The sequence below is a fragment of the Phaeodactylibacter xiamenensis genome, assembly GCF_000759025.1.
GTDB lineage: Bacteria > Bacteroidota > Bacteroidia > Chitinophagales > Saprospiraceae > Phaeodactylibacter > Phaeodactylibacter xiamenensis.
Window position 1 is genome coordinate 1 of record NZ_JPOS01000077.1, and the last position, 57,671, is coordinate 57,671.

Here is a 57,671-nt window from a genome sequence, read left to right on the forward strand (position 1 = left end):
TGGGAACACGGATTGGACGGATTTGCGCAGATTTCCACGGATTCCAGTGATGGCCCTCCAGCGGGGCGGGTCTCGTTGAGCAGATCAGTGAGATCAGTCAGATCAGTATCATCAGTGTACTATTATCGTGCGTGGCGGGTTGGAACACGGATTAGACTGATTGCGCAGATTTGCACTGATTCCCGGGATGGCCCTCCAGCGGGGCGGGACTCGTTGAGCAGATCAGTGGCATCAGTCAGATCAGTGTCATCAGTGTACTATTATCGTACGTGGCGGGTGGGAACACGGATTGGACGGATTTGCGCAGATTTCCACGGATTCCAGTGATGGCCCTCCAGCGGGGCGGGTCTCGTTGGGCAGATCAGTGAGATCAGTCAGATCAGTGTCATCAGTGTACTATTATCGTACGTGGCGGGTGGGAACACGGATTGGACGGATTTGCGCAGATTTCCACGGATTCCAGTGATGGCCCTCCAGCGGGGCGGGTCTCGTTGGGCAGATCAGTGAGATCAGTGAGATCAGCGTCATCAGTGTACTATCATCGTGCGTGGCGTGTTGGAACACGGATTGGACGGATTTGCGCAGATTTCCACGGATTCCCGGGATGGCCCTCCGGCGGGGCGGGTCTCGTTGGGCAGATCAGTGAGATCAGTGAGATCAGTGAGATCAGTGTCATCAGTGTACTAGTGGTCTGTCAACATAAAAGATGGGGGTTGGCTATGGAAGGCTCATGTCTTGACTTTAGGATAGACCGCCTTGAGTTTGATGCGAGCATCACCGACTTTCATTTGCCAGTCAACTTCCCGTTGAGTTAGATTGACATCCGTCGCCCATGCTGCTATTTCTTCTTGTAGCGTTTCCAATGTCCCTATTCGCCGGTTTTTGAGGCACTGCCTTGTCATTGCGCTAAGCTCATTCTCTGCAATATTAAGCCAGCTGCCATGTTTTGGTGTGTACACAAAATGGATGCGCTTGACATAGGCTCTTGCTTTTTCAGGCGTGAACACCTCATAGAATGCCCCTTTAGTGTGGGTGTTCAGATTGTCACAAACTAGTGTGACCTGTTTGCAGTCAACGTATCGGGTATCAAGCAGCTGTGCAACTTCTAAGGCCCAGTCGGCTTTGGTCCGCTGATCGCGTGCTGTGGCTTGGCGCCAGCCTGCCAAGGGTTCGCAAAACATAAAGATACTGGCTGTCCCAGCCCGCTCGTATTCATAGTCGACCCGTTTAGGGCGTGCTTTAGTAGCCTCAATGGGCTTGCGTGTCTCCTTTACGAGCTGGACTGGCTGTTCATCCATGCACACCATCGGGCGCAGAGGGTCGTAGGGCAATTCGTAGGTATCTAGCACCTCTTCCATACACGCCACAAACTCTGCGTCTGTTTCTGGTGGGATAACCCAATACTCAAGGCTCTGCTGCGAATTCATACCGTTTTTTTTAGCGTATTGCGTACCGTCTCGTGGCTGATCTGCTCAACCACTCCCAATTCCACCACCTTGCGGGCAAGCAGCCGCAAAGACCAGTTGGCATAGCCTTTGGGAGCAGCCCCAAGCCGCATGGCAATGATGGACGCCTCCTGTTTTCCATCAAGCAGCTTGGGGTTTGGTGGGGTGTCCCGCTTTTTACGGTTCAAACATTCCGAAAAACCATGCTCAACGAAGCGCCTGCGTGTATTTTCTACAGTGCTGACGCGGCAGCGGTAAGCCTCCGAGATTTGCTTATCGGGCCAGTTCGCGCCGTTAACGTCGGCCTGTAGAAGAATTTGAGCCCGACGTACTTTTTGATTGCTCCCTTTTAGCTGTGTAGTGACCCGCAGAGCTTCTTCGCGCTCTGATTCGCTTAGCCTGATAATGTATTTTTTATTCATCGCAACTGAGGTTCGTTGCAGGTAAGTTCAACCTTTTAGATGTCTTTTCCAACCCCTATCTTTAACTTTGACAGACCACTAGTGTCATGTGTGGCGCGAGAGAACACAGATTAGACTGATTTCGCGGATTTTCACGGATTGCGAGCAGGGGCATCAGTATAGGCTTGTGGTATAGTAAGCGCAGGAGAAGCAAAGGGGCAAGGGCAGTTTAAGCAGTAGCACAGGGGGTGATATGAATCCGAATATTTGAAAATCACCGCAGAGTGCCTATTTTGGAAGCATGAATACATTATTCCAAAACGCACAATTGTCAATTGAGGAGCTGCCGAGTGTAGCCGGGGTGGAATGGCAGGGGCTCAATCAGGCTTATCTTCGGGTGGACCTGATTGGGCTTTGGCTGTTCCGGCTGGGGGTGCTGGGGGTTTTCCTGGCCTATACTTTTTTTGTGGAAGGATTTCCGCCGGTGGTACGGTGGAGTATTGCCGGGCTGTGGGTGTTTTTGCTGTTGCTGACCACGGTGCTGCGCTATCTCGGTTTCCGGATCAAGGGTTATGCGGTACGGCAGCATGATTTGATGTACCGCCGTGGCTTGCTGTTCCGGTCGGTAACGGTAGTGCCCTTCACGCGGATTCAGCATAGCGAGGTGGAGCAGGGCGTGATTGAGCGGCAGTTTGGGCTGTCGAGCCTGTCGGTCTTTACCGCCGGGGGGAGTCAGAGCGACCTGGTCATTCCCGGCCTGAAAAGAGAAGACGCTGAGCGCATCCGCAATTTCCTTTCCCAAAAAGTAGCGGCGGATGAAGAGGAGTGAGCTGAATTTTCTTGAGCCCCGCCGTCAGGCACAAGCGGCGATCGCGATTTTCATTTACAAATTTGTGGTGCGCATCCTTCGGGCGGCCTGGCCGATTTTGCTGGTGTTTTTATTTCGCAGCAATAAGGAGCAAAGCAATACGGAGCTGCTAATGAATGCCACGGTGGTGATTGGTGGCTTGTTTTCGCTGGGCGTTTCGGTGGTAGCTTACTTCCGGTACTTCTTTCATCTGGAGGAAGATCAGCTGGTGATTCAGAAAGGGGTGTTCAACCGCAGCCTGACGAAGCTTCCCTTTGAGCGCATTCAGAACCTGTATATTGAGCAGAACGTGCTGCACCGCCTGCTGGGTGTGGTGAGCCTGCGGGTCGACTCGGCCGGCAGCAGTGGCCATGAGGTAACGATTGATGCGCTGGAGCGGGAAGATGCTGAAGCCATGCGGGCCTATGTGCTTGAGCAAAAGCAGGAAGAGGCGCAGGAGCGGTCTGGCCTGGGCCCGGAAGCCTCCGAACGAAGTGCCCCGCTTGCGCAATCGATAGTCCTCCGCCTGACTTTTGAGGATTTGCTGCGGATTGGAGTGACCCAAAACCACCTTGCTACGGCCGGAGTGATCGTGGGTACGGTATTCGGCTTTCTGTTTACAGTGGCCGGTGCCTTTGAGCAAGACCTGGTCAAGACCCTGATTGAGCGCTGGCCGATGCTGCAGCCGGGCTTTTGGGGCTTTTTGATATTGGCGACCCTGTTGTTTGTGGTGGCTTTTTTCCTGACCCTGATCCGGACGGTCACGCAGCACTACGATTTACAGTTTTTTGAGAGCCGGGACGGTTTTCAGCTGAAGGCGGGGCTGTTTAACCGGCGGGAAGCTTCCATGCAGAAGCGCAAGATTCAGCTTATTCGCTGGACGGACAATCCGCTGCGGCGGTTGCTGGGGCTGTTCCGGGTGTCGATTCATCAGGCGATTTCGGGCTCGGAGCGGGTAGCGGAGCAAATTTCCATTCCCGGTTGTAAACAGGCTCAGGTGAATGACTTGGTACATTCGAGTTTTGAGGGCAGTGCGGAGGCTGAGTTCCGGGGGCATTGCATTTCCAAAGCGTATTTTATCTGGTATATCCGGTTTATGTTGCTGCCTGCGGTTGTTTTTGGGGCTTTGGGATACTTGTTGCAGGAGCCGCGCTTTGCCCTGCCGGCGGTTGGTTTTCCGGTGCTGGGGGGCTTGTACCTTTGGGCGTATCAGCAGCGTTTCCGGTTGTGGTTGTCCCCGGAATACCTGAAGACTTCGGAGGGAGTGCTGGGGCGGACGGTTACGTTGCTGCCGGTTTATAAGGTGCAGTCGGTTCGTATCCGGCAGTCGTTTTTTCAGCGGCGGCGGGCTTTGGCTTCTGTTGAGTTGTACACGGCGGGGGGCTCGGTGCGGGTACCTTTCCTGCCGCTTGATCTGGCGCGGGCGCTGCAGGACTATGTGCTGTACCGGGTGGAAAGCCGGCGGGAGGATTGGATGTAAAAGGACGATTTCCGGATGGTACGATTATAGACTATGTTTGGAACGGAGAGGTTTGGGCGAAGGCACAAACCCGACGCACGAGTTTGCCGGTACGCACAGGTATGCCGACCCGAAGTCATATTTGGTCCCAGGTTACTTCGTCGTCGGTATAGTTGGTAGTAATGGTTTTGGGTGCGACCTCTACGAGGTCGTTTTGCTGCTGTGGCTGCGGGGGTGAGTAAGATTTGACCTCAGCAGAGGTCAGTTCTGTGCTGCCAGGTAGATACCCAGGTTCTGCGCAGCCTAAAATAACTTCGTGGAAGCCACCGCTTTCTTACTCATGGAAAGAGGTCATTTTGCTGTTCTGGGTAGGTGAGAGCGTAATATTTGACCTCTGCCGCGGTCAGTTCCGTGCTGCCGGTCTGATGTTCATAGTGGCTTGTCCAGGCTGACTTCGCAGACGTTTATCTTGCTGGTTTTCAGGTGTGACCTCTACGAGATCGTTTAGCTATTTCAGGTAGGTGGGTGAGTAACCTATGACCTCTATAGCGATAAGTTCCGTGCTACCGGTCTGGTGCTTGTGGAGGGGTCTGCCCAGGCTGACTTCGTAGAAGTCACATCTTACTAACCCGGGGAACGAGGCAGGTTCGACCTCGCAGAGGTCGCATACGCTGCTTAGGCAGTGAGTCACCCCAACCTTAAAAGTTAACCTTTCCGGTCCCTGTTGCCAAAGCATACTTTGCCGGATAAAAAGCCTTACTAACCTTAGGTCCTGTAGCGCACTGAACTCGTAAAGGTTGTGGTGAGCAGCGTATGATCTGGCGAGGTCAGTGCTGAGCTGGAGGGCTGAACTTGTGGTGCGTTAAGGTCAGGGCACTTCAAAATTTCTACAAAATCGCTTCCTATCTTTGTCATCATGAAATTGCTCATTGTAGAAGATCAGCAGGAATTAGTAGACAATATTCAGGCGTACCTCAGCCGGGGCGATGTGGTCTGCGAGGCGGCGCGCAACTTTGCGGAAGCCCAGGACCGCCTCCTGTCCTTCAGCTATGATATTGTGCTGCTCGACCTGATGCTGCCCGATGGGAGCGGCCTCAACCTCCTGCGCCTGCTCAAGCGGATGAACCCGGAAACAGGCGTGCTCATCATCTCCGCAAAAAATGCACTGGACGACAAAATCAAAGGGCTCGAACTGGGAGCCGATGATTACCTGACCAAGCCTTTCCACCTTTCCGAACTCAACGCCCGCCTCAACGCCATCTTCCGCCGCCGCCGTCAGCAGGGGCATAAAGTACTGGAGCATGGTTGCATCCGCATTGATACCGATACACGGGAAGTAACCGTCTCCGATCAGCCTATTACCCTGACTGTCAAGGAGTACGAGCTGTTGCTGTTTTTCATCACCAATAAGAACCGGGTGCTGACCAAGCAGGTGATTGCCGAGCACCTTTGGGGCGATGATGTGGACCTATTAGACTCTTTCGATTTTGTGTATCAGCATATTAAGAACCTCCGCAAAAAGATCGCCATCGAAGGCTGCGAAGAGCACATCAAAACCATCTACGGGCTGGGCTATAAATTCACCAACCGATGAACTTGATTGCCAAAACGACCGTGTTTTACCTGCTGGTGTCCGTGCTGGTCTTTGGCATCGGCGGCTACGTGACCTACCATGTGGTGGAAACGGAGGTGATCAAAGAAACAGATTTTGCACTGTACGACGAGGTGCAGGATATGGCTGATGATATCCGGGACGGCATTCCTTTGGAAATCCTGCGCCGCCGGAGGGCAAGCATTGAGCATGTGGGCGACCACTTGCAAATTGATACTTTCTACCGGTTTTCAGACACCATCGCCCCGCATCCCTACCGCGAAGGAGAAACCGAGCCCTACCGGAAGCTGGAAGCCGTGAAGGAAGTGGACGGCAGTTTTTTCCATATCACCATCACTGATGTTTTCATCGAATCCGATGATATCTACGATGTGGTGGTGGAAATCATCTGGCGGCTCTTTCTCATCCTCGGCGTGGGCATGCTGATTGCCAGTTTTCTGGTGACCCGATGGCTACTAACCCCATTTCAGCGCATCCTGAGCAGCATCCGGGGTTTTAACATCAAACAGTCCGAACCTCTGGATTTGCCCAAAACCACCACCCGTGAGTTCCGGCAGCTCAACGCCTTTGTATCGGCTATGACGGAGCGGGCAAGGCGGGATTTCCGCACGGTCCGGGAGTTTTCTGAGAATGCTTCCCACGAGATGCAAACGCCCCTGTCTATCGCCCGGGGCAAGCTGGAGCTCCTACAGGAAACCCCGTCCCTGGACCAGGAGCAACTCCGGCTCATAGACGATGCGCAAACGGCACTCCGGCGCTTGTCTAAACTGGGCAGTGCTCTGTTGCTGCTCACCAAAATTGAGAACCACGAGTTCCGGGCGCAGCATAAAATTGATTTTTCGGCCATCGTGAACGCCTGTATCGATAATTTTGAGGAGCTGGCGATGCTGCGGGGCCTGCCCGTGAAGCGGGACGTCAAACCCGGTGTGAAGGTTGCCCTTGATCCCACCCTGGCTGATGTGCTGGTCTCCAACCTGGTGCGCAATGCCATCCGCCATAATCAGGAAGATGGTGCCATAGAGGTTCACCTGGACCACAAGGGCCTTATCATCCGCAATACCGGTGCGGCTCCTACCATCCCTACCCGGGACCTCTTCAAGCGCTTCCGCAAAAACCAGCAATCCGAGAAGTCAATGGGGCTCGGGCTGGCCATCGTTAAGAAGATCTGCGACACCAACCGCCTGTCTGTCAACTACGATTTTCAGGACGGCTGGCACGAAATAAGTGTGATTTTCCCGACAAATGTTTAAACTTCAGAATTGCTTCAACATTACTACAGGTGAGCGATAGATTCGCCTCTTACCTTTGTCGTAAATAAAATTCAAGCATGAAGTTTCACCTGACCTTACTCACATTTCTGCTCACCTTTTCCTTTTTGCATGCCGCAAAGGGTGCCTCCACAGACCCCGGCGATGACATGAAGGGGCTTGTGAAAGGGCAAATTATAGATGGCTCCACAGGGGCTCCTTTGGAATACACCACAGTATCGGTTTATGCCTTGCCAGACAGCAATCTGGTGACGGGTGGCATTACCGATGGAGAGGGCATTTTCTCCATAGAACTGAAAACAGGCCGCTACTACCTGGAAGTGGCTTACATTTCTTACCAAAAGCTGGAAACGAAGCCTTTCGAGATTGCCCGTGGCCGAATGAGTGCCGATCTGGGCAGAATAGAAATGCAGCCCGATGCCACCACCCTTGAACAAGTGGAAGTGCGGGCAGAGAAAAGCCGCATGCAGATGTCGCTGGACAAGCGCGTATTCAATGTCGGCAAGGACCTGGCGAACCTCGGCGGTTCGGCTACGGATGTGCTGGACAACGTACCCTCGGTCACAGTGGATGTGGAGGGCAATGTGAGCCTGCGCGGCAGTGGTGGCGTGCGCATTCTGATCAACGGCCGGCCTTCGAGCCTGGTCGGCGTAGGGGATACCGATGGCCTGCGCAACATCCCCGCCAACCTGATCGAGCGGGTGGAAGTGATTACCAACCCCAGCTCCCGGTACGAAGCCGAAGGAATGGCGGGTATTATCAACATCATTCTCAAAAAAGAAAAGCGCAAAGGCTGGAATGGCTCGGTGGACGTCACCGGGGGCTACCCGGAACAGGCAGGCCTGGCTATCAATACTAACTACCGCGTCAAAAAGTGGAATTTCTTTGCCAACTATGGCCTGACCTACCGGCAGAGCCCCGGCAGTGGCAGCCGCTACCAGGAAGTCTATGACCGCAATGAATTCGGTCCGGATACCACATTTATCCAGGATTTGACCAGGGACCGTACCCGTGGCGGATGGGATAACAACATCCGTGTGGGAGCGGACTACAGCTTTAGCGAAACCAGCACGCTGACCGCTAATTTCACCTACAGCGTGGAAGATGGCGACAATATCTCGGAGATTACCTACCGCGATTTTATCAACAGCCTGGAGAATCCCACCGGTATCAGCACCCGTACCGATAATGAGCGGGAAGAGGAAGCCGACCTGGAATATGTCATGACCTATCGCAAGGAATTCAAAGGCAAGGGGCATCAGTTTACCACTGATATCCGCTATCAGGACAGTGAGGAGCTGGAAACGTCCACCATCCGCGAGGCCTACTTTACCCCGGAATTTGAAGAGACCGGCGCGAGCGAGCTGGAGCAGCGGTCCAGTAATCTGGAGTTGCAAAGACAACTGATCTGGCAGGCTGACTATGTTCGCCCCTTTGCCGAAGAAGGCAAATTTGAGGTGGGGCTGCGGGCTGGTCTGCGCGATATAGAAACCAACTTCCAGGTAGATGAATTTGGAGTGAGTGGGTGGGAAAACCTGCCCGAGTTCACCAATAACTTCCTGTTTGATGAAGATGTCTATGCCGCCTATACGAGCATTGGCAATAAGTACGGTGACTTCTCCTTTCAGGCCGGGGTGAGAGCTGAATATACTAATATGGTTACTGAATTAGTCGCCACCGAGCAGGTCAATCCACGGGAATACTTCAACCTGTTCCCCAGTGTATTCCTGGGCTACGACCTGGGCGAAACCGGCAATTCCATGCAGGTGAGCTACAGCCGCCGCATCAACCGGCCTAACTTCTGGAGCCTGAACCCGTTCTTCAGCTTCAGCGATGCCCGGAACATCTTCACCGGCAACCCTAACCTGGATCCCGAATTCACCGACTCCTACGAGATCAACTACCTTAAATACTGGGATAACGCTTCGATGACAGCGGGCGTTTTCTACCGCTTCACCACAGGCAAAACGGAACGCATTCAGCGGGTCAACTCCGAGGGCATCACCTTCACGCAGCCGGAAAACCTGGCCACAGAGGATGCCTATGGTCTGGACGTCACCTTCTCCATTTCCCCTACCAAGTGGTGGGACCTGGATGGCAACGTCAACTTCTTCCGGTCCATTATTTCCGGTACCACTGAGTCGGGCGAAGACCTCGGGGCAGACGCTATTACTTCCTTTGGGCGGCTGACTTCACAGATCACGCTTTGGGACGAGCTCAATACGCAGGTCCGCTTCAACTACCGGGCACCGCGCAATGATCCTCAGGGCCGAGATAAATCCATGTACCATATGGACCTGACCCTGAGCAAAGATATTTTGGAAAAGAAAGGTACGCTGACCTTTTCCGTAAGCGACGTCTTCAACTCCCGCCGCTGGCGCTATGTCAACGAAGGCACCGGCTTTTACAGCGAAGGCGACTTTCAGTGGCGCGCCCGTCAGGCCCGTCTGACTTTCTCCTACCGCATCAATCAGCAGAAAAAGCGCCGGGGTAATTATGGCGGTGGCTACGATGGTGGCGGCGGTGATTTCTAAGACTTACTCATACACTACTTTGTGAAAATTGGTTGGCAGCGGGTGAATGGCATCCGCTGCTTTTTTGTTAGAAGAGCGGATGGGCTGGGCTTTCGTATTGATGTGTCTTGTTATTGAGATCGGTGCCATCAGTGTACTATTGTCGTGTGCGGCGTGAGGGGGGACACGGATTAGACGGATTTCGCGGATTTTCGCTGATTGCGAGCAGGGGCATAAGAGCAGGGCATGCTTGTATGGAGGCACCGGGCTGCAAGATCAGTGTGATCAGTCAGATCAGCGTCATCAGTGTACTATTGTCGTGTGCGGCGTGAGGGGGGACACGGATTAGACGGATTTCGCGGATTTTCGCTGATTGCGAGCAGGGGCATAAGAGCAGGGCATGCTTGTATGGAGGCACCGGGCTGCAAGATCAGTGTGATCAGTCAGATCAGCGTCATCAGTGTACTATTGTCGTGTGCGGCGTGAGGGGGGACACGGATTAGACGGATTTCGCGGATTTTCGCTGATTGCGAGCAGGGGCATAAGAGCAGGGCATGCTTGTATGGAGGCACCGGGCTGCAAGATCAGTGTGATCAGTCAGATCAGCGTCATCAGTGTACTATTGTCGTGTGCGGCGTGAGGGGGGACACGGATTAGACGGATTTCGCGGATTTTCGCTGATTGCGAGCAGGGGCATAAGAGCAGGGCATGCTTGTATGGAGGCACCGGGCTGCAAGATCAGTGTGATCAGTCAGATCAGCGTCATCAGTGTACTATTGTCGTGTGCGGCGTGAGGGGGACACGGATTAGACTGATTGCGCAGATTTGCACGGATTGCGAGCAGGGGCATAAGAGCGGGGCATGTTCGTGTGGCGGCAGCAGGGTTGCAAGATCAGTGTGATCAGTGTCATCAGTGTACTATTGTCGTGTGCGGCGTGAGGGGGGATACGGATTAGACTGATTGCGCAGATTTTCGCTGATTTCGAGCGGTGGCACGCATGGCGGCAGCAGGGTTGCAAGATCAGTGTGATCAGTCAGATCAGCGTCATCAGTGTACTATTGCGTTACGTGGAGTTTGGGGAACACGGATTAGACTGATTGCGCAGATTTGCACGGATTGCGAGCAGGGGCATAAGAGCGGGGCATGTTCGTGTGGCGGCAGCAGGGTTGCAAGATCAGTGTGATCAGTCAGATCAGCGACATCAGTGTACTATTGTCGTGTGCGGCGTGAGGGGGGGCACGGATTAGACTGATTGCGCAGATTTTCGCTGATTTCGAGCGGTGGTACGCATGGCGGCAGCAGGGTTGCAAGATCAGTGTGATCAGTCAGATCAGCGTCATCAGTGTACTTCTAATCCTACTGTCCCCTCAACGACACCCACCCCACCAAATTTTTCCCTACTTTAGCACCCGATGAACACCCAATTGCATAGCACAGCTCTTTTGCTTTTCCTTCGCAATGAGCAGGACGAAGCGCGCTACAAGCCCCTGGCTGGCAGCCAAAAGGGGAGTGCTGCGCTTTTCCGGCAATTCAACCGCTATGCCATAAAGCAGGCGCGGCGTACCGGGCTGCCGCTTTTTGTCATTCAGGGCGATCAGCAGGTAGGGGCCACCTTCGGCGAACGCCTGGCCAATGCTTATCAATCTGTTTTTGAGCTGGGGTACGAGCGGGTGATTGCTATCGGCAACGACTGCCCTGAACTGAGCACTGGTTTGCTGTTGCAGGCCGCAGGTGCGCTGGCACAGCATGGGTTGGTCCTTGGGCCGACACAAGACGGTGGCGCTTACCTGATTGGGCTGCAGCGTTCCGATTTTGACCATGCCGCTTTTGCGAATCTGCCCTGGCAGACCGATACGGTTTATGAAGCCCTTCAGGCTTTGGCCGGGGGGGGAGTTGCTGTGCTCAGTACCTCTTTCGACATAGACCGCCCCGGAACCTTAAGCCGGCAGTTTTGGCGCCTGCCTCTTGTCCTGCGCCGGGCGCTGAGCCGTTTGATGGGGCAGGAGAGTGGTGCCGTTTTTCAAGTTCAATGGCGCCCCTTTCACCTGACTTTACTACGCTCCCTTGGGCTTCGTGCCCCTCCCTTCGCAGCCTGCCTGTAGTATTTCTACCTGTTAATAACATGAAAATGAGGGCTTAGCCCCGCTAGCTGATGCAGAATGGTCACCGGTGATGATCTGACCCGGTGGGCATTTCCGTACATCTTTTCAAAATCTCACTATTTCAAATACTCACTTTTATGAAAATCCAATTGACGCTCCTGCTGAGCTTCATCACGGCTGCTGGTTTGCTGGCACAAGCCGACCTCAACGTCAACCTCATCAATTACCTGACGGATGCGCCGGTTGCCGGCATGGAAGTCCGGCTGCTCAATGAAAGCCGTGGCCTGGAGCGTTTGGCTACCACCAATGATCAGGGCGTGGCGACTTTTAAAGGCTTGCCTGAAGTCACCGGTTATAAAGTGCTGACGGAGGAAACAGAGGCTTTCCTTTCCGGAGAGTCGGACCCATTCAGCATCCGGTCCAACCAAAATCCAACCATCACTCTGGCACTGTTCGAAAACCGGCAGATTGCCCTCGATGCAGTGGAGGTTTCTGCGGCCTCCACCACCCAAATCAACAGCACTGACGCCGAAGTATCCTTCGAGTTGAAACAACGGGAAATCGAGGAACTGCCCATCGAAGGGCGGGACATCACCCGGGTGCTTTTCCGCCTGCCCAACGTCTCTCAGGCCACGGGCTTCTACCCGGAAGCGCCCAATGTGGCCATCAACGGCGCCAACCCGCTTTTCACCAGCTACCTCATCGACGGCATGGATAATAACGAGCGTTTCCTGGGCGGCCAGAAGTTCGCCATCCCGGTGGGCTTCACCCGCAATATCACCGTGCTGACCAACAACTACAGCGCAGAGTACGGCCTTACGGCAAATGGCATCGTCAACATCACCACCCGCAGCGGCAGCAATGAGTTTGGCGGGGAGGCTTTCCTGATCACCCGCCCCGGGCCGGTCATCGACGGTCAGTCGGACTTTGCGCAGCGCGATCTTTCCGGCAACCCGGTGAAGGATGGCTTTCAGCGCTATCAGGCAGGCGTGGGCTTCGGTGGCGCCATTGTGCAGGATCAGACCTTTTACTACCTCAACGTAGAGCACACCACCGACCTGAAAGACAACCTCCTCAACTCCGATGCCCTGGGCGTAAACGAAACGGTCCGCGGCGAGAACAACTTCACCTACATCTCCGGTAAGCTCGACCACAACTGGAGCCCCAACTTCACCTCCAGCCTGCGGGCGAACGTCGGCCTCGTGAATATCGAGCGGCAGGGCGGCGGGCTCGACGGGGGCGTGACTTTCCCCTCTGCGGGCAGTGTGCAGGACCGTAACTCAATCCTGGTGGCGCTGAAGAATAACTATATTGGCAACAATTTTAGTGCACAGACCAATGTTCAATACAGCCGCTTCCGCTGGAACTACGGTCGGGCACTCAACGGCCCCGGCCCGCAGGTGACGATTTTTAATCCCAATGACATCACCGTGGGCGTTATCGGTCACCCGGGCTTTGTCTTTGACGAAACGGAAAACACGGTGCAGTTCCAGCAAAAATTCAATTACTACGCCGGCAACCACACCCTGAAGGCCGGCCTGGCAGTCATCTCTGCCGACCATCAGCTCTTCGGGGGTGGCAATGTGGATGGCAACTACACCGTCCGCCTTACCCAAGACCAACTTGATCAGGTGCGGGGGCTCGGCCGGGGCAGTGCCCTGAATGTGAATGACATCCCGGGCGATGTGGAAGTTCTGGGCTATGCCGTAGAATTACGCCCTACTTCCTTCGGTGCCCGGCAGACCATCTACTCCGCCTACCTGGAGGACGAATGGCGGGCGACTTCCCGCCTGACCGCCACTCTCGGCTTGCGCTACGATTATGACAACCTCTCCGCTGGTGGCTCCGATGAGGGCGATTACAACAATATCGCGCCCCGCCTTAACCTCAACTACAAGCTCGGGCGGCGCAGCAGCCTGCGCGGGGGCTACGGCATTTTTTACGAAAAAATCCCCTACGCCATCTACAGCGATGCACTGCAGCAGAACACCACTAGCGCGGACTATCGCAAGCAAATTCAGTACTTTGTCGATCAGGGCATACTGCCGGCGGATACAGATGTGAGTGCTGTCACCTTTGAGGGCAACCTCAGCGGCTTCGCCTCCAACGTAGGCTATCTGCAAGGCCCCTCCGCGGAGAGCCTGCAGGAACAGCGCGAGGGCGTCTTCAGCAATGAGCGCCGCATTCTCAACCCTAACGGATACGACAACCCCTACACCCACCAAATGGCGCTGGGCTATCAGCTGCAGATGAACAACAACAGCCTGTTCTTCGTGGACCTGGTGCACAACCGCTCCTTCAACCTGCTGCGCCTGCGCAACCTCAATGCCGCCGCCCCCTACAAGGTGGATCCGGACGATCCGCAGGTGCGCACCATTGCCGAAGCCGATGCCTCCCGCCCGCTGCCGATTATTGACGGCAACAGCGCAGTAATCAACGGGGAGACGCTTACCGGCGTAGCCCGCAATGTGGTGATGAGCGAAACCGCCGGCGAGTCGCGCTACTACGCCGCCAGCTTTAACTTCCAGAAGGCGAGGGGAGAGGATGACTACAGCTTTCGCCTCAACTACACCTTGTCGTACCTGGAGAACAACACCGAGGATATCAACTTCCGCGCTATGGATGCCAATGATTTCGAAGCAGAGTGGGGCCCGAGCATCAACGACCGCCGCCACATCATCAATACCACCTTCACGTACTATCCGGTGGAAAACCTATCGCTGACCGTGGCCGGCCTGATCCAAAGCGGGCAGCCGATCAACCGTACACCTCTGCCCGTCAGCTACGTAGTAGTAGATGAGAATGGCAACCCCGTGCAGCAACAGCTCACTGCCCCGGACGGCACCCCTGCCTTCGATCAAAACGGAGACCCCATCCTGGTGGACGTTACCGCTTCCACCACCGACCTCAACGGGGATGGCGCCTCCTTCGGCGATGCCTACGTGGGCAACAGCGACCGCTTCCCGGGCGAAAGCCGCAACAGCGACCGCCTGCCCTGGTCCAATACCTTTGATGTGGGCTTGCAGTACGATTTCCAGCTGGGCAGCAATGAACTGCAGTTGCGGGCGGATGTCTTCAACGTGTTCAATACCCAAAATCTGAGCGGCTATAGCAACAACGCCACGCAGTCGAATCAGATTCAGCCGGGCTCGGCAGCGAGCGGCAGGCTGATCCGCCGGAATGCAAGTGCGCCGCGGCAGTTTCAGTTTACCTTGAGGTACGTGTTTTAGTAACATGCGACTTCTACGCAGTTGTGGTGAAAATGAGGACTTCGTTAGAAGTCCCACGTTAGTAACCCCCGGCTAAAATCAAGGAAACCGACCTCGTAGAGGTCGCATATAAGTAATTATTGAAAAATAATACCACCACCATGATCAAAGCAGCCGTCATCGACAACGGCATCGTCGGGCTCCGCGAGAGCTACCTCGATCAGCCGCACGTGCAGTACGATTTCCTGCCCACCCATCAGGCCACCGCGCCGGACTTCAGCCCCTACGACCTGCTCGTCGTGCCCAATGGTACCGATCAGGTGGCCATGTACCACTGGCGGGAAGCCGTACAACGCTTTCTGAATCAGGGGAAAACCCTCTTTTGCTTCGACGGATGGTTTACCCATTGGCTGCCCGGCAGTCAGTGGGTGGCGGACAACAGCAAAAAGACCATCGATATCCGCTACACCCTGAAAGCCGACCGCTACGGGCTGTTTGAAGGCGTGGACCTCAACCACTTCATCTTCTCCAACGGCATCAGCGGCTGGTGGGCCTGCGGCTACATTCAGCCTGCTCCCCGGGCGGAAGTAGTGGTGGCCGATACCTGGGGGCGCTGCATTATGTTGCTGGATGAGCAGACCACTCCGGGCACCATCTTCGCCACCGCCAGCGGCCCGCTGGGCGATTACGCTTACGGGACCACCGACGATGCGGGCTCTATGGAAGGCCTGACCCGGCTGTACCACAATTTACTCACCAAACTCATCAAAACACCGGTATCATGATAGGATTACTCTTTAACGGCGTCTGGTCGCAGTACGCTTTCGCGAAAGCGGGAAAATACCAGCACCTGTACCGGCTGCTGTACATTCACGACCTCACGGAAGCCTCCCTGCAGGGCCTCAAAGCCATCGCTGTGCCCTTTCAGTCCAATCAGGCGGCGATTCGGGAGCGCAAAGGCCTCATCTACAACTTCCTGAAACAGGGCGGCAAGGTTTTCGTGGCCGGCGACAGCACCGCCGACTGGCTCGATGCACAGTGGGAAGACCGCCCGGTCAATAATTACTGGTGGGTAAAAGACCCCACTAACCCACCCGTTTCCCAAACCGACTACAGCCACCCGGTTTACGAAGGGTTGAGTGTCCGCCACGCCTGCTGGCACACCCACGGCGTATACACCCGCATACCGGAGCACGCCCGCATCGTTCAGACCAATGGCAGGGGCGAAGTCATCTCCTGGGAAACGAACCACTACGGTGGCACCCTTTTCGTGACCACCCTCGACCCAATTGTGGAGCACGGCATTCAACAAATTACCCACCTCGATCATTACGTCGACAAGCTCACCGAATGGCTGTGCGGCGTGAAGCCGGAAGGGCAGTTCGAGATGCAGGCGGCGGATTATGGCGTGGCCTGGGAAAACGATTAGCAAGAAACGAAGCAAAAACCATGACAAGACTCACTTTTTTCAGCCTTTTGATGGCGCTTTTGCTCTCCGCCTGCGGGGATAGCAGCGCACCGGAAGCCGCGCAAAAGGATCTTTCCCAAATGAGCTGGCCCGCGATCGAAGCCAAAGCCAAAGGCGCCACCCTCACCCACATGATGTGGACAGGCGACCCCCTCATCAACGACTACATGCAGAACTATGTGAAGCCCGAGGTGAAGGAGCGCTACGGCATCGAGCTCAATATCGTAAGCGGGCAGGGCTCGACCATCGTACAGACGATGATGGCAGAGCTGCAGGCCGGCAAGACCGAGAGCGAAGTGGATATGATGTGGATCAACGGGGAGACCTTCTATCAGCTGCGGCAGATCAAAGGGCTGCATGGGCCATGGACGGAACAGCTGCCTAATGCGCAGTATATTGATCTGGACAATCCCTTTATCGGCGTCGACTTTCAGCAGCCGGTGGACGGGTACGAATGCCCCTGGGGCAACGTGCAGATGGCCATTATTTACGATACCCTGCGCACGCCCCATCCGCCACAGAACCGGCAGGCGTTGCTGGCTTATGCCAAAAAGCACCCCGGCACCTTTACCATCGACACCCGTTTTACCGGGCTCACTTTCCTTAAGGCCTTGCTGATTGATATCGCGGGCGGGCAGGAGGCGCTGGCCGGCGACTTCGACGAAACTAAATACGGGCAGTATGCTCCGCAGTTGTGGGACTACCTGCGCGAGCTTAAACCCTACCTATGGAAGGGAGGGCAGTCCTTCCCGGAAGGCGTAGCGCCCATGCATCAGATGTTTGCCAACGGCGAGCTGCACTTCACCATGAGCAATAACGACTGCGAAGTGGACAACAAGGTGCTGCAGGGTGTCTTCCTGGAGAGCGCCCGCGGCTACGTCTGGGAGCCGGGCACCATTCAGAATTCCCATTACCTGGGCATTGCCAAACACTCGGCCAACAAAGCTGCTGCTATGGTGGTCGCTAATTTCATGATCTCTCCGGAAGCGCAGTACCGCAAGATGGACCCGGCTATCTGGGGCGACGGCACCGTGCTCAGCTTGGACAAACTGCCCGATGACTGGGCGGCCAAGTTCAGAAACCTCCCCAACCGGCAGTACGCGCCCGACCGGGAGGCCATTCAGGACAGAGCGCTGATGGAACTGGCACCGGAGTATATGATCCGCCTGGCGGAAGATTTTCGTAAAGAAATCATAGAAGGCTGATGCAGCAGCGCTGGGCAGCATACGGGGGCAGAAGCTTGTTTGTCCTGCTTTCGGCCGTGCCGATTGTGGCGGGGGTGAGCTACGCCCTGCTCTACAGCCTCGGGCTGACGGGCGTCATGGCGGAAGGCTTCACCCTGGCCCACTGGCAGGAGATACTGGGCGATGCGGCGTTCTGGCGTACCCTGGGCTTCAGCCTGTACGTGGCAGCAGTGAGTATCCTGATTGCGCTGGGACTGTCTCTGGCGCTGGTGCTCCGCTCGCCTCAGGCTTTCACGAAGGGAGAGCTGTCGTTTTTCATTTACCTGCCGCTGAGTATTCCGGCGATCGTGATGGCTTTTTTCATCTTCCAGCTGCTGGGCAAAGGCGGCTGGCTGTCGCGGGTGTCGCATCAGCTGGGGCTCATCAGCGCGCTGGAGCAGTTTCCGGACTGGGTGAATGACAATTATGGCATCGGTATCATCGTGGCGCATGTGATCATGGCGACGCCCTTTTTCACCATCTTCTTCGCCAATCTGTACCAAAATGAGCGGCTGGGGGAGTACCTCCACCTGGCGGCTACGCTTGGCGCGAATGGGCGGCAGCGTGTCTTCCGGGTGGCGGTGCCGGTGCTGCTGCGGCGGGGGCTGGCCACGGTGTTTTTGTACTTCATGTTCGTCATGGGCAGCTACGAAATCCCACTTTTGGTGGGCAGCCAATCGGTGCAGATGGTATCGGTGCGGACCATTCAGCGGCTGCAGCGTTATAATCTGGGCGATATACCGGAAGCCTATGCCATCAGCGTGGCTTATACGGTGCTGGTGGTGGTCCTGCTAAGCGGATTGCTTTGGTACAACCGCAAACAAATGGGCCGCACATGAGCAGATTCACCAAAATAGCGCTGATCGGGCTAATCCTTTTCCCCTTTGCCTTCCTGCTGATGCTTTCGGTAGGGCGGCAGTGGCCTTATCCGGCTGTTTTTCCGGAGCAGTGGTCGCTGGGCAACTGGCAGCTGGTACTGGTCGGCAGTGAAGGCTTAGGCAACAGTGTGCTGCTTTCTGTGTTATTATCGCTAAGTGTGGCTACGCTGTCCACGGGGCTGAGTTTCTGGGTGAGCCGGCACATCGCTTACCACCCGAAGCGGGAAGCCTGGCTGAGCCTGGCGTACTTTCCGTACGTCTTTGCGCCGGTCATCCTGGCGGCCTGCCTGCAGTTCTTTTTCATAGTGGCCGGGCTGTACGGGACCTTTGGGGGCGTGTTGCTGGCGCAGTTATTCATCACCTTTCCCTACGGCGTCATTTTCTTCAGCAGCTTCTGGAACGAGCGGCTGCGCAGTATGGAAGAGCTGGTGAAAACGCTGGGGGGCAGTACCCTTCAGGCTTACGCCAAAGTGCTGGTGCCGGTAGCAAAGGGCGCGCTGATGACCTGCTTTTTTCAGCTGTTCCTCATCTCCTGGTTCGAGTACGGGCTCACCAATCTGATCGGGGTGGGGAAGGTGCCAACGCTGACGCTGCGGGTCTTTCAGTACGTGAACGAAGCTAATATCTTTCTGGCGGCCCTGGCGAGCTGCCTGCTGATATTGCCACCGGTGGCGCTATTGTGGCTAAACCGGGCGGTGGTCTTCAGGGAACGTATCGCGCCGTAGGTGCGAAACGTAGGGAACAAAGACGATCGCGCCTTTAGGTGCGAAATGTAGGTAGATATCGCGCCCTAGGTGCGAAACATGGGTAACAAACAGCCAATGCTGGACATAAAAAACATCAACAAAAAATACAAAGGAGAAGCCGTCCTGCAGGACCTCAGCTTCACCCTAAAGGCGCACGAAATGCTCAGCATCCTCGGGCGCTCCGGCAGCGGCAAAACCACCCTGCTCAAGGTACTGGCCGGGCTGGAAACCGCCGACCGCGGGCAATTGCTGCTTGACGGGCAGGACCTGTCGCCCGTACCTGCCAATCAACGGGGGATTGTGTACCTCTATCAGGAGGCGCTTTTGTTCCCGCACCTGGACGTGTTTGAGAACGTCGCCTTTGGGCTGCGGCTGCGGCACCGCCCGGAAGCAGAAATCAAGAAAAAAGTAAACGCCCTGCTTCAACGGCTCGAACTGCCGGAACAAGCCCGCAAAATGCCGGAACAACTGTCGGGCGGGCAGCGGCAGCGCGTAGCCTTCGGGCGGGCGCTGATCATCGAGCCGCGGGTGCTGCTGCTGGACGAGCCCTTCGGGGCCCTTGATACAGAGACCCGCCGCAGCATGCAGCAACTGCTCAAACGGGTGTCTAAAGACCTCGGGCTGACCGCTATTTTCGTCACACACGACCTCAAGGAAGCCATGCTCATGGGCGACCGCCTCGGCATGATGCAAGGCGGACAATTAAAAATATACGGCAGCCGCGCCGAATTTATCGCGGATGAATCCACCGGTGCCCGGGAAGAGGCACGATTTTGGACAGACCTCCATGATTTAAAATTGACAAAATGAAAGTAGACTTCAATCACTGCGAATCTTTATACTGGGTCTTTACCCAATTGTGCAACGACGAGTGCGACCACTGCTACAACGATTCCGGCCCTTATGGTGCCCGCATCAGCGAGGAGGAGTGCATGATGATCATCGATAACCTGCCGGAGCGCATTGACCGCATCATCCTTTCCGGTGGAGAGCCTATTGCGGACCGAAAAAAGCTGTACAACATCCTGGATGCTTTGCGGGAACGCTACACCGATCAGGGCACCCAAATCATGCTGCAAACCAACGGCGACCTGCTGACCGAAGAAATCCTGGACATCCTCATCGAAAAGGGCGTGACCCGCTTCGACATCGCGAGCATCGACCGTTTCCACAAAAAAGCTGGCGCCCGGCTGATGGAGCTGGCCGAGCTGTTCGATTCCCGGGGCGTTAACGGGGAGGACAAAGACCCGCTGGTGGACAAACAAAACTACCTGCACGGCCATCCGCTGAGCTGGGGTGCCTGGGGCGCTACCGATGACATGTGGCTGGGCGGCAACTGGGCCCGTGGCCGTGCTATGGAAAAAGACATCTGGAAGCGCGACCCGGAGCACAATTTCTGCACCATCCTCTCCGGTGCCCGCAACTTTCTGGGCGGCTACGAGGATATCCCACAGGAAATCAGCATTCAGCTGTGGCGGATCAATCCCTGCTGCCCGGGCACGAAATTCCCCATGGGCGATGCCCGGAAGGAAAAAGTAGCTGATGTGCTGGCGCGCATGGCAGAGCATCCCGTTTTCAAAAAGCTCAACGAAGGCGACCCGTGGCGCATGGGCGAGCACCTGGGCGTAACGGAGGCCGAAGCCAAAGCCCGCACCCGCGAGCTGGAAAACATCTGTCTGTACTGCGATGCCTTTTTCAACGAGCACCTGCAGGACATGAACCCGGATACCTTCGTGGAGTTGCCGGTGGTGAATGCGTAAACGAACATCTGCTGCCCGCCTGCCTTTCACCAGTAAAAGCAATTATGAAAGTACTGATTATTGGAGCGAACGGGCAAATCGGCACGCAGCTGGTAGATAAACTTAAAGACAGCCAACACGAGCCGGTGCCCATGGTGCGGAAAGAAGAAGATGTGAATACCTTTAAAGAAAAGGGGACTAATCCAGTACTAGCCGATCTGGAAAAAGACATTGGACACGCCTTTCAGGGTATAGACGCTGTGGTGTTTACTGCAGGCTCTGGTGCCGATACCGGGGAGGAAAAAACCGAACTGGTAGACAAGAAGGGCGCTGTCAAAGCCATTAACGAAGCCAAGTCCAAAGGCATCGACCGGTTCGTTATGGTCAGTGCATTCGGTGCCGACTTTGAGCCGAAAGAATGGTCCGACTCCATGAAGCACTACTACGAGGCCAAGGCTGCCGCCGACAACCACCTCATTTCCTCCGGGCTGAACTACACCATCCTCAAGCCGGGCCGCCTGACCAACGACAGCGGGAAGGGTAAGGTAGACATCGGCGAGCGTACGCAGGAGCGTATGGGCGAAATCCCCCGCGAAGACGTAGCCACCACCATACGGGCAATCCTGGACCGGCCCAATACCTACCGGGCTTCCTATGAGATGCTAGAAGGAGATCAGCCAATAGCGCAGGCGGTGGAGCGGATTTAGGATAATGCAGAGATTTTAGAAAAGTCCTTATCTTCGGGAAAAGTAATCAACGTTGATGCGGTACTTCAATACTTCAGGTCCGAATAACCCTCAACAACATTTCACTGTAGAAAGGAAAGCGTTGATTAGAAAAGGCTTTCAGATGGTTCTGCGTGAGCAGTATTTTACCATTTATGGGCCCCGCCAAACGGGTAAAAGCACCTATTTCCGGCAGTTGGCAGGATTTCTGGAGGAAGAAGGTTATAAAGTCGCGCACACTAATCTGGAAAGCCTGCGGAATGCTCCCCTGTCCACCTTTCTCGAGATATTTGCCAGCGATCTGGACCGGCAGTGGGGAACGACTCTACCGCAGACAGATATAGCCGGGCTTTTCCACGCCATCGAACAGCTCAAAGAAGAAAAACTCGTCCTGATTATCGACGAAGTGGAAGGGGTGAATGAAGCCTACTTCGGTGATTTTTTGCATGCCATTCGGCGGGCTTACCATTCCAGGCACGCGCATGGGCTGAAGAGTGTCATTCTGGTGGGCGTCACCAATATTCTGGGTGTGGTGAGCGATAATGCTTCTCCGTTCAACATCGCAGACAACCTGGACATCCCCTATTTTTCAGACGAAGAAGTGCAAAGCCTGCTCCATCAGCATGAGTCGGAAACCGGGCAGCGTTTTGCGGAAGCGACTATTCGAAAAGTCAGCACCATCACCGCTAATCAACCAGGTCTGGTTAATGGCTTCGCAGCTAAATTGGTGGAGTTTTTTCCGGATCGGCCGGTATTGGATGAGGCTGCTTATTTGGAGGTGGAGGATTGGTATTTGAGGTTGTCGATTGACAAGAACTTTGAGAATATTCATAACAAGGCAAAAGAGGAGCGGAAATTTGTAGAAAGGCTTTTATTCACGGAAGACAAAATCCCATTTAAAATTGACCGTCCGAGTATCAAGTACCTGCACACTAATGGCTTGATAAGAAAAGACGAAGATGGATTCGTAACCTTCTGGGTGCCTTTTTACAAAAAGCGCCTGTACGATGCCTTCTATCCCTACACCAACGGGGAGCAAAAGCGCATTACCCGCTCTATTTATGCCCCGGAGTACTTCACCTCTGAGGGCGGATTGCATTTTGAAAAGCTGATCGCTGCCTACAAGGCTTACGTCAAACGCCGTGGTTTTGCCCCTTTCCGGGAAAAGGACGCCGATGGCAACTATAAATCCATCCGGGAAGCGGCATTGATTTACAGTTTTGAGACCTACATTCACGCTATCGTCGAGGAGCTGGGCGGTAAAATTTACCGGGAAGCCGATACTGGCCTTGGTAAAAGCGATATGATTATCAATATCCGGGGGCAGGAATTTGTCATTGAGACGAAGGTCTACTACAGCCCAGGAAAGTTTGAATCCGGCAAACGGCAACTCGCCTACTACTGTCAAAGCCTCGGCCTCACCACCGGGCTGTACCTGGTCTTTTGCCCCAATAATATTGCCTACCCGGACATTGTGCGCGAGGGGCAGGAAGACTTCGACGGCACGACCATTAAGGCTTACATTATCCCGTACGATGAGGAGCGCTGGGATTGAGGCCGTGTTGGGATTGCTCTTCAAAACTGATTTTCCGACAGCGTCAAAAAAAACGGACCGCATATTGCTATACGGTCCGGGGGTTCAGTTGAAATAAGGGGGAATAATCTCTTTACTGACCGTTAACCTTTACCAGTCGTATCGTTCGGTCCCGGCCGCCATCGTTCAGGTGAAGGAAGTAGTAGCCGTTGGGCAGGTGGCTGAGGTCCAGGGTTTCTTGTAGTAGCGGACTATTGGTTTGAGGTTGAATGCGGGTCAGGCGGACCTTGCCATTCATATCTACCACAGTCAGGGTGCACGGAGCGCCGCTTTTGACGTTCGCATTGACCGTTACCACATCATAAACCGGGTTCGGGAATGCCTGGAGTCGGGCATCCGGGGCGATGGACGCTTCCGGGGTTGGACTAACTGTTGCAACCTGGCTTGTGGGCTCCGGTGTGTCAGGCGTAGTCAGCGCCAGGTTCGGAATCGTCGCATTGGTGTTATCAAAGGCAATAAAAGCAATGGATTCGTCCATATGCCAGCGCTCACTATCGGAAATTTGATCCTCATCTACGGATAACTCGAAGGACTGATTGCCGAAAGGCTCCGCACCGTAGAGGACAGGCCAATGCCCGTCGCCCCCCTTAACGCCTGCTACGCTGAGAACAGCACCATTAGGGGCGGGAACAACTGTATTGTAGGTATCACTCGCGTTTTGACCGCCAATGATAGCTGGTCCAACTCCAGCTTCCAGCATAACGCCGCTAAGGTTGTACTGTCCGGCTTCCATAAGGATGTAGCCGATGGTCTCCACTGCCCGGTCCGTGATGGTATCGGCAGCGACATGTTTGCCCATAGCGTAATTATCAGGTTCAGCAGGGTTTCCGGAATGGTTGCCCCTTGATGCCCAGAATACCGACCAGCGGGTATCGTTTTCGCTCGTGACCTGCCCCAGCAAAACGGGGTGGCTGTATTGTTGCTCCATGTCGCGTTTTTCACGTGCAGACCACCAGGAGCTGGTGTTCGCCGTTTCAAGGGCACTCACGAATCCGGCTTCCATAGTAACGCCATCGTGCGCAGCCTGGTACTTGCCGGCCTGCACTGCCACAAAGTGGACATCGTAGAGGCTGTCGGTATCGCCGCCTGGGTTCTGGACTTTCAGCTCAAAGGTGTTTCCGTTGGCGTTGCGTACCCGCGGGACCACAGGCGCGTAGTCATAGCTGGGTAGCTGCACGGTGGCGATAACAACCATGTCTTCAAAACTCCGGTTGAGGGTAACCGTTTGCCAGGTATCTGAAACGCCCGTGATTAAACCGGTTTCTATGGGCATCGTGGTGGCATCGCCTACATTTGGGTCGCAGGCATCCGGTATGCCATCGTTATCGGTGTCGGTATTGTCATCGCCGTTCTCACAAATGTCATCCCAGTTGCAGACGCCGTCTCCATCGCTGTCCATAGGGATACCTGCACAGCCGCAGTCCTCGGTGTATACATCGAGAATCGTACAGGCAATGCCGTCGTCACAGGGGCGGCCGATCAGGTTGTCGTTACAGTCGTCGCAGGCATCGGGTAGGCCATCTTCATCTTCGTCTGCCATATCGTCAAAGCCGGGGCACACATCTTCCGCATCGCAAATACCATCCATATCAGCATCGTACCGGCAAATGCGGTCTTCGAAGGCGAGATAGGCAACCTGTTCGGTGGTATGCCCGCGCTCTGTATCATGGATTTGATCTTCATCTGCTACCATTCGGATCAGGCCGGGCTCTATGGGCTGTTCTCCAAAGAGGACCGGCCAGTAGCCATTGCCGCCGTCCATACCGGCAGCACTCAGCACCGCGCCCCGGATTTCAGGGTTGTCGAGGTCGTAGGTGTAGCCATTATTGTTGGGGCCACGGACGATGTCACTGCCCAGCCCGGCTTCCAGTATCCGGTTGCGGACCTGATAGGAGCCGGCTTCGATGATGAGGAAGCCGATCATTTCATCCGTGCGGGTGGTGTGGTAGTCCTCGCCTTTATGTTTGCCGGCGGACAGGTTGTTCATTTCCGGGGGATGGGCGGAATGATTGCCCCGGGAGGCCCAAAATACCGACCATGCCTCATTCTCCTGGGTCATGACTTGTCCCAGCACGACCGGATTTTCATAATACTGCCGGAAAGTCCGTTGCTCCCGGTTGCCCCACCAGTTGGAAGCATCGGCTGTTTTTGTGGCGGGCTCCAGGCGGGCTTCCATTTTGATGCCATCGTGCTCAGTGGAGTAAGTACCGGCTTCAGCCACTGCGTAGTAAACTGCGTAGTTAGCGGAAGTTGTCCCACCCGGGTTCTGAATCCTCAGCTCAAAGCTGTTGCCTTGTGCATTCCGGATACGGGTTACTACTGGCAAGTCGGTTTTGTGCATCAGGTGTGGGGTGGCAATGACTACCATGGAATCGTAAGTTTCGGCCAGGGTAATCGTCTGCCAGTTTTCGGTAACAGATGGAGCGATGCCGGTTTCCAGGGGGAAATCAGCCGCAGTGCCTACGTGCGGGTCGCAAAGGTCAGGAATCTGATCCCCGTCTTCGTCAATGACCCGGCCACCGCAATTGCAGTCCCGGTCGAGTACATCATCAATCGTACAGGGATCGCCATCGTCGCAGGGGCTGCCACTGTCGGTACAGCCGTCACAAATGGAAACCACCATGCGGTCGAGGTTCGGGCCCCAGCCATCTACCGGGCGCAGGGTGACTTCATGTGTGCCGGCTGACAAAATCTGTGGAAGCGTTATCTCCTGCCAGTCTTCCCAGTCGGTGGTTTCCGGGAACAAAAGGGCGGGTACAACGACTTCCCCATCTATGGCCAGTTGCAGAAACCGGTCGCGGTGGTCGGAGGTGTAACGGAAGGTGAATTGGTGCTCCCCGTCAATACTCGTTTCAACCTGAAGGAGGATAAACTCTGAAGTATCGTTGGTGTAATCGATGAAGCCATCTCCGTAGAAATGGGGAATATGGTTGTGCACAGTTGTATTCCCCTCCAGGAAATTTTCTGCTTCGTAAGCCAGATTTCTACAGGGGTCTACGCCATCGGGTATGCCATCCCCATCCGAATCGAGCGCGACGCCCTTGCAGTTACAGTTGTTGTCGTATTGGTCGTTGACGGTGTACACATTTTGGTCATCGCAGGCCGCTCCTGCTCCGGGGCAGTCGCAGGCCAGGCTCCCTGCCTCCGATAAAGTGGGCCAGGAGGAAACGGGCAATGCAGCCGTTCCGTTATTGGCCTGTCGGCTGTTGAGGGAGGTGTGGGCGGCATCAAAGCTGATCTCCGGAGCACTGCCCTGCTGTTTGACGTCAAAGCAAACCGTACCTATGGTTACTGCAGGAGCTTCGTCCATTTCCGCGCAGGGCGGCATAGCATCGTTGAGCAGTAAGGTCAGGCTGAACTTTCCGGGGTGGGAGTAGGCATCGTATTCATGAGCGGACCACGGGCTCATCGTACCATCGAGGCAGTCTTGCCCACCGTTATAAGCCAGGGGCTCATAGCTATGAAACGTAAGTGCTTCGGCATTGTAAGTCAGCAACAGGGAGGAGGTGCCCATGCGGACGGGCTCACCACTATCGGACGCCAGGATGATATCCGTGCAGTACCGGTAAAGGTTACAGTCTTTGGAGGCATCGAGCTGCAGGGCAACGCTTTGGGCCAGCAGCTGACCGCTGGTGAAAAGACTGAATACCAGCGGCAGAATATAGGTGATCGTTCTTTTCATCGTTCGGTTATTTTAATTGGCCCAGTTTGCTGCGGTTACCGCGCCAGAGCTGGAAATCGTTGGCATCAATCTGGCCATCGGCATTGAGGTCATAGTTGTCGTAATGAGCGGATTGTCCCTGTTGGGTTGTCCAGAGGTTGTAGTCCTGATTGTTGACGATGTGGTTGTGGTCGGCATCGCCACTGCGCATGGTCCAAACCTGTCCGGTGATTTTGAGCTGCCGGTCACCGAGGGCTCGGTTTTCGCTGGTTGTGAAATCATACTGGAAGTTCGGGCTGTCTGTGGGAACAGGCTCAGCGGAGACGACGGCCAGATGGTTCCGGTGGAATACCGCCAGGTGGTAAGTGCCATCCGGTACGCCATCAAAGGAAATACCAGCGGTACCATCAGTTCCCATCAATTGTCCATCGGCGCGAAGGAGGAAAGCCTTGCGGGCTACGGTATGGGCGAGGTTATTGGCAGTGCGCAACTCGGCCAGCACCCAGTCAACGGTATCTTCCGGCCAGGTAGTTACGGTTTCGGTGCCATTGTAGTTGAAGGGGGCGGCAGTGTAGGGCTGAGTGTTCGGCAATGCATTCCGGTCCAGCAGTTGGGTATGCATTTGCTGCAGCTGCGGATCGTAGAAGCCTTCAAGGAACAGGCGCACCCGTATACAGGCGCAGGTCACGGGTGGCTGAGGGGTATAGTAGCAGGCGTCGGGCACCAGGTTGCTCTCATTGATAAAAGTGGGGCGATTGGCGATGTATTCCTGCCGCTTGAAGGTGCTGCTAAGCGAATCATCATTGGCCCCCAGCCAGTCCTGAAGGACAGTAGAGAACACCTGCCGGTAGTCGTACTGAATTTGTTCAGGATTGGGCGCACCGGGATTGTCCTGATCGCTCAGATTGATGTTGTTGCCGATCACGCCACCGTCCACGCCCCGGCCGATGAGGAACATGGAGCTGAGGGTGCCGTGGTCGGTGCCGCGGCTGCCGTTTTGTATGATTTTGCGGCCAAATTCTGAAAAAATTACGGTTAGCACCTTGTTGTCGAGGCCCATGTTTTGGATATCCTCCTGGAAAGCCGCCACGGATTCGCTTAGGTCGCCGAGGAGGTTGGCGTGAGTGCCCTCTGTATTGTTGTTGTACTGCACCATATTATTGTGGTTGTCCCAGCCACCTTTGCTGGCCATATAAATTTTGGTGCGGCTGCCCCCTGCCATCATCCGGGCAATGGTTTTGAGCTGATTGCCGAGGGAACTATTGGGGTAGTCTGCCGAATTGGTGCCGTTGTTAAAGGTATCTGAAATCCGGGAAGCGTAGACATTCACACTTTTGCTGATGGTCTGAATGTGGTTGAGCATAGCACCGTGGTCCGTATCGGGAATGTCCATAATCGGCGCACCGCCCAGGGAGGAGATCATGGTGTAAAAGCCGGACGGGTCCTGCCCGGAGAGGTTGATCTCCAGGCGGTGCTCGGCCGCAGAGTGGAAGCCGGTAGAGATAGTGTTGCCAAAGAGGAGGGCCAGAGGATCCGGTTCTCCGTCAAAGGGTGTGCCGTTGTAGCCCGGGTAGCGGTCTTCCAGGAAGCGGGCCATCCAGCCGCTTCTTTCATTTTGCAGGGCGCCACCGCTGCCGGTCAGCCAGTTCTCCGTAGATTTGAAGTGGGAACGGTTGGGCTGATCATAGCCCACCCCCTGCACCATCGTCAGTAAGCCATCATCGTACAGGTTTTTGAAGGCCGAAAGGCGGGGGTGCAGCCCGAGTGCCTGATCGTCGCTGAGGCTGTCGTCCAGCGTAATCAGGCTTTGTTCAGGCAAGTAGATGGAGGGGCGGAATTGGGTGTAAGCTGAAAATTGGGATAAAGGTACCGCCGTGTTGAAAATATCATTGGCACCGTTAAGGAATATGATGACGACACTCCGGTCGGTCACTTCGCAGGGGTTGGGCAGGAAAGGCGTGGTCGAGGCGATTCCGCTCAGCGGCATCGCACCGGCCAGAAGGGGGTACATCCCCAGTGCTGCCGATTGTTGAAGGAAGTTTCTTCTGTTCATGATTTCGGTGTTGGTCGGTTTTAGAAAGTTTGGAATTCCGGTGAGCCCACGACGGCTTCAAAGAGGTCAGTGAGCGCGACTTTGACGGACTCATCGTTGCCGGACTGCAGATAGCCCTGCCATTCAAACATCCAGTTGATGGGGCTGAGGTCGCCGAGCAGTTTCTGTAGGAAGTAGTCAAATCGTTCGCCTTGTGGCATTTCCGGTAAAGTGAGTTCCAAAAACTGCCGGACCAGTTCGTCTGCGTACTCCTGATTGGTGAAATTGTCCCGGAAGAAGGGAACCAGGTCAACCTGAAACGGGATGTCGCGGTTGTTCTGAACGGTTTTGCCCTCCAATAGTGCATAGGGCAGGCGGAACCGGTAGGCGATGGTGGACTGATCGAACCAGAATTTACTGTAATTGGGTGCTTTAAAGAAACCCGGATACCCTTCTACAGACAGGGGGTAGAAGGTAAAACCGATGTGCTCCAGGTGGTTGTACAAAAAGCGCTGAGCGGTGGTGTCGTAATGCTCCACGTTGTTATTGAGCACTCCCATTTTATTGGCATCAAAGAGGTTGATGGCGCCGAGGACGTAATCCAATGGGCTTTTTAGTTTTCCGCCGATCACTTCGTCTTTAGCGTTGCTGTCATCTTCATCGTAGAAATGACGGCTGCACAGCAGGGTCTTCAGGGTGTTTTCGATATGGTATGCATCATTGTAGAGTTGGTCTGCAAGCGGTTGTATGATCGTTTGCTCGGCTTCCTCACTAATGATGTCTTTTACAAAAAAGTGGTAGAGGCGCCGTACGTAAGCCCGTGCGGTCTCCGTTTGGTTGAAGACCATGTCCACGAAGTCCTGCAGCTCGCGGTACATATCGGCCTCGTCGGTAGCGCCGGTGATGGTTTGGTTTCCGAAAGCAGCGGAAAAGGTCTTGAAACCCGCGTGGTGACGGTTGTAGATGGCCCGTCCGGTGGACAGCCCGGTTTCCGGGTCCTTATTATCGAAGCCTTCATCGTCGAATCCGGTGAGGACGCGGGCGGCCTGTTTGATGTCTTCTTCGGTGTAGTTGGTGTAATCGCCGGTACTCTGCACGGGCCCTTTCAGGATGGTAAAAAGCTCCAGGAATTCCCGGGCGTAATTTTCGTTGGGGCTATCGCGCCGGTTGTTGTTATTGTTGAGATAGCGTAGCATTTTATTGTCGAGGGTGACTTTACAGGCCAGCGTTTTGATGTTGCCGGTGGCGTACATTTGGAACAGCCTGAACAGGTCAAATTCAGACCAGTCGCGGTCTTCCTCTGTGACGAAAATGCTATGCCAGAACAGCGCCATTTTATGCCGCACGGACGGGTCATGAAGCATTTCATTCACCACCCAAAGCCATACCGCGCGCCGCTTTCTGCCCATGAAGGTGTCGGGGCCGTTATCGTAGGGGCCGGTGGTGAGCCAGGCGGTTGTGCCATCCATCCAGTTGATGGGCCCTTCGGGATGCACGAGAGGAGGTATAGCCAGGAGTGTTTCCACTGCTTCCGTTGCCGTCATACCGGCAAATGCATTAATCCGGTCTTTGGAGACAGCAAAGGAAGCCCGCCGAAGCAAATGAGCTGCAAGTCTGTTGCCCAGTACTCCCGGCCGGGGACTTAGGTTCGCCATAGATCAATAGGTTGTGTAAGTAGATAAATGTACTACAGGGTTCAGGTACCCCAAAACGGAAGCGGGCACCGATGACTAAAGTCCCGACACAGTCTTTAGGTAGAACCTGTAAAAAATCTTTGTAGTAGGATTGCGAAGTGTTTGCTTAACGCGAAAACTAAGCTTTTAGCAGGACGAGGAGAAGTGAAATAATAAGTCGTCACTTTGCCTTTGGTCAATATTAATAATATTTGGTTTTCTTTCCCAATTATCCCCGAGGGTTTTTAGGAATAAATTAATGCTTAGCTTTGTAAAAAAAGTTGCTATGTCCTTGAAGTCTGTTTTTTGGCTGTTGCTGTTGTTTGTTGTAGTGGGTTGTGAATCAGGCAGTCCGGCTGAAGCTGAGCCCTATCAGTTGGGAGAGGTTGATCTTAAAGTTACGGGTTCGCCGGAGGCATTGCCCTATTTCGAAAAGGGGCTGTTGCTGCTGCACAGCTTCGAATACGAAGATGCCCGTGCGGCTTTTCAGAAAGCGCAGGAAACGGATGAGGATTTTGCCATGGCTTACTGGGGCGAAGCGATGACCTACAATCAGCCGATCTGGCACCGGCAGCAGGCGGAGAAAGGCCGGAGTACCATGGCACGACTGGGCAAAAACCTGAATCAGCAGCTGGCTAAAGCAGGGACCGGTTTGGAAAAGGACCTGGTCCGCTCTCTGCATGTGCTGTACGGAGAGGGCGAGAAGGCGGATCGGGATCAGGCATACGCTGAATTCATGAGCGAACTGTACGAAAAGTATCCGGGGCAGCAGGAAGTGGCTGCGTTCTACGCGCTTTCCCTGCTGGGGAGTGTGCAGGCGGGCCGTGATAAGGCGGTCTTTGAGAAAGGCGCAGGCATCGCACAGAGCATTATCCGGGAAAATCCGGCCCACCCGGGCGCACTGCACTACCTGATTCATTCCTACGATGACCCGGGGCACGCCCGTTTGGCGCTCGATGCGGCCAATAGTTATGCCAAAGTTGCCCCCGATGCCGCCCACGCCCTGCATATGCCGTCTCATATTTATGTGGCTATGGGGATGTGGGACGAAGTTGTCAACTCGAATATTGCTTCTTACGATGCGAGTGTGCAGCGTATGAAAGCAAAAGAACTGGACAACGATGCCCGGAGTTACCACGCTTTCCACTGGCTGCAGTATGGTTATCTGCAAAAGGGGGATTTTGAAAAAGCCGAAGCAATCCTGACGGAAATGGCAGGCTACACAACGGAGTTGCCTTCGGTTACCGCCCGGTCGTACCTGGTACGCATGCTGGGCAATTTCCTGGTGGAGACCGGCAAATGGGACCACCCACTGGCAGCTACGGAGGTGGAACTGGATGACCTCAATATCAGCCATCAGGCGGTTGGGTATTTCCTGCAGGGCTATCAGGCTTACCGGCAGAAGGATGAAACGCTGTTGGCCGGCATCATTGATACTCTGGCGGACAAGCGGCAGCAGGCAACCATGATCATGGCTGCCGGGGGAGCTCCCATGTGCAGCACGAGCAGTGCCTGGGGCAGTGCCAATAAAGTGGAGGTCAAACAGGCGGAGGTGATGGAGCTGGAGCTAAAGGCACTGCTCTGGCGCCTTAGAGGGGACGAAAAGAAAGCCGAAAAGTATATGGTCAGGGCGGTCAATACGCAGCACAAAAATGATTACAGCTACGGGCCACCGGAGATTGTGTACCCCGCCTACGAATTCTACGCCGATTACCTTATGGAGCAGGCGTCTTATGCTAAAGCCCTGGAAATGTATGAAATGGCTCAGGAAAGAGGGCCAGGCCGATCGCTCGCTGTCAATGGTGCACTTAGAGCTAAGGCAGCGCTATAAAAACAGCCGCCCACATCACGAATGATGCAGACGGCCGATTGGGGGGAATCAGTTCTTTGTTCTGTAAGTCAGACCCCTCAAGATCAGGATTCGTTGCCTGACTTGTAAATGGCATTAATCGGGGTGCTGGAATTAGGAAGTTCATCCTGGTTCACAAGGAAAATACCTGCGCCTCTGAGGAAGGCGTAAATGGCAGTCAGATTGATTAGGTCTTCGCTATCCTTCTGTCGGCTTTTGTGCAATTCGACTTTACCACTTTTAGGGCTGAAAGTACCCCACCGTTTCTGTCCTTCCGCTACAAAGAGGGTCTCCACCTCACCTTTGTAGGCTCGGGGCAGGATTTCAAATACGGAAGAGGAGGCAAGTTCTTTTGCATCATAATCACTGAAGCCCTCTATTTTTCGGTCTTTTTGGTTGTGGTGGAAGTCGCGAATGATTTCCAGCGCCTGCTCATGCATCTGCTGTTTGGACAGCTGCTCCGGCGTGCCGCTGATATGAACGGGGGCGATATCTGTATAGTCACTGGTTTCTTTGTAGATAGGCGCGATTTGGTCGGTCGTTGCCAAAACGACCGGGGCATCAGCATCTTCGAGGATGGCCTGCACGCCCTGATCTACCTGATAGCAGTATCTTTTGTATTGTTTAAGGCGATGGTCGTGCCCCATCTCTTCTCCATTGAAAATAGGAGTGTCGAAGGCAGCCGCACCACGGTTCATTTGTACATTGCGCGTCTCAGTATCCATTTGCAATGCCGATTCCATGTTTTTGGGGAGTTGTTCATCGGCAGGTACAGGCTGTATGGAGTTGGCGTCGCCGCGGTACAGGCTTGTTGATGTTTCGCCCAGGGCGAGGACATAGAATTCGCCGGCGGCGCTCATTTCGCTAATCAAAGGCAGCAGGTAAAACCGCTGGTCTACAATCAACCGGGGCGATACCTGACGATTGAGCTCCAGGGCTTCGAAAATTTCCGGGCCGATAAAAAGGGCATAGCTCGATTCAAGCTGTTGCCAGCGTTCTGTTTCATTGAGCAATTCATAGCCATTGAACAGATAGGCCCGGGCATCCTTGTCGGACATACCACTTTGTATTAACCGGTCCGCAGCATCATTGAGCATCTTTTTCAGAAAAGAACGGCTCTCCATACCCCGTTCGGAAGGATACCCCGGCACATAGATGCTTACACAATTGGGAGTATTGACCTGAGCAAGTGTATGGAAGGTTTGTCGGTTGAGCATATTACGATTTTTTATGACTGATTTCACTGTTAGAACATGGGGTTTGATTTCCATGTTCAATAGTTGACAATTCAAAATTATTGGAAATCAATTGGTTAACACGTCAATCGCTACATGCAGCCTAAAACACTTCTTCAATCCATCGCCGCTCCCTTCCGACAGTTTATCCGTAATGAGTCGTCGAGTGGGATCTTGCTTATCCTGTCCACGGTGATCGCTTTGGTATGGGCCAACTCCCCTCTGTCTCCTGCCTATTTCAATTTATGGGATACACCGGTGAGTATTTCGATTGGGGAAGACAGCTTTTCCAAGCCGTTGCTGCTGTGGGTAAATGATGGATTGATGGCCATTTTCTTCTTTACCATAGGGCTGGAAATAAAAAAGGAAGTCATTGACGGTGAATTGTCCACACCGCGCAAGGCAGCGCTGCCGCTGCTGGCTGCCGTTGGAGGCATGGTCGTCCCGGTCGGTTTATTTTTTCTGCTTCAGGATGCCGGTCCGGGCATGAAGGGGTGGGGGATTCCCATGGCGACTGATATTGCCTTCTCTATAGGGATACTCTCTCTGCTGGGCAGCCGGGTACCGCTAGGCATGAAAGTATTTCTGACAGCCTTTGCTATCGTCGATGACCTTGGAGCGATTTTCGTCATTACCGTATTTTATTCCCATGAAGTTCACTGGGGTGCCCTTGCCATGTCGGGAGGGATTCTGGCCTTTTTGTTTTTGTGCAATCACATGTTTAGCATCAAGCGCAACTGGGTATACCTGCTGGGCGGGCTGGGGGTATGGTACTATATGTTTAAGTCAGGGATTCATCCGACCATAGCCGGAGTATTGGTAGCTATGGCGGTACCGGCTACCAATAAGCTGCGGGCCCGCCGGTTTGCCGATCGTATTGAAGATTTCCTGGATGAATTCAGGTTGGAGAAGGCTGACGGTGGAGGGCCTTTTATTCCCGACCCGGAAGTCCATCAGTTGCAGGATTTAAGAAACCGGGCCCGCTCGGTGCTGCCACCGCTGCAACGGCTGGAATATCAGCTCAATGACTTTGTCGCGTTTTTTGTGATGCCACTCTTTGCGCTGGCTAACGCCGGGATAAAGTTTGGAGGGAGCGGTGAGGTCTTTGGTCAGCCCCTGTTTATGAATATTGCGGTTGCGCTGCTTTTCGGAAAGGTCATTGGGATTGTCCTGTTCTCCTGGCTGGCTGTAAAGCTCCGGATTGCCGATCTTCCCCTGCGAACAGGCTGGGTGCAAATGGCCGGGCTGGGCTTGCTGGGCGGGATCGGTTTCACTATGGCGCTGTTTATTTCCAACCTCGCCCTTGAGGGAGCTGCTCTGCTGGCTCAGGCAAAGCTGGGCATACTCATAGGCTCTTTTGTGGCAGGGACAGCAGGGTATCTGCTCCTGCACTACACGCTTCGGGAACCGCTTGAGGAAGAACTGGAGTCCGTCGCCGCATCAGGTCAGGAGCAAACGGTCTGATCTGTTCCCGTTTTTTCCTTACATTTGGCGCGTTAATCAACCCGCCAAATACTAAGCCTATGCAAGCTGTACAAGACTATATTCAGGAAAACAAGGACCGCTTTCTGGACGAGCTGCTCGACCTGTTGCGTATTCCTTCGGTAAGTGCAGACCCTGCCTACAAAGGAGATGTACTCAAAACAGCAGACTTTGTGGCTGAGAGCCTTCGGAAAGCTGGTGCTGACAGTGTGGAGGTTTGCCCGACTGCCGGTTATCCCATTGTTTATGGTGAGAAAATAATCGATCCTGCCAAGCCCACCGTACTCGTTTATGGCCACTATGATGTGCAACCGCCCGACCCGGTGGAGCTCTGGGAATCCCCGCCCTTCGAGCCAATTATCAAAAAGACGGAAGCACACCCGGACGGTGCCATTTATGCCCGTGGGGCCTGCGATGACAAAGGGCAGTTTTTTATGCACGTCAAAGCCTTTGAGGCTATGATGGCACAGGACGCTTTGCCTTGCAACATCAAGTTTATGATAGAGGGCGAAGAGGAAGTAGGCTCCGCCAACCTCGGTATCTTTTGCCGGGAGAATCAGGAAAAGCTTAAGTGCGATACCATCCTGATTTCTGACACCTCTATCATCGCTAATGATGTCCCTTCTATCACAGTTGGGCTGCGCGGGCTGAGCTACCTCGAAGTGGAGGTGGTGGGCCCCAACCGCGACCTGCACTCTGGCGTCTACGGTGGTGGCGTAGCCAACCCGATCAATGTCCTCTGCGATATGGTCAGCTCCCTGATGGATGACCGTAAGCACATCACCATTCCCGGATTTTATGACGATGTGGTGGAACTGTCGGAGGCTGAGCGCAAAAAGCTCAACGAAGCCCCTTTTGACTTGGAAAAGTACAAGAAAGACCTCGCAATCGGGGACGTACAGGGCGAAGCGGGCTATACGCCATTGGAGCGCGTATCCATCCGCCCAACCCTGGATGTCAACGGCATCTGGGGCGGATACATTGGAGAAGGCGCGAAGACGGTACTGCCTTCCAAAGCCAATGCCAAAATCAGCATGCGCCTGGTGCCGAATCAGGACCCGGAGAAAATCACGCAGCTGTTCAAACAGCACTTTGAGCGTATCGCTCCGGCTTCCGTGAAAGTTACTGTGACGCCTCACCATGGCGGCGAGCCTGCCGTAACGCCAACTAATACGCCGGAGTACAAAGCGGCTTCTATGGCTATGGAAATGGCATTCGGCAAAACGCCCATCCCCACCCGGGAAGGGGGCAGTATCCCCATTGTAGCCTTGTTCGAGCAGGTGCTGAATGCGAAGAGCGTTTTAATGGGATTCGGGCTCAACAGCGACGCCATCCACTCGCCCAATGAGCACTACGGGCTGTTCAACTTTTACAAAGGTATCGAGACGATTCCTTACTTTTTTGCGCATTACGCTGATGCGAAGTAAGGCGTGAAGATAAAGACTGCATAGTGGAGTAATCCCAAAGGGTTACTCCACTTTTGTGATTTTATACTGACGATTAAGTGGTTTGCCACAGCAAACCTACTCAATGTCAGCATTTACGCTGGGAAGTGTCTTGCTCCGATGTCGCAAACCACTTCGTATTGCGTATAGCTTCCTTATCCTGCTCCTTCTTGTAGTCCTCAAGTTCGCTGAGGCCGGTCTTTTCCCAGAATCCCACCTCCGTGATGACCGCAGCACGGGACACAATATGAGCGGCTAAGGGCGCGATCAGGAAAATAAACAGGAGGATGGCGAAAATCTCAATAAAGATCATCGTGTCGTTGTAGTGGATCCCAACGCCCAGCAAAATCAGCAAAACGCCCAAAACAACGGCTTTGGTACTGGCAGAGTTGCGGATGTAGAAGTCCGGGAACTTCACCATGCCAATACTGGCAATCAGCATAAAGATAGAGCCGCCAAGCATAAAGGCGGCACTGAATAGATCATTGATCATAGTTCTTGGATTTTTCCCGTTTCTGTACCAGGTAGTAAGCGAAGGTCATAGTGCCCACAAAAGCAATCAGCGACATGATCAGGGCTACATTCAGATAGGCTTTCTCCTCAGACAGAACGGAGTAAATGGCCAGTACGGCAAGAAGGTTGGCAGAAAAGACATCAAGGGAAATAATCCGGTCCGGCAGGCTCGGCCCTTTGAAAAACCGGACCAGCGTCAGTATCGTGCTGATACTGATGATGGCGATAGCGATGTAAGCTGCGATGGTGAAAAGGCTCATACTTGATACGGGTTTCTGGTGATTTTCAGGATTTTTTTCTCGAAGCCGTCCTTGATTTGCCGCCTCACGCTTTCTGTATCTCCTGCCTTTACATAGACCTCATGTACATAGAGCGTCTTCCGGTCTTTGGAAACATCAATACTCAGCGTACCTGGCGTCAGGGTGATGAAATTGGCCAGCAGGGTGATTTCGAAGTCCGTCTCTGCTTCAAGCGGGATGGCGACCACTGCAGGCTGCATATGGTCCTGTGGGGTGAGTACTTCATAAGCGACACGCAGGGAGGCGGTAAGGAGCTCTTTCAGGTAAAAAAAGACAAGGGCGCTAATCTGCCGGGACTTGTGAAAGGAATGCGGACTGTAAAAAAAGGTGAGCAGCCAAAGTACGATATTCCAGCCGGCAAACAGCAGGAGGGTGGCGAACCCATCATTCGGGATGCCAGGGTAGATGGCTTGGGTGAACCAGGTCATCAGTACAGCTACGAATAGGTTGATCAGTATAACCATGTTTTTTATGGGTTGAGTACAGCATTAATGTATTCCTGAGGGTTCAGTAATTGCTCAGCAGCCTGCTCCGAAAAGGAGATCAAAAAATCAGGATAAAAGCTGATGCCCAGCGTGCAAAGGGTCAGGAAAACCGAAGCAAGCAGCAGGCAGTAGTAACGGCGGAACAGCGTTGGGCTGTCGTATTGTGGTGGATTGCTTTTGGTGGCGGGGCCTGCAGACCAGAATACGGATACCCAGATTTTGCTCATGGAAAAAAGTGTCAACAGCCCCACGAGGAGAGATACCGCAACGATAACGTACGCTCCGGACTCCAGGCCTGCCTTCGCCAGTATAAACTTGCCCCAGAAACCCGAAAGGGGAGGAATGCCCGCCAGCGAAAAGGCAGAAATGGCAAACAGGACAGTGACGAAGGGGAATCGGTCATATACCCCTCCCAGTTTGCTTAATGCATAATGGCCATTGGTGATTTTGACGATTCCGCTGATCAAAAACAAGTTGGTTTTGACCAGAATATGGTGGATGATGTAAAAGATGGAACCGGCAATGGCCAGCGGGGTAAATAGTGCCAGCCCCATAATCATATATCCGATTTGGCTGACAATATGGAACGAGAGGATTTTTTTGAAATTGCGCTGCGCAATAGCCCCCAACACTCCAAAAAACATCGTCAGGCCAGCCAGGACGAGCAGTACCGAATGGGTAGTTGGCAAATCATGAGTGTAGAGCAGGGTGAAAAACCGGATTAATGCATATACTCCGACTTTGGTCAGCAATCCGGCCATCAGCCCCACCACCGATATTGGTGGCGTGGGGTAGGAGGCAGGCAACCAGGAGAAAAACGGGAACAGGGCCGCCTTGATTCCAAATCCGGTAAGAAAAAATACGGCAGAGACCGTAATCAGCTCCGGATTGGGGTGCTGGGCAATCGCTACCGACAGATCAGCCATATTCAGGGTGCCGGTTAATTTGTATAGTATAGCCGAACCGGTGAGCAGAAAACCCGAGGAGATGAAGCTCAGGGTGACATATTTAACTGCCCCCTCCAGCTGCTTTTTGCTGTTGCCCAAAACGATGAGCACGAAAGAAGCCACCAGCATGACTTCAAACCAGACGTAGAGGTTGAAAATGTCGCCCGTCAGAAAGGAGCCGCAAACGCCAAACATCATCACGAGCAAAACCGGGTAAAAGCCTTTCTTTTTGCGTGCTGCTGATATGTCCTGAATAGAGTACAGAATGATAGCAAAGGCGATGACGGCAGAAATGAGCACCATTCCCGAGGCCAGCAGGTCTGCAACCAGAGTGATGCCAAACGGTGCCGGCCAGTTGCCGATCTGTATGACCTGAATACCGTTTTGGTTCACTTCCATAAACAGGCTTGCCGCCGCTGCCAGGTACAGAAACCCGGCGACGACCGCAATAGCGGCCTGAACCTTGACCCGCTGCCAGGATAAAATGCAGAAGATGAACGCCGCGAGCAGCACCCACAACGGGAAGAGCAGTAAGGTGGGAATCGTATCGGTCACTTTATTTTATCTGTTGTATTGAGTTCATCCAAATCTTCGGTCCCAACTTCCTCGTATACTTTTTTCAGCAGCACAATCACGAACAATTGCACGCCAATACTAATCACAATGGCTGTTAATGTCAGTGCCTGTGGCAAAGGGTCTGCAAGCTGGTCCACCGCTGCTTTTGCTTCGGAGAGCAGTGGGGGCGCATTCTTGGTTACCCCTCCCACGGTGAACAGGAAAAAGGTGGTGGCATAGCCAAACAGGATGACCCCGATGATCAGCTTGAAGAAGCTTTTCTGGAACATCAGAAACAAGCTCGCTGAAAACAAAACGCCAATAATCAGGGGTATAATCAGGTTCATAAGTTGTTATTCCTCAGTGAGTAAAAAAGTAATTTGCAGGACCACGCCAAAGACCACCAGCAAAACACCAAAGTCGAAAAAGATAGGCGTGCCGATTTTGCCCACCAGGGGCAATTCCTGGGTTACCCAGGCTGAAGTCAGGTAGGGCTCGCCCTTTAGTACAGCAAAAAAGCCACTAAGGAGGGCCATCAGCAAACCAAGTGCAGCCAGTATGGTGGGCTTTACCCTGAATACCTGCCTGGTCCGCTCGTACCCAAAGACCATAGCGTGCAGCATAAAGGGAATGGAGGCGATCAGCCCGGCTATAAATCCACCCCCTGGTTTATCGTGCCCCCTGAAAAACATATAGAGGGCAAAACTGATAAACAGGGGCGTCAGTGCGCGTAGCAGGGTCGCCAGAATGAGTGTTTTCATGCTTTTTTGTTATTGGGTTTGAATTTTAGCAGTGCAATGATGCCAATCATAGTAACTGTAAGCACGGTAATCTCCCCAAGGGTGTCAAGAGCACGAAAATCCACCAGGATGACATTCACGGCATTTTGGCCTTTGCCCTTGGGGATGCTTTGTTCCAAAAAATAGGCTTGTGAGCCTGTATCCTTTTCCTGTAGCAGCATCACATAGGCCGTCACTGCCATCATTGCCCCAAACAAGATCGCCACAGGCAGGTATTTCAACCGGGCAATAGAGGTTTTGAGGGTATAGGAAGGCAGGCGGTGGATAATCAGAATGAGCAGTATCAGGGTCAGGGTTTCAGCCAGGAACTGCGTGATGGCTACATCCGGTGCGCTGAACAGGGTATACGCCAGCGCAATACTATATCCAATAATGCCAAAGGTTGCAGTCACAATCAGCCTTGACCTGACCCGGAAGAGAAAGCCGGTGGCCAGAACGATCAGGGCTAAAATGACAAGCTCGTAAATCTGTAAGCCCTCCAGCAGCGGTGCCGTTGAAAAAGACTGGAAAACCTGGCCATGAGCCATTGCGGCCAAAAGCAGCATGGAAAAGGTGATGATAACGGTGGCTATATATCTTCTTAGGTAGCCATTTTGAATCTTCCCGGTTATGTACTGCGCAACGAACTCACTGCCGGCAATGAGCTGATCGTACAAAAAATCGGCGGAAGCCCAGGGCGGTTTTTGGGCCCGCCTGAGCCACTTGCGGAGGAAGTACAAACCTACACCGGTGAGCAAAGTGGCTAAGCTCAGGAGGAACACGAAGTTGAACCCATGCCACAGTTTTAGTTTCATAGTGGGGGCGAAATCCTGGATGCTGGCAGCCGACCATTTTAGCAGGGGCGCTATAGTCCATCCGGGGGCAATGCCCGTCAGCAGGCTTACGACAGCCAATAACAGGGGGGGAAGGGTAAGCAGCAGCTGCCCCTCCCGTATGGGCTGATCCCTGAGTTTGCCGGTTTTGAAAAATGCGTTATACAGGATGTCTACGCTCACTGCCGTAAAGAGCGCCCCGGCCAGAAACAACAGCGCCAGGTAAACGATCGCAAAAGGATCGGCGGCATGGTAGAGCGCATCGTACAAAAGTTCTTTTCCTACAAAACCCAGCAGAGGCAGCACGCCGGCCATTGATGCCAGGGCAAGGGCTACAGTTGTTGCTGTAAGTGGCATCTTCCGGCTCAGGTCTGATAGCTGGGAAATGCGCCTCGTTCCGGTTTGATGGTCGATGTTGCCGGCGGTCATGAACAGGGCACATTTGTACAGGGCGTGTGCCAGGACATACACCATCGCGGCATTAACTGCTGCTTCCCCACCCAGGCCAATCATCATAAACAGGATACCCAGGGCGCTGACGGTTGTGTAAGCGAGGATACGCTTGAGGTCATCCTCCTGAAAAGCTTTCAGGGCGCCCCAGGTCATGGTCAGCGCCCCGGCAGCGCCGAGCAGATGGTGCCAGAGTGCGGCTTCCTGAAATAAAGGATTGAGCCGGAAAATGAGGTAGACGCCGGCTTTGACCATCGTTGCAGAGTGCAGGTAGGCACTTACCGGGGTGGGCGCAGCCATGGCATTGGGCAACCAGAAATGGAAAGGGAATTGTGCGGATTTTGTGAGGGCGCCCAGTCCGATGAGGATAATGGCCGCAGATTGCAATCCACTATCAGCCACTACTTCAGACTGGGATAGTATTTCCGTCAGGTTGTACCCACTGCCGGTGGCGATTTCCAAAAGGATAAATCCCGCCATCAGGGCCAGCCCTCCACCAGCTGTAATTAGGAGTGCCTGCCTTGCGGACCGCCTTGAGTCTTCATCTTTATGTTTGAAGCCAATGAGCAGGAAGGAGCTGAGGCTGGTGAGTTCCCAAAATACAAACAGGCTGATCAGGTTGGCCGAGAGGACGAGGCCGAGCATGGAGCCTGAGAATAACAGCAGGTAACCTGCAAACCGGTTGATTTGAGGGCTGTCTTCCATATACCGGTGTGCGTATAAAAAGATCAGCAACCCAAAGACGGTGACCAGGAGCGCAAAAAACAGGCTAAGCCCGTCCACAAGGAAAGCCAGTTGAATACTGAGGGTGTCCACCCACTTTACTTGCTGTACGATGGTTGCTCCGTCAAGTACTGTTCCCGTCAGGGAGCCAAAGTAGGCGATGATTGTGAGAAAAAGCAGTGAGATGGCAGGCAGCAGGATACTTCGGTGCCTGTCATAAAATAAAGCAGACAAGAAGCCAGCCATGAATACCGCCAGGATGCAAAATAGAATCGTCATATAGTTTGGTATGCATAACTATAGCGCATACCATGGGGCAGATGTTCTAATCTGAGCCTTGTTAATAAGAACGGAGGGGCTTTTTGGAGGCCAACGCTGGCCAATCCACGCTGGGCGCCTTATGCTATCGGGGCGGCAACGGTACTTTCGACAAAGTACATTTCGACCTCACCGATCCCTTTAGCCGGTACTTTTCCACGTGGCGTGCAGGAAAACGTATCGCCAATCCGGTCGTAGGTCGCCTGAGAGATATTGACCCTTCCGGCTTTGCCTTTGGATTCCAGGCGGGCGGCCAGGTTGACGGTATCCCCCCATATATCGTAGGCGAATTTTCGGGCACCTACCACGCCTGCCACTACCGGGCCGGTATGCAGTCCGATGCGTGCACCGGAAAAAGGCAGGTCTTTTTGTTGCTCCAGCCAATCCTGCATGGCCAGGGCTGCCTTTACTGCACGATGGGCGTCATCCGGATTCGATTCCGGTACGCCGGCGGCGGCCATGTAAGCATCACCGATGGTTTTGATTTTTTCGATACCGTGCGCCTCCGCTATTTCATCGAAGGCTTTGAAGCAGCGGTCGAGAGCTTCCACCAATTCGGCAGGGGTAAGGTCCTTGGAAATCCGGCTAAAGTCTTTAAAGTCGGAAAAGAGTACTGTGGCCTCGTCATAGTGCCGGGCCGTGGCCTGCCCATCGGTTTTGAGTTCCTGAGCGACGGATGCCGGGAGGATGTTCAGCAAAAGTTCCTCTGAGCGCTTGCGCTCGGTATCGATGATACGGTTTTTCCGGCGGGAGTTCAGGTACAGCCAGGTCAGAATAAGGGCGATGAGGATAATAGCGCCGGCTACAATGCGGCTGCGGTTGCGCTGTGTACGCTGAAGCTGTAGCTGGGCTTCCTGAGCCTGCAGCTGTTGTTCCTGCCGGATGACCATAATGGAATCTTCCAGGCGGGCCAGGGAGATAGAGTCGATGGTCTGTTGCTGCCGGGCGAGCAGCAGCTCCTGCCGGGCTTGTTCATCGGTAAGGGTCTGCACTTCTTTTTCAAAAGCTTCCCGTTCCTTTTTGAGGGAGAGTATGGAATCGCCCACGGCGCGCATGACATCGAGCCTGCGCTGCTTAAGTTGCTCCAGGGTGGGGCGCTGTTCTGCCACCCCGCCGGGCTGAATGGGCATCTGTGGCTTATTGTTCAGCCGGCGGACCAACTGCCGATATTGGAATTGCAAGGTGTCATTCGGTGATTTTTCCAGAAGCTGCTCCGCTGCCTTCATGGCCCTTTTGACCTTCATTTTGTTCCGCCAGTTGAGAGAGCTGGCCGTCTGTTTGCCAAAAAATGCCTCAGCCTGAAGCAGCCGGGCTTCGGTCTGAATAGTCAGATCATTTGCTTGACGGCCACTGTGAAAGGCCTGCTCCGCAACCTGCGCCGCATCCTCGTAGCGTTCGCGCCCGAGTAATTCCCGTGATAAATCCAGTTGAGCGTTCCCCTGGCCGTTGACAGCCGATGAAAAAAGCGCCAATAGTCCTGCAGTTAGGAGTATCATTCTCATAATAAGGTACTTTTTTGCCAAGGGTGGAATCGGCAGAAATCAAATATAAGGTTTCTGTCCGACTTACGCATATTCTGATGCACAATGTCTTGCCCCATGAATATGGGGTTTAGATTTCGTGGCAGGGGGGCTATATTTGTAATCGTTAGAATTAGTCAGAATTTGCAAACTATCACCTGGTTATAAATCTTCCTTCCTTTATAAACAAGAAGCGTGTTTAAATGGGGGCTTCCCTTGATCCTCTCTGGGAAGCCCTTTATTTTGGAAGGGAAACTAATCCTCAGTGCCCGTTTTCTTGGGCATTGGACCCAAAAAAGTTTCGAAGGGCTTTCAGCGCAGGTTGGAAGCCCTTTTTTTTGGGATATTACGGGCGTAAAGACGGAGGGATTTGATGATTTTTGTTAAATTTGAATCTGGCTCAAAACAAATTGTTAGTTCATGAATATGCCCGCCGCTCAGGATGCGCTCAAAAAATATTTTGGTTACGATACGTTCCGCCCCATGCAGGCCGATATCATTGAGCAGGTGTATGCCGGCAAAGACAGCCTGGTGCTAATGCCCACGGGCGGGGGCAAGTCCATTTGCTATCAGGTGCCTGCGGTGACACTCCCAGGGACCGCCGTAGTGGTCTCCCCCCTCATCTCTCTAATGAAAGATCAGGTGGAAGCGCTGCGGGCTAATGGGGTGCAGGCGGCTTTTCTCAACAGTTCACTCGGCGAAGCGGATCAGCGGGCCGTGGAGGATCAGTTTTTTAACGGTGAACTACAGCTGCTTTACGTTTCTCCGGAAAAGCTGACTTCCCGGGATTTTCTGCCGCTGCTGAAACGGGCGAAAGTGAGCCTGTTTGCCATTGATGAGGCACACTGTATCTCTTCCTGGGGGCATGACTTCCGGCCGGAGTATACCCGCATGAAGTTCCTCAAACAGGAGTTTCGGGACACGCCCATACTTGCACTGACCGCAACCGCTGATAAACTGACCCGGAAAGACATTCTTCGGCAGCTCAATTTGCCAGACCCGCAGGTGTTTATTTCATCTTTTGACCGCCCCAATCTCAGCCTCGAGGTCCGCCCCGGGCAGCGCCGCCGGGAGCAAATCCTGCGGTTTATCGGCAAACGCCCGAATGAGTCTGGCATCATCTACTGCCTTAGCCGAAAGGGTACCGAGCAACTGGCGGAAAAACTGCAGGATGCCGGCATTACGGCTGATTATTACCACGCGGGCCTTTCTCCCGAGGAGCGGGATGCGGTGCAGGAGGCATTCATTAACGACAACACACCGGTCATTTGCGCTACGGTGGCCTTTGGTATGGGCATCGATAAGTCGAATGTGCGCTGGGTCATCCACTACAACCTGCCTAAGAATATCGAAAGTTACTATCAGGAGATCGGGCGGGCCGGGCGCGATGGCGCAAAGTCGGATACCGTGCTTTTCTACAGCTACAACGATGTCGCTCTGATGGAGGACATCCTCAGGCAAAACGACAGCGATCAGGTGGATATCAAACTGGCGAAGCTGGACCGTATGCGGCAATTTGCGGAAGCGGTAGGCTGCCGGCGGCGTATCCTGCTCAGCTACTTTGGGGAGGAAACCACGGAGGACTGTGGGAACTGCGATATCTGCCGGAACCCGCCAAAGACCATAGATGGAACGGAGATTGCCCAAAAGGCACTGTCTGCAATCTACCGGTTGCGGCAACAGGTGGGCATGACCCTGGCGATTGACGTGCTACGCGGCAGCGGGAAGAAGGAAATCTTTGAACGCGGCTACCAAAACATCAAAACTTACGGTGCCGGCCGTGATATCCCCTTTCTGGAATGGCAGCACTACATGTTGCAATTGCTGAATTATGGCTACATCGAGATTGCACACGATGAGCATGGCGTGCTGAAACTGACTCCGGCGAGCAAACGGGTGCTCTTCGAAGGAGAAAAAGTGCCATTGGTGCGTTTCGCTACGGTTAAAGAACGGCAGGAGGCCGAGAAAGCTCAGGCTAAAACCAAAGCCACCGAGCGGCAGGGGGTACGGGATGAGCTGTTTGAGCAACTCCGCCAACTCCGGCGTCAGCTGGCTCAGGAGCGGGGCGTGCCGCCTTACATCATTTTCAGTGATAAAACACTGGAGGAAATGGCTGCCGTGCGGCCTATGACGGATGATGAAATGAAGCGCATCAGCGGGGTGGGGGAGCGCAAACTGCACCTCTACGGCAACTACTTTATTGATGCCATCATTGAGCATGTGGGGCCGGCGGCGAGCCGTGGCAAGTCCTCTACCTATCAAATCACCCACGATATGTACCAACGGGGGCTAAGCGTATCCGAAATTGCACAGAAACGGCAATTGACCGAAACGACGGTCTATTCCCATCTGGCCATCCTATTTGAGAAAGGGCAGGACATTAACCTGCACGAACTCGTGACGCCCTCAGAGGTCGATCAGGTGGTGAAATCTTTGCGGTACCTTCAGGAGCCTTATAAACTGAAGGATGTCTTTGAGTATTTGGACGAACAAATCCCTTATCATAAAATCCGGCTGGCGCTTGCCTACGCAAAGCGGGAGGCTTAGTCTCTAATAATTGCTGAAATCTTGTTTGGATAATCAGTGATAATCCCGTCCACGCCCAGGCCAATCAGCGCTTTCATGGCGGTGGTGTCGTTGACGGTCCACGGGATGATGGTCATGCCGAGATCGTGTACGGTATCCACCACGTTGCCGGTCACCATTTTGTAATAGGGGCTGTAGATGTCCGGGGTGTAGCCCAGGGCATCGAGGTTGACCTGAACACCGTTGGGGTTTTCAACCAGCAGGGCTGTGGTGACGGCAGGGTCAAGCCGGTGCAGTTCCTGTAGGGGGCGGACATCGAAAGACTGTACACAGGTTTGGTTTTTAATGCCCAGGTCTTCTATCTCCTGCAAAACGAGGCGGGCAAAGGTCAGCGGGCGGGGCGCTTTGACGTTATCGTAAGCCAGGTCGTGCTTGATTTCGATGTTGTAGCGGGGCTTGGGGCGGTTGTGCTCAGCACAGTAAGCATTGACGGCTTGTACCACCTCGCTAAGCAAGGGCTTGTGCACCGGCATGGGCGTTTGCTCCGGAAAGCGTTCGTTCCCGCGGGTGCCGCAATCGTAAGTCTTGATCTGAGCGTAGGGCATTTGAAAGAGCAGCAGCTCCTCTTCCTCCGCTTCCGTTACGGGCCGCCCGTCCGGATGGCTGCAGATGTGGTGAGACATCCAAGGCTCGTGGCTGACCACCAGCAGGCTGTCCTGACTTACCGCAAGGTCGAGCTCCAGCGTTTTCACCTGAGGAAATTCCAGTGCTTTGAGGAAGGCGGGCACCGTATTTTCCGGCAACAGCCCGCGGGCGCCCCGGTGGCCCTGCCAGTCGAAATCAGCAGCTTGTTCGGCATTCATGTCTTGTTGAGTTGAAGGCGCTGAGCAGGCTGAAAGCCCGAGCAGCAGCAGGAGGAAATAAAATTGGCGCATAATTTTGGCTTTGGGGTAAAGGTACGGAATTGGGAAATTGTCTTTTCCCGGAAAAACGTATTTTCACCATCAAAAATGCGAATCTTCCTTTTGCTGCTTGTGCTTTTGTGCCCCTTACTGCTATTGGCACAGGCTTCCATTCCCCGCCTTTCCCAAATAGATGTACAGCATTACACCTTTCAGCTGGAGCTGAGTGATGCGCACGACACCATTCAGGGCAGTGCCTTGATTGATATCCGGTTTTTGCAGGCATTGGATACCCTGGTGCTGGACCTGGTAGCAGCAGAAGCCGGGCAGGGGGGCATGCAGGTCCTGGAAGTGAAGGAAGGGGGCGAGCCTTTGAACTACCGGCATGAAGGGGCTCAGTTGCACATTGCGCTAGGCAGCCCAACAGCGGCAGGTTCTGCCCGGCAATTTGCTATTCAGTACAAAGGCGTTCCGGCTGACGGGCTTATCATCGCCCAAAATAAGTACGGCGACCGGACCTTTTTTGGCGACAACTGGCCGAATCGCGCCCATCATTACCTGCCTTGTGTGGACCACCCTTCGGATAAGGCGACGGTGGCTTTTATGATTATCGCGCCGGACCATTATCAGGTGGTGGGTTCTGGTTTGCAGTTGGAAGAGCTTAATCTTGACCATGAAACCAAGCTTACTTTCTGGCGGATGGACACGCCCATTCCTACTAAAGTGGCGGTCTTTGGAGCGGCGCAGTTTGCGGTGAGCCGGGCCGGTGAAGTGGCCGGTATACCCGTTAGCAGCTGGGTCTATCCCGAAAACCGGACGGAAGGCTATCAGGATTACGCACAGGCGACGGAGGTTTTGCAGTTTTTTATCGACTCCATCGGGCCTTATTCTTACCCAAAACTGGCCAATGTACAGTCCAAAACCCGCTACGGAGGGATGGAAAATGCCAGTAATATATTCTACTTTGAAAATTCCGTGACCGGTGGGCAGGATCATGAAGACCTCATCGCCCACGAAGTGGCTCATCAGTGGTTTGGCAACAGCGTGACGGAAGGCAACTGGCACCACATCTGGCTGAGCGAAGGCTTTGCGACCTACGGCGCTAACCTTTATATTGAGCACAAGTACGGCCGGGATGCCATGGCTAAGCGGCTGCTTACCGAGCGTCAGCAAGTCCTGCAGTTTGCCCGCCAGTCCAATCGCCCCATCATTGATACCCTCATCACCAACTGGAACCGGCTGCTGAATGCCAATGCTTATCAGAAAGGCAACTGGGTGCTGCACATGCTGCGGCATAAGGTGGGCGAACGAGCATTCTGGTCGGGCCTGCGCGCCTACTACAAAGCCTACCAAAATGGCAATGCTTTGACCCGGGATTTCCAGGAAGTGATGGAAATCGCCAGCGGGCAGGATTTGAGCGGTTTCTTTTACCAGTGGCTTTATCAGCCCGGCGTGCCGGAAATTGGGGTGAGCTGGTCGTGGAGCAAAAAGGAAGGTTTGCAACTGGATATCGGTCAATTGCGCAGCGATGCGACCTATACTTTCCCCCTTGATATTGCGGCGGAAGCCCCCGATGGTACCCGTGAAACCTGGACGGTAAATATTGATCAGGAACAGCAAACGGTGACCCTGCCCTGTGACTTTGAGCCCCAACGGCTATGGCTGGACCCGGATACCTGGCTGCTTTTTAGCGCTGAACTGAAGCAGATGAAAAATTAATTTGCATTTTTGTGCCTCCAAAACGGGAACCATGAAGAAAACGGCCATTTTACTGATTCACTGCCCGGACCAAACCGGTCTTGTCGCGGCAGTCACCGACTTTCTGCACCGCAACAACGGGAACGTCATCTCTCTGGACCAGCACGTTGACCGGCAGGCGGGGCGCTTCTTTATGCGGGTAGAGTGGGAGCTGGAGGGTTTTAATATCCCTGCCGAAAAAATCGATGAGTATTTTGGTACGCTGATAGGGCAAAAATACCAGATGGAATGGCAGGTGCACCTGAGCGCGCGCAAACCGCGAATGGCGATTTTTGTTTCCAAAATGTCGCACTGTCTGTATGACATCCTGCAGCGCTGCATGAGCGGGGAGTGGGAAGTGGAAATCCCGGTTATCGTCAGCAACCATGAGAACCTGCGCTACATTGCAGAGCGTTTTGAAATTCCCTTTGAGATTTTTCCCATCACTAAAGCCAACAAGGCAGAGCAGGAGCAGCGGGAGATTGAGCTGATGCATAAGCTGGATATAGACTTTATTGTCCTGGCCCGCTACATGCAAATTTTGTCCGACGACTTTGTGGCTGCTTTCCCGAATCAGGTTATTAATATCCACCATTCCTTCCTTCCTGCTTTCAAGGGTGCGAAGCCTTATCACTCTGCCTTCAACCGGGGCGTAAAGGTGATTGGGGCAACGAGCCATTACGTCACCGCTGATCTGGATGAAGGGCCTATTATAGAGCAGGATGTCCGCCGAATTTCTCATAAGGATACCATTCAGGACCTCATCCGTATTGGTAAGGACCTGGAAAAAGTCGTCCTGGCCCGGGCCATCTGGCTGGAGATTCAGCATAAGATTTTGCCTTACCAAAATAAGACGATTGTGTTTGATTAAAGGGTTGATCTTACTGATGCCGCTAATCCTGGCAAAACGGTGCCGTCCCACAAGCATGCCCCGCTCTTATGCCCTTGCTCGAAATCCGTGGAAATCTGCGCAAATCCGTCCAATCCGTGTTACAACCCGCCACGTACGATGATAGTACACTGATGACACTGATCTGCTCAACGAGACCCGCCCCCCTGGAGGGCCATCCCGGGAATTAGTCCAATCTGTGTAAGCAGTGCAAATCATGTTTACCTGCCCTCCAAACAAATCAGTGACGCCCAGATCCAATAATCCCATCACAATCAATCCCGCCCTTGTGAATGGAAGACAAATACCGTATTTTCATCTTTTAATTAATTCAACCCCGAATATGATAACAGGAAAGTACTTTCTCGTTCTGGCACTGAGCTTATGCAGTATCTGCATTGGCGCTCAAAACCAGCCTCCTCAGCTCATTATACAATCTGTAGACCTCAACCAGGAAACACAGACTTTGACCATTACCTACGATTTGGCAGATGCTGAAGACACCGAGCTCGAAGTCTTCCTTCGCGCCGCTCCTTCTGGCAGCTCTAACTTCAGTATCCATGCGGAGAATGTGTCTGGTGCTATTGGTTTTCCGGTTGCTCCGGGTGAGGGCTTGCAGATGACCTGGAATTACGCAGGTGAAATCGGCAACAGCGATACGTATGACTTTAAAATCATTGCTGATGATGGCTACGACGTCCCTATTCAAGACCTGGTTGCGCAGGTAGACAGCCAATTTTTGCGAACCCGCATGGAGCATATCGCTGGCATCCGGCACTACATTACGAATCCAGATAATCTGAACCGCTGCCGCGATACCCTGGAGCAGGCTTTTCTGGATTATGGATTGGAGACCTTCCGGCAAAACTTCCCCAATCTGGGCACCACCGGCCAGAATATCATTGGCGACCATTGGGGCCAAACGCAGAGCAGCAACGTCATTATCATCGACGGGCACTATGATACCGTCAGCGATTCTCCGGGAGCTGACGACAATGGTACTGCTACGGTAGGTGTACTCGAAGCTGCCCGTATTCTCTCGCCTTATCACTTCCGTAAAAGCCTGCGGTTTATTGGTTTTGACTTTGAGGAAACCGGACTGGATGGCAGTATGTATTATGTGGAGCACCTGTCCGGGAACGAAGCCATCGAAGGCGTACTCAATATGGAAATGATCGGCTACTACAGCGATGTACCTGACAGCCAGGATTTTCCGCCTGGTTTTGAGCTGGTCTTTCCGGAAGCGGCAGCCGAAGTACAGTCTGATGCCAACCGGGGCAATTTTCTAATCAATGTGGGGCCAGTTTTTGGGAATGCCTTGTATAATGCCTTCAACACAGCAGCAGCAACTTATGTACCGGAGCTACGGGTGATTGGGCTGAGTGTTGTTAATCCACTGCTTGTGCCTGACCTGCTGCGCAGTGATCATGGTTCTTTCTGGGAAGCCAACATCCCTGCACTCATGCTTACCGATGGTGCAGATTTCCGCAACCCGCATTACCACGAGCCTTCAGACACGATTGGCACCCTCGACTTCACCTTTATGGCAAATGCAGTGAAAGCCGTCATTGCTACCGCTGCTATGATGGCGGAACCCATGCATAGTGGTGAAGCCATTGCCAGTAATGTTATAATTACGGATGCAGAGCACCTGCATGAACTCCCGTGCAGTTATTTCCTTTCGCCCAATCCGGCGCAGGAGGAATTCACCATCCGCTTCGGTGATTGCCAGCCCATGCAGCTTGAACTGCGTTTGTATAATGTGAAAGGGCAACCAGTATGGAGTGGGCAGCATGATCCCACTATGGGCAGCCTCCGTATACCTGTAGGCAATTTTCCCACAGGCGTTTACTGGCTGCAGCTCGGTGACGGGCACCACTTTAGTGCGCAGCGGGTGGTGGTCCGGTAAGGATAATTTAAGTTAGGGTAGGCTTTACCAGCATGCCCTAACTTTAAGCGGTAACAAATTAGGCGGTTCTGGGAAAGACCCGCCTAATCTATTAACAACAGTTAGGGTAGGCTTTTCCAGCATGCCCTAACTTTAAACGGTACAAATTAGGCGGTTCCGGGAAAGCCCCGCCTAATCTTAAACAACAGTTAGGGTAGGCTTTTCCAGCATGCCCTAACTTTAAACGGTACAAATTAGGCGGTTCTGGGAAAGACCCGCCTAATCTATTAACAACAGTTAGGGTAGGCTTTACCAGCATGCCCTAACTTTAAGCGGTAACAAATTAGGCGGTTCTGGGAAAGACCCGCCTAATCTATTAACAACAGTTAGGGTAGGCTTTACCCTGTCCGCTATAGCTAAGCGAAAGCGGGCCAGCATGCCCTAACTTTAAGCGGTACAAATTAGGCGGTTCCGGGAAAGCCCCGCCTAATTTTAAACAACAGTTAGGGTAGGCTTTTCCAGCATGCCCTAACTTTAAACGGTACAAATCAGGCGGTTCCGGGAAAGCCCCGCCTAATCTTAAACAACAGTTAGGGTAGGCTTTTCCAGCATGCCCTAACTTTAAACGGTACAAATTAGGCGGTTCCGGGAAAGCCCCGCCTAATCTATTAACAACAGTTAGGGTAGGCTTTTCCAGCATGCCCTAACTTTAAACGGTACAAATTAGGCGGTTCTGGGAAAGACCCGCCTAATCTATTAATAACAGTTAGGGTAGGCTTTACCAGCATGCCCTAACTTTAAGCGGTAACAAATTAGGCGGTTCTGGGAAAGACCCGCCTAATCTTAAACAATAATCAGGCGGTTCCGGGCATACCATCGCTGAGTTGATAGCTACGGCAGCCGATGAGAAGCCCCACCTAATCCATGCTAATCAAAAAAGGTGTCATACCCCTCCTTCCTGCTGCCGCCCTGCTTCCGCTGCTCCGGCTCCGCCATAGGCGAATCGAGGTTTAGCGTATCAGAGCTGGAAGAATCGCCGTCCATCAGCATCAGGGTGCTTTCCTTTTCCCATTGTTCGAGCATTTTCAGTCCTTCATCTTCGAAGATGCCCTGCTGCAGGTCGATGGAGTTCATGACGTTGGAAGACATTTCCATGAAGCGCTCCATTTCGCCCACCTTATTGGCCACATCGTCGGTGATAGCCTCCATGGCTGCATCAAACATAGCCCGCTTGTCCGGATCGCCCGACATGACGCTCATGGCCGATTTCATAGCGGAGTGGGAAGTACGGATGGCCTTGCGCTCCTGCTCTTTGAGCTGCACCTGATCTTTGGTATCCTCCAGCAGGATTTCAGAATTCTGGTGCATCTTTTTCAGGATGCGGAACATCACATCCATACGGTTAAGGAGGGACGTATACTTTTCATTGCTGTCCCTCAAACGGGCTGCTTTTCGGGTCGCCAGGACGACCTGACTGTCCATGCCTTTCTCTTTTGCAGCACTTGCCATTTTCATCTGCTCCTCGATGGTGCGGGTATTCTCCTCCACCAGGGTTTGCAGTTTACGCATTTGGCCCCGGAGGATGCCGATCTGCTTGCGCATCTTAACCAGGTTGTTGGATAGGTCCTCCACATAGCTCTTCAAAATGCCGATGGGGTCAACCTGTACAAAAATGCCGGTGACTTTGCGCATCACGCTTTTGTACATGTACCAGATGAGGTTGCGCATGCGGGGGTCCAGGACCATGTAGACCACCGCTGCCAGCACGGCCAGCAGAATAGCCAGGTAAAGCGTATTTTGGACCAGTGCCAGAATAGCAGCCATATTGACGGCCAGCAAGTAACCGCCGCCCAGGATCAGGGCACCCAGGAAAATCGCACCGGTTACGCCTTCCGGACGCTTCCAGAAGGACTTCTGCTTGAATTCAGATTGATCAAAATTTGGCGATGATGTTGCCATAGTTATATCGGTATGGTTTTGTCAAAAAATTAAAGGTACGACTCCATGCTTTCAATGTCCTTCTGTATCTCATTGGAAATACTCTGAAGGGCATGCTGGAAAGCATCTTTGGTAGAAAGCAATTTGTCCTTGGCAGCCTGAATGTCCTCATCGGCAGAAGCAATGGTCTGCTCTCCCTGTTTGATTTTGGCTTCCAGGCTCTTGATTTTGTTTTCCAGCTCCTCAATTTTGCCCTGAAAATCCGCCACCTGCTTCTTCATTTTCTCCACCTCCTGCATCTTGGCTTTGACGCGCTGCTCCATTTGGCGTTTGAGCGACTCCTCAAAGTGCTCATTTTCATTGTCCAGTACCTTTTTATAGTGCAGGGCCGTTTTCAGGAGTTTTTCCTTGGTCAGTCCCATCGTGGAGGCCGTTGCGTAGGCGGAACGGAAAGCCGTTGGCTCATCCATGTCCATTTCGCGTAGCCGGGCTAGTGCCTGTTTGAACTCAATATAATCGAAGCCTGGAAGGTTTTCATTAGCCAAAGCGCGGGTCAGCGCGCTTACACTTCTTTCATCCAGCCCGTGGTGATCGCCAAAAAGCGATTTCAGGTCTTTTTGCATTTAGTCGAAAGTTTTTTACTGTTGCTACAAATTAAAAGAAATTGCCGGAAAACCACAGTATATTTTCGATGATCCCGGATGGAAGTTCGATATAACAATTTTTTTCCGATTTTTTTGAACGCCCGTACAGAAGGCGTGTATTCCATACTAAACACAGGCACGGAATGCCCGATCAGAAGCAATCTAAGGCTATACCCACCGATGAACAGCTGATGCAACGTATACAGCAGGGGCAGGAGTCTGCCTTCAACGCCCTGTACGACCGCTACAGTCAGCGCATGTACCGGTACTTTTACCGCATGCTGGGGCAATCGGCAGAAATGGCGCACGATTTCATACAGGAGCTTTTTCTCAAAATTATTGAACAGCCGGAGGCTTTCGACACCGGGCGCCGGTTTTCTACCTGGTTCTATGCCGTGGCTGGCAACCTGGTTAAGAATGAGTACCGCAGAAAAGCTAAACAGCCACTGCAAGCCTCCCTGCACGATGCCAATCATACGCCAGTTTCCATGGCAGTACTGCCAGATCTTGACGCGGAGGTGCGCAAAACCTATATTGAGAAAGCCGTGCAGTCCCTGCGCCCCCACCATCGGGAGTGTTTTTTGCTGCGCTACCAGGAAGGTTTGACGGTGCAGGAAATTAGCGAAATTATGGATTGCCCGCCCGGCACCGTCAAGTCACGCCTGCACTACAGTCTTAAAAAATTGAACGAACTGCTCAGCTGTGTGCTGGGCCCAAATGCATAGTTATGGAGCCATTGACCAACAATATCGAAGCCTTACTGGCTACAAAAGATTATGAGGAACTGACCAAGGCCGAGCGCGATCAGGTTGCCCAATCCTGCGGGCAACAGGAGTACGAACAGCTCCGTCAGGTCGTCCTTTCCGGTCAGTCACTGGCAGAGGTGCCCACTCCGCCGCCATCCCTCAAAGCCAACCTGATGAGGGCCTTCCGGCAAAAGCATCAGCGCCGCAACATACCGCTTCATACCATCACCCTGCCCTTCTGGCAAGCCGCAGCCATTGCCGCCTGTATGGTCCTCATGGGGCAGTTCGTCCGCTTTGGCCCGGTTTACGCTCAAACCCCAGCTATAGTCTGGGAAGCTAATGACTCTATATGGTTTAAAAAGGTAACGCAAATAGTAGCCGATACCGCACTGGCGGTATTTACGGCTGATGATCAGCTGAAGGCGCCTAAAGAAGGCGAGACCAATATTGCCGCTACCGCTACGGCTCAGTTGCCAACCGAAAAAATGCTGCCCCAGCCCGTTTCAGATACACCCGGTTGGGCCAGGCGGTCTGCGCTGGGCACCGTAGAGAATACCCCGCTTTTACTTATGATGCATTAGTGCGGGAGCAGGGTTTTTTGCTAAAGACTATTTTTCTTATGCCCTGATCAGCCAAGTTTATCTATTTTTAGGACAAAACTGAATCCATGCTCCGTTCATTTTTGATCCTAATTGCTACCAGTATGATTGTGGCCTCCTGCCAATCCGAAGGCTATCTGCCTCCACAGTACGATTCTTATGATGATTACCCGGTTTATACCGGTAATGACCTTGGGCTGACTTACACGCCTGAGTCGTCCGGCTTCCGATTGTGGTCGCCCGCTGCTCAGGCCGTACGCCTCCATTTTTACAGTCAGCCGCTGGGGGGAGATCCCACCCGTACCACCGAAATGGAGCCTGCAGAACAAGGCACCTGGACGGCCTCATTCAAGGAGGACCTCCTGGGTACCTTCTACGCTTACCAGGTCAAGGTAGAGGACAACTGGCGGGAGCCGGTGCCCGGCCCTTACACCAAAGCCGTAGGCACTAATGGCATGCGCGGGCAGGTGATTGACCTCAATGCCACCAATCCGGAAGGCTGGAGCGAGGACAAGCGGCCGCCTTTTGATGCTATCACCGATGCCGTAGTTTATGAACTGCACATCCGTGATGTATCCATCCACCCTGAATCGGGCATTACGAACAAAGGGAAGTTTCTCGGGCTGGCAGAGACCGGGACCACCACGCCGGATGGTACGCCCACTGGCCTGGACCATATCGCTGATCTCGGGGTTACCCATGTCCATATTCTCCCTGCTTTCGACTTCCGGTCTATTGATGAAAGCAAGCCGGAAGGAGAACGACGCTACAACTGGGGTTATGACCCTCAAAACTATAACGTGCCGGAAGGCAGCTATTCCATGGACCCTGCCGATGGGGCTTCCCGTATCCGGGAGTTCAAAACCATGGTACAAGCCCTCCATAATAAAGGCATAAGGGTGGTGCTGGATGTTGTCTACAACCACACCGGCTTCACGGAGAACTCCCTGTTCAACGAACTTGTGCCCGGCTATTACTACCGCCACAATGAAGACGGCAGCTTTTCCAATGCTTCCGGCTGTGGCAACGAAACCGCCTCCGAGCGGGCTATGGTACGGAAGTTCATCGTGGAAAGCGTAAAATACTGGGCAGAGGAATACCATATGGACGGCTTTCGGTTCGACCTCATGGCCATTCATGATATTGAAACGATGAACGAGGTTACGGAAGCCCTTGCCGATATCGACCCCAGCATCATCGTTTACGGCGAAGGCTGGACAGCCGGGGACAGCCCGCTTCCGGTGTCCCATCGGGCATTGAAAGCCAAAGTCGCTCAGATGCCGGATGTGGCCGCTTTCAGTGATGACATCCGGGACGGGCTAAAGGGCAGCGTTTTTGAACATGAAGAAAAAGGTTTTGTCAGCGGTAAGCCCGGACGGGAAGAAGACGTAAAGTTCGGCATCGTAGCCTCCACGGCCCACCCACAGGTGGATTATCAAAAAGTGGCCTATTCGGACAGCCCCTGGGCGGCTCACCCCACACAGACGATGACTTATGTCTCCTGTCACGACAACCACACCCTCTGGGACCGGCTGGCATTGTCCTGCCCTGATGACAGCGAGGAAGAACGCATCAAAATGCATAAGCTCGCCCTGGCTACGGTACTGACTTCCCAGGGGACGGCTTTTCTGCATGCGGGTACGGAATTTCTGCGTACTAAGGATGGCGTGGAAAACTCCTTCGAATCTCCGGACAGTATTAATCAGATGGATTGGCCGCGCAAAGCACAGTACGCCGGCGTCAACGGCTACGTCAAAGGGCTCATTGCGCTGC

General features: G+C 53.6%; 43 protein-coding genes (1 of these 43 running past the window's edge). 26 read left to right on the top strand and 17 right to left on the bottom strand.

What is annotated here, in order from left to right:
• Positions 1-728: 728 nt before the first annotated feature.
• Positions 729-1,427 carry an IS630 family transposase gene (locus IX84_RS19465; protein WP_044224604.1) on the bottom strand — a complete coding sequence of 233 codons (699 nt, stop codon included), beginning with the start codon at positions 1,425-1,427 and terminating at the stop codon, positions 729-731.
• Positions 1,424-1,867 (bottom strand): helix-turn-helix domain-containing protein, encoded by a 444-nt coding sequence (locus IX84_RS19470; protein WP_044224607.1) that lies wholly within the window; start codon positions 1,865-1,867, stop codon positions 1,424-1,426. Before IX84_RS19470 ends, IX84_RS19465 begins: the two co-directional genes overlap by 4 nt.
• Before the next feature lie 280 nt (positions 1,868-2,147).
• Between IX84_RS19470 and IX84_RS19475 the strand changes: the two genes are divergently transcribed.
• The 16 genes from IX84_RS19475 to IX84_RS19550 all read left to right on the top strand — a co-directional run bounded on the left by IX84_RS19475 (position 2,148) and on the right by IX84_RS19550 (position 23,191).
• A complete protein-coding gene (locus tag IX84_RS19475; RefSeq protein WP_044224610.1) occupies positions 2,148-2,675 on the top strand; it encodes a PH domain-containing protein in 528 nt (175 codons plus the stop codon).
• Positions 2,662-4,173 (top strand): PH domain-containing protein, encoded by a 1,512-nt coding sequence (locus IX84_RS19480; RefSeq protein ID WP_044224612.1) that lies wholly within the window; start codon positions 2,662-2,664, stop codon positions 4,171-4,173. Before IX84_RS19475 ends, IX84_RS19480 begins: the two co-directional genes overlap by 14 nt.
• An 895-nt stretch (positions 4,174-5,068) precedes the next feature.
• Positions 5,069-5,746, top strand: a complete 678-nt coding sequence (locus IX84_RS19485; protein ID WP_044224615.1) for a response regulator transcription factor — start codon at positions 5,069-5,071, stop codon at positions 5,744-5,746.
• Complete coding sequence (locus tag IX84_RS19490; protein WP_044224618.1) at positions 5,743-7,014, top strand: sensor histidine kinase; 1,272 nt, start codon at positions 5,743-5,745, stop codon at positions 7,012-7,014. The genes IX84_RS19485 and IX84_RS19490 overlap by 4 nt, the downstream gene beginning before the upstream one ends.
• A 77-nt stretch (positions 7,015-7,091) precedes the next feature.
• Entirely contained in the window at positions 7,092-9,566 is a 2,475-nt protein-coding gene (locus IX84_RS19495; RefSeq protein WP_044224621.1) for an outer membrane beta-barrel family protein, read from the top strand.
• 1,392 nt (positions 9,567-10,958) lie between these two features.
• Entirely contained in the window at positions 10,959-11,648 is a 690-nt protein-coding gene (locus IX84_RS19500; protein WP_052516226.1) for a TIGR04282 family arsenosugar biosynthesis glycosyltransferase, read from the top strand.
• 137 nt (positions 11,649-11,785) lie between these two features.
• Positions 11,786-14,878, top strand: a complete 3,093-nt coding sequence (locus IX84_RS19505; protein WP_044224625.1) for a TonB-dependent receptor — start codon at positions 11,786-11,788, stop codon at positions 14,876-14,878.
• 140 nt (positions 14,879-15,018) lie between these two features.
• Positions 15,019-15,642 carry a hypothetical protein gene (locus IX84_RS19510; RefSeq protein ID WP_044224628.1) on the top strand — a complete coding sequence of 208 codons (624 nt, stop codon included), beginning with the start codon at positions 15,019-15,021 and terminating at the stop codon, positions 15,640-15,642.
• Entirely contained in the window at positions 15,639-16,286 is a 648-nt protein-coding gene (locus tag IX84_RS19515; protein ID WP_044224631.1) for a hypothetical protein, read from the top strand. Before IX84_RS19510 ends, IX84_RS19515 begins: the two co-directional genes overlap by 4 nt.
• A gap of 20 nt (positions 16,287-16,306) precedes the next feature.
• Positions 16,307-17,530: an ABC transporter substrate-binding protein gene (locus tag IX84_RS19520; protein WP_044224634.1), complete on the top strand. Its 1,224-nt coding sequence runs from the start codon at positions 16,307-16,309 to the stop codon at positions 17,528-17,530.
• On the top strand, positions 17,530-18,387 hold the full coding sequence (locus IX84_RS19525) for an ABC transporter permease (RefSeq protein ID WP_044224637.1): 858 nt from the start codon (positions 17,530-17,532) through the stop codon (positions 18,385-18,387). The genes IX84_RS19520 and IX84_RS19525 overlap by 1 nt, the downstream gene beginning before the upstream one ends.
• A complete protein-coding gene (locus tag IX84_RS19530) occupies positions 18,384-19,151 on the top strand; it encodes an ABC transporter permease (RefSeq protein WP_044224640.1) in 768 nt (255 codons plus the stop codon). The genes IX84_RS19525 and IX84_RS19530 overlap by 4 nt, the downstream gene beginning before the upstream one ends.
• Positions 19,152-19,247: 96 nt before the next feature.
• Complete coding sequence (locus IX84_RS19535; RefSeq protein ID WP_044224821.1) at positions 19,248-19,982, top strand: ABC transporter ATP-binding protein; 735 nt, start codon at positions 19,248-19,250, stop codon at positions 19,980-19,982.
• The gene (locus IX84_RS19540) at positions 19,979-20,932 is read left to right on the top strand and encodes a radical SAM protein (RefSeq protein WP_044224643.1); all 954 of its coding nucleotides are present in this window, start codon (positions 19,979-19,981) and stop codon (positions 20,930-20,932) included. Before IX84_RS19535 ends, IX84_RS19540 begins: the two co-directional genes overlap by 4 nt.
• A gap of 44 nt (positions 20,933-20,976) precedes the next feature.
• Positions 20,977-21,618, top strand: a complete 642-nt coding sequence (locus tag IX84_RS19545) for an SDR family oxidoreductase (RefSeq protein ID WP_044224646.1) — start codon at positions 20,977-20,979, stop codon at positions 21,616-21,618.
• Between the two features lie 55 nt (positions 21,619-21,673).
• On the top strand, positions 21,674-23,191 hold the full coding sequence (locus IX84_RS19550) for an AAA-like domain-containing protein (protein WP_072013674.1): 1,518 nt from the start codon (positions 21,674-21,676) through the stop codon (positions 23,189-23,191).
• A gap of 112 nt (positions 23,192-23,303) precedes the next feature.
• On the opposite strand, the gene IX84_RS19555 is transcribed toward IX84_RS19550, so the two are convergent.
• Genes IX84_RS19555 through IX84_RS19565 form a run of 3 tightly spaced genes read right to left on the bottom strand, consistent with a single transcriptional unit; the run spans position 23,304 to position 30,578 of the window.
• Positions 23,304-26,912, bottom strand: a complete 3,609-nt coding sequence (locus tag IX84_RS19555) for a T9SS type A sorting domain-containing protein (protein WP_044224652.1) — start codon at positions 26,910-26,912, stop codon at positions 23,304-23,306.
• Between the two features lie 7 nt (positions 26,913-26,919).
• Complete coding sequence (locus tag IX84_RS19560) at positions 26,920-28,944, bottom strand: DUF1501 domain-containing protein (protein ID WP_081968853.1); 2,025 nt, start codon at positions 28,942-28,944, stop codon at positions 26,920-26,922.
• Positions 28,945-28,964: 20 nt separating this feature from the next.
• Positions 28,965-30,578: a DUF1800 family protein gene (locus IX84_RS19565; protein ID WP_044224659.1), complete on the bottom strand. Its 1,614-nt coding sequence runs from the start codon at positions 30,576-30,578 to the stop codon at positions 28,965-28,967.
• Positions 30,579-30,882: 304 nt separating this feature from the next.
• On the opposite strand from IX84_RS19565, the gene IX84_RS19570 reads away from it, so the two are divergent.
• Positions 30,883-32,427, top strand: a complete 1,545-nt coding sequence (locus tag IX84_RS19570) for a tetratricopeptide repeat protein (protein ID WP_044224662.1) — start codon at positions 30,883-30,885, stop codon at positions 32,425-32,427.
• Between the two features lie 83 nt (positions 32,428-32,510).
• Here the strand turns inward: IX84_RS19570 and IX84_RS19575 are convergent, their stop codons facing one another.
• Positions 32,511-33,662, bottom strand: a complete 1,152-nt coding sequence (locus IX84_RS19575) for a baeRF7 domain-containing protein (protein ID WP_044224665.1) — start codon at positions 33,660-33,662, stop codon at positions 32,511-32,513.
• 114 nt (positions 33,663-33,776) lie between these two features.
• Here IX84_RS19575 and nhaA point away from each other — a divergent pair, with 114 nt between their 5' ends.
• On the top strand, positions 33,777-35,144 hold the full coding sequence (nhaA, locus tag IX84_RS19580; RefSeq protein WP_044224668.1) for a Na+/H+ antiporter NhaA: 1,368 nt from the start codon (positions 33,777-33,779) through the stop codon (positions 35,142-35,144).
• Positions 35,145-35,203: 59 nt separating this feature from the next.
• Positions 35,204-36,589: a dipeptidase gene (locus IX84_RS19585; RefSeq protein ID WP_044224670.1), complete on the top strand. Its 1,386-nt coding sequence runs from the start codon at positions 35,204-35,206 to the stop codon at positions 36,587-36,589.
• Positions 36,590-36,695: 106 nt separating this feature from the next.
• On the opposite strand, the gene mnhG is transcribed toward IX84_RS19585, so the two are convergent.
• The 8 genes from mnhG to IX84_RS31245 form a co-directional block, all read right to left on the bottom strand.
• Positions 36,696-37,100 (bottom strand): monovalent cation/H(+) antiporter subunit G, encoded by a 405-nt coding sequence (gene mnhG, locus IX84_RS19590; protein WP_044224673.1) that lies wholly within the window; start codon positions 37,098-37,100, stop codon positions 36,696-36,698.
• The gene (locus tag IX84_RS19595; RefSeq protein ID WP_044224676.1) at positions 37,090-37,380 is read right to left on the bottom strand and encodes a monovalent cation/H+ antiporter complex subunit F; all 291 of its coding nucleotides are present in this window, start codon (positions 37,378-37,380) and stop codon (positions 37,090-37,092) included. The genes mnhG and IX84_RS19595 overlap by 11 nt, the downstream gene beginning before the upstream one ends.
• A complete protein-coding gene (locus tag IX84_RS19600) occupies positions 37,377-37,883 on the bottom strand; it encodes a Na+/H+ antiporter subunit E (RefSeq protein ID WP_052516227.1) in 507 nt (168 codons plus the stop codon). The genes IX84_RS19595 and IX84_RS19600 overlap by 4 nt, the downstream gene beginning before the upstream one ends.
• 5 nt (positions 37,884-37,888) lie before the next feature.
• On the bottom strand, positions 37,889-39,406 hold the full coding sequence (locus IX84_RS19605) for a proton-conducting transporter transmembrane domain-containing protein (RefSeq protein ID WP_202965275.1): 1,518 nt from the start codon (positions 39,404-39,406) through the stop codon (positions 37,889-37,891).
• Complete coding sequence (locus tag IX84_RS19610) at positions 39,403-39,753, bottom strand: NADH-quinone oxidoreductase subunit K (protein ID WP_044224678.1); 351 nt, start codon at positions 39,751-39,753, stop codon at positions 39,403-39,405. The genes IX84_RS19605 and IX84_RS19610 overlap by 4 nt, the downstream gene beginning before the upstream one ends.
• A gap of 6 nt (positions 39,754-39,759) precedes the next feature.
• The gene (locus IX84_RS19615) at positions 39,760-40,167 is read right to left on the bottom strand and encodes an MnhB domain-containing protein (protein ID WP_044224680.1); all 408 of its coding nucleotides are present in this window, start codon (positions 40,165-40,167) and stop codon (positions 39,760-39,762) included.
• Positions 40,164-42,470 carry a hydrogen gas-evolving membrane-bound hydrogenase subunit E gene (mbhE, locus tag IX84_RS19620; protein ID WP_052516228.1) on the bottom strand — a complete coding sequence of 769 codons (2,307 nt, stop codon included), beginning with the start codon at positions 42,468-42,470 and terminating at the stop codon, positions 40,164-40,166. Before mbhE ends, IX84_RS19615 begins: the two co-directional genes overlap by 4 nt.
• Before the next feature lie 119 nt (positions 42,471-42,589).
• Positions 42,590-44,011: an adenylate/guanylate cyclase domain-containing protein gene (locus IX84_RS31245; protein WP_081968854.1), complete on the bottom strand. Its 1,422-nt coding sequence runs from the start codon at positions 44,009-44,011 to the stop codon at positions 42,590-42,592.
• 438 nt (positions 44,012-44,449) lie between these two features.
• Between IX84_RS31245 and recQ the strand changes: the two genes are divergently transcribed.
• On the top strand, positions 44,450-46,576 hold the full coding sequence (gene recQ / locus IX84_RS19630) for a DNA helicase RecQ (RefSeq protein WP_044224683.1): 2,127 nt from the start codon (positions 44,450-44,452) through the stop codon (positions 46,574-46,576).
• Here recQ and IX84_RS19635 read toward each other — a convergent pair.
• Positions 46,573-47,490: a glycerophosphodiester phosphodiesterase family protein gene (locus IX84_RS19635; protein ID WP_044224686.1), complete on the bottom strand. Its 918-nt coding sequence runs from the start codon at positions 47,488-47,490 to the stop codon at positions 46,573-46,575. The two genes, recQ and IX84_RS19635, sit on opposite strands and share 4 nt — an antisense overlap.
• 75 nt (positions 47,491-47,565) lie before the next feature.
• Here IX84_RS19635 and IX84_RS19640 point away from each other — a divergent pair, with 75 nt between their 5' ends.
• The 3 genes from IX84_RS19640 (at position 47,566) to IX84_RS19650 (ending at position 51,992) form a co-directional block, all read left to right on the top strand.
• Positions 47,566-49,176, top strand: coding sequence for a M1 family metallopeptidase (locus IX84_RS19640; protein WP_044224833.1), 1,611 nt, complete (start codon positions 47,566-47,568; stop codon positions 49,174-49,176).
• Positions 49,177-49,207: 31 nt separating this feature from the next.
• Complete coding sequence (purU, locus tag IX84_RS19645) at positions 49,208-50,065, top strand: formyltetrahydrofolate deformylase (protein WP_044224688.1); 858 nt, start codon at positions 49,208-49,210, stop codon at positions 50,063-50,065.
• Between the two features lie 361 nt (positions 50,066-50,426).
• A complete protein-coding gene (locus IX84_RS19650; RefSeq protein ID WP_044224690.1) occupies positions 50,427-51,992 on the top strand; it encodes a M28 family peptidase in 1,566 nt (521 codons plus the stop codon).
• Positions 51,993-52,898: 906 nt separating this feature from the next.
• On the opposite strand, the gene IX84_RS19655 is transcribed toward IX84_RS19650, so the two are convergent.
• Together IX84_RS19655 and IX84_RS19660 are read right to left on the bottom strand one after the other, a co-directional pair.
• Positions 52,899-53,930, bottom strand: a complete 1,032-nt coding sequence (locus tag IX84_RS19655; RefSeq protein ID WP_044224697.1) for a PspA/IM30 family protein — start codon at positions 53,928-53,930, stop codon at positions 52,899-52,901.
• A gap of 29 nt (positions 53,931-53,959) precedes the next feature.
• On the bottom strand, positions 53,960-54,532 hold the full coding sequence (locus IX84_RS19660) for a coiled-coil domain-containing protein (RefSeq protein WP_044224699.1): 573 nt from the start codon (positions 54,530-54,532) through the stop codon (positions 53,960-53,962).
• Positions 54,533-54,696: 164 nt separating this feature from the next.
• Between IX84_RS19660 and IX84_RS19665 the strand changes: the two genes are divergently transcribed.
• From IX84_RS19665 to pulA, 3 genes are all read left to right on the top strand, one after another.
• Positions 54,697-55,278: an RNA polymerase sigma factor gene (locus tag IX84_RS19665; RefSeq protein ID WP_044224711.1), complete on the top strand. Its 582-nt coding sequence runs from the start codon at positions 54,697-54,699 to the stop codon at positions 55,276-55,278.
• A gap of 2 nt (positions 55,279-55,280) precedes the next feature.
• Complete coding sequence (locus IX84_RS19670) at positions 55,281-55,880, top strand: hypothetical protein (RefSeq protein WP_044224714.1); 600 nt, start codon at positions 55,281-55,283, stop codon at positions 55,878-55,880.
• 86 nt (positions 55,881-55,966) lie between these two features.
• On the top strand, positions 55,967-57,671 hold the 5' portion of the coding sequence (gene pulA / locus IX84_RS19675) for a type I pullulanase (RefSeq protein ID WP_052516230.1). It continues 305 nt past the right edge of the window; only the first 1,705 of its 2,010 coding nucleotides appear in the window; the start codon lies at positions 55,967-55,969; the stop codon falls past the right edge of the window.

Bases quoted from the DNA above. Each gene is read 5' to 3' on its own strand.
- IX84_RS19465 (WP_044224604.1), bottom strand. From the start codon at position 1,427: ATGAATTCGCAGCAGAGCCTTGAGTATTGGGTTATCCCACCAGAAACA.
- IX84_RS19470 (WP_044224607.1), bottom strand. From the start codon at position 1,867: ATGAATAAAAAATACATTATCAGGCTAAGCGAATCAGAGCGCGAAGAA.
- IX84_RS19475 (WP_044224610.1), top strand. From the start codon at position 2,148: ATGAATACATTATTCCAAAACGCACAATTGTCAATTGAGGAGCTGCCG.
- IX84_RS19480 (WP_044224612.1), top strand. From the start codon at position 2,662: ATGAAGAGGAGTGAGCTGAATTTTCTTGAGCCCCGCCGTCAGGCACAA.
- IX84_RS19485 (WP_044224615.1), top strand. From the start codon at position 5,069: ATGAAATTGCTCATTGTAGAAGATCAGCAGGAATTAGTAGACAATATT.
- IX84_RS19490 (WP_044224618.1), top strand. From the start codon at position 5,743: ATGAACTTGATTGCCAAAACGACCGTGTTTTACCTGCTGGTGTCCGTG.
- IX84_RS19495 (WP_044224621.1), top strand. From the start codon at position 7,092: ATGAAGTTTCACCTGACCTTACTCACATTTCTGCTCACCTTTTCCTTT.
- IX84_RS19500 (WP_052516226.1), top strand. From the start codon at position 10,959: ATGAACACCCAATTGCATAGCACAGCTCTTTTGCTTTTCCTTCGCAAT.
- IX84_RS19505 (WP_044224625.1), top strand. From the start codon at position 11,786: ATGAAAATCCAATTGACGCTCCTGCTGAGCTTCATCACGGCTGCTGGT.
- IX84_RS19510 (WP_044224628.1), top strand. From the start codon at position 15,019: ATGATCAAAGCAGCCGTCATCGACAACGGCATCGTCGGGCTCCGCGAG.
- IX84_RS19515 (WP_044224631.1), top strand. From the start codon at position 15,639: ATGATAGGATTACTCTTTAACGGCGTCTGGTCGCAGTACGCTTTCGCG.
- IX84_RS19520 (WP_044224634.1), top strand. From the start codon at position 16,307: ATGACAAGACTCACTTTTTTCAGCCTTTTGATGGCGCTTTTGCTCTCC.
- IX84_RS19525 (WP_044224637.1), top strand. From the start codon at position 17,530: ATGCAGCAGCGCTGGGCAGCATACGGGGGCAGAAGCTTGTTTGTCCTG.
- IX84_RS19530 (WP_044224640.1), top strand. From the start codon at position 18,384: ATGAGCAGATTCACCAAAATAGCGCTGATCGGGCTAATCCTTTTCCCC.
- IX84_RS19535 (WP_044224821.1), top strand. From the start codon at position 19,248: ATGCTGGACATAAAAAACATCAACAAAAAATACAAAGGAGAAGCCGTC.
- IX84_RS19540 (WP_044224643.1), top strand. From the start codon at position 19,979: ATGAAAGTAGACTTCAATCACTGCGAATCTTTATACTGGGTCTTTACC.
- IX84_RS19545 (WP_044224646.1), top strand. From the start codon at position 20,977: ATGAAAGTACTGATTATTGGAGCGAACGGGCAAATCGGCACGCAGCTG.
- IX84_RS19550 (WP_072013674.1), top strand. From the start codon at position 21,674: ATGCGGTACTTCAATACTTCAGGTCCGAATAACCCTCAACAACATTTC.
- IX84_RS19555 (WP_044224652.1), bottom strand. From the start codon at position 26,912: ATGAAAAGAACGATCACCTATATTCTGCCGCTGGTATTCAGTCTTTTC.
- IX84_RS19560 (WP_081968853.1), bottom strand. From the start codon at position 28,944: ATGAACAGAAGAAACTTCCTTCAACAATCGGCAGCACTGGGGATGTAC.
- IX84_RS19565 (WP_044224659.1), bottom strand. From the start codon at position 30,578: ATGGCGAACCTAAGTCCCCGGCCGGGAGTACTGGGCAACAGACTTGCA.
- IX84_RS19570 (WP_044224662.1), top strand. From the start codon at position 30,883: ATGTCCTTGAAGTCTGTTTTTTGGCTGTTGCTGTTGTTTGTTGTAGTG.
- IX84_RS19575 (WP_044224665.1), bottom strand. From the start codon at position 33,662: ATGCTCAACCGACAAACCTTCCATACACTTGCTCAGGTCAATACTCCC.
- nhaA (WP_044224668.1), top strand. From the start codon at position 33,777: ATGCAGCCTAAAACACTTCTTCAATCCATCGCCGCTCCCTTCCGACAG.
- IX84_RS19585 (WP_044224670.1), top strand. From the start codon at position 35,204: ATGCAAGCTGTACAAGACTATATTCAGGAAAACAAGGACCGCTTTCTG.
- mnhG (WP_044224673.1), bottom strand. From the start codon at position 37,100: ATGATCAATGATCTATTCAGTGCCGCCTTTATGCTTGGCGGCTCTATC.
- IX84_RS19595 (WP_044224676.1), bottom strand. From the start codon at position 37,380: ATGAGCCTTTTCACCATCGCAGCTTACATCGCTATCGCCATCATCAGT.
- IX84_RS19600 (WP_052516227.1), bottom strand. From the start codon at position 37,883: ATGGTTATACTGATCAACCTATTCGTAGCTGTACTGATGACCTGGTTC.
- IX84_RS19610 (WP_044224678.1), bottom strand. From the start codon at position 39,753: ATGAACCTGATTATACCCCTGATTATTGGCGTTTTGTTTTCAGCGAGC.
- IX84_RS19615 (WP_044224680.1), bottom strand. From the start codon at position 40,167: ATGAAAACACTCATTCTGGCGACCCTGCTACGCGCACTGACGCCCCTG.
- mbhE (WP_052516228.1), bottom strand. From the start codon at position 42,470: ATGACGATTCTATTTTGCATCCTGGCGGTATTCATGGCTGGCTTCTTG.
- IX84_RS31245 (WP_081968854.1), bottom strand. From the start codon at position 44,011: ATGAGAATGATACTCCTAACTGCAGGACTATTGGCGCTTTTTTCATCG.
- recQ (WP_044224683.1), top strand. From the start codon at position 44,450: ATGAATATGCCCGCCGCTCAGGATGCGCTCAAAAAATATTTTGGTTAC.
- IX84_RS19635 (WP_044224686.1), bottom strand. From the start codon at position 47,490: ATGCGCCAATTTTATTTCCTCCTGCTGCTGCTCGGGCTTTCAGCCTGC.
- IX84_RS19640 (WP_044224833.1), top strand. From the start codon at position 47,566: ATGCGAATCTTCCTTTTGCTGCTTGTGCTTTTGTGCCCCTTACTGCTA.
- purU (WP_044224688.1), top strand. From the start codon at position 49,208: ATGAAGAAAACGGCCATTTTACTGATTCACTGCCCGGACCAAACCGGT.
- IX84_RS19650 (WP_044224690.1), top strand. From the start codon at position 50,427: ATGATAACAGGAAAGTACTTTCTCGTTCTGGCACTGAGCTTATGCAGT.
- IX84_RS19655 (WP_044224697.1), bottom strand. From the start codon at position 53,930: ATGGCAACATCATCGCCAAATTTTGATCAATCTGAATTCAAGCAGAAG.
- IX84_RS19660 (WP_044224699.1), bottom strand. From the start codon at position 54,532: ATGCAAAAAGACCTGAAATCGCTTTTTGGCGATCACCACGGGCTGGAT.
- IX84_RS19665 (WP_044224711.1), top strand. From the start codon at position 54,697: ATGCCCGATCAGAAGCAATCTAAGGCTATACCCACCGATGAACAGCTG.
- IX84_RS19670 (WP_044224714.1), top strand. From the start codon at position 55,281: ATGGAGCCATTGACCAACAATATCGAAGCCTTACTGGCTACAAAAGAT.